At 61.2% G+C, this 57324-nt stretch carries 51 protein-coding genes and 4 tRNA genes (1 of these 55 only partly in view); 37 read left to right on the top strand and 18 right to left on the bottom strand.

The window, feature by feature from the left end:
• The 4 genes from EGJ09_RS18350 to EGJ09_RS18335 form a co-directional block, all read left to right on the top strand.
• A protein-coding gene (locus tag EGJ09_RS18350; RefSeq protein WP_177433170.1) for a ScpA family protein crosses the window boundary here: on the top strand, positions 1–518 show its 3' portion. 208 nt of this gene lie to the left of the window's left edge; the window shows 518 of its 726 coding nt (coding positions 209–726); the start codon falls outside the window, past its left edge; the stop codon is at positions 516–518.
• Positions 505–1284 (top strand): SMC-Scp complex subunit ScpB, encoded by a 780-nt coding sequence (gene scpB, locus EGJ09_RS18345; protein WP_115274151.1) that lies wholly within the window; start codon positions 505–507, stop codon positions 1282–1284. The genes EGJ09_RS18350 and scpB overlap by 14 nt, the downstream gene beginning before the upstream one ends.
• Positions 1285–1511: 227 nt before the next feature.
• Complete coding sequence (rluB, locus tag EGJ09_RS18340; RefSeq protein ID WP_125924517.1) at positions 1512–2576, top strand: 23S rRNA pseudouridine(2605) synthase RluB; 1065 nt, start codon at positions 1512–1514, stop codon at positions 2574–2576.
• Between the two features lie 809 nt (positions 2577–3385).
• Complete coding sequence (locus EGJ09_RS18335; RefSeq protein WP_161871241.1) at positions 3386–4807, top strand: amino acid permease; 1422 nt, start codon at positions 3386–3388, stop codon at positions 4805–4807.
• A gap of 100 nt (positions 4808–4907) precedes the next feature.
• Here the strand turns inward: EGJ09_RS18335 and EGJ09_RS18330 are convergent, their stop codons facing one another.
• Positions 4908–5792 carry a LysR substrate-binding domain-containing protein gene (locus EGJ09_RS18330; protein WP_046785402.1) on the bottom strand — a complete coding sequence of 295 codons (885 nt, stop codon included), beginning with the start codon at positions 5790–5792 and terminating at the stop codon, positions 4908–4910.
• Positions 5793–5944: 152 nt separating this feature from the next.
• Between EGJ09_RS18330 and EGJ09_RS18325 the strand changes: the two genes are divergently transcribed.
• Complete coding sequence (locus tag EGJ09_RS18325; RefSeq protein ID WP_119687583.1) at positions 5945–8962, top strand: FAD-binding and (Fe-S)-binding domain-containing protein; 3018 nt, start codon at positions 5945–5947, stop codon at positions 8960–8962.
• A 91-nt stretch (positions 8963–9053) separates the two neighbouring features.
• Here the strand turns inward: EGJ09_RS18325 and EGJ09_RS18320 are convergent, their stop codons facing one another.
• The 4 genes from EGJ09_RS18320 to phhA form a co-directional block, all read right to left on the bottom strand.
• A complete protein-coding gene (locus tag EGJ09_RS18320; RefSeq protein ID WP_125924516.1) occupies positions 9054–10241 on the bottom strand; it encodes an MFS transporter in 1188 nt (395 codons plus the stop codon).
• 96 nt (positions 10242–10337) lie between these two features.
• Complete coding sequence (locus tag EGJ09_RS26800) at positions 10338–10463, bottom strand: hypothetical protein (RefSeq protein ID WP_256345817.1); 126 nt, start codon at positions 10461–10463, stop codon at positions 10338–10340.
• A gap of 211 nt (positions 10464–10674) precedes the next feature.
• A complete protein-coding gene (locus EGJ09_RS18315; RefSeq protein ID WP_039604830.1) occupies positions 10675–11031 on the bottom strand; it encodes a 4a-hydroxytetrahydrobiopterin dehydratase in 357 nt (118 codons plus the stop codon).
• Positions 11032–11070: 39 nt separating this feature from the next.
• Positions 11071–11859, bottom strand: a complete 789-nt coding sequence (gene phhA, locus EGJ09_RS18310) for a phenylalanine 4-monooxygenase (RefSeq protein ID WP_012315607.1) — start codon at positions 11857–11859, stop codon at positions 11071–11073.
• A gap of 256 nt (positions 11860–12115) precedes the next feature.
• Here phhA and EGJ09_RS18305 point away from each other — a divergent pair, with 256 nt between their 5' ends.
• Positions 12116–13675 carry a sigma-54-dependent phenylalanine hydroxylase transcriptional regulator PhhR gene (locus EGJ09_RS18305; protein WP_046785398.1) on the top strand — a complete coding sequence of 520 codons (1560 nt, stop codon included), beginning with the start codon at positions 12116–12118 and terminating at the stop codon, positions 13673–13675.
• Between the two features lie 81 nt (positions 13676–13756).
• Here the strand turns inward: EGJ09_RS18305 and EGJ09_RS18300 are convergent, their stop codons facing one another.
• Positions 13757–14011 (bottom strand): DUF2790 domain-containing protein, encoded by a 255-nt coding sequence (locus tag EGJ09_RS18300; RefSeq protein ID WP_012315605.1) that lies wholly within the window; start codon positions 14009–14011, stop codon positions 13757–13759.
• A gap of 427 nt (positions 14012–14438) precedes the next feature.
• Here EGJ09_RS18300 and acs point away from each other — a divergent pair, with 427 nt between their 5' ends.
• From acs to EGJ09_RS18200, 19 genes are all read left to right on the top strand, one after another.
• Positions 14439–16400: an acetate--CoA ligase gene (acs, locus tag EGJ09_RS18295; protein ID WP_115275500.1), complete on the top strand. Its 1962-nt coding sequence runs from the start codon at positions 14439–14441 to the stop codon at positions 16398–16400.
• 506 nt (positions 16401–16906) lie between these two features.
• A complete protein-coding gene (locus EGJ09_RS18290; protein WP_115274155.1) occupies positions 16907–17692 on the top strand; it encodes an ABC transporter substrate-binding protein in 786 nt (261 codons plus the stop codon).
• Positions 17693–17780: 88 nt separating this feature from the next.
• Complete coding sequence (locus EGJ09_RS18285) at positions 17781–18470, top strand: ABC transporter permease (RefSeq protein WP_012315602.1); 690 nt, start codon at positions 17781–17783, stop codon at positions 18468–18470.
• The gene (locus EGJ09_RS18280) at positions 18467–19165 is read left to right on the top strand and encodes an ABC transporter permease (protein WP_046785396.1); all 699 of its coding nucleotides are present in this window, start codon (positions 18467–18469) and stop codon (positions 19163–19165) included. The genes EGJ09_RS18285 and EGJ09_RS18280 overlap by 4 nt, the downstream gene beginning before the upstream one ends.
• Positions 19166–19187: 22 nt before the next feature.
• Complete coding sequence (aotP, locus tag EGJ09_RS18275) at positions 19188–19952, top strand: arginine/ornithine transport ATP-binding protein AotP (protein WP_012315600.1); 765 nt, start codon at positions 19188–19190, stop codon at positions 19950–19952.
• A gap of 100 nt (positions 19953–20052) precedes the next feature.
• Complete coding sequence (gene argR, locus EGJ09_RS18270; RefSeq protein WP_046785394.1) at positions 20053–21033, top strand: transcriptional regulator ArgR; 981 nt, start codon at positions 20053–20055, stop codon at positions 21031–21033.
• Positions 21034–21327: 294 nt separating this feature from the next.
• Entirely contained in the window at positions 21328–22548 is a 1221-nt protein-coding gene (locus EGJ09_RS18260) for an aspartate aminotransferase family protein (protein ID WP_119687581.1), read from the top strand.
• Positions 22549–22688: 140 nt separating this feature from the next.
• Positions 22689–23708, top strand: a complete 1020-nt coding sequence (gene aruF / locus EGJ09_RS18255; RefSeq protein WP_125924515.1) for an arginine/ornithine succinyltransferase subunit alpha — start codon at positions 22689–22691, stop codon at positions 23706–23708.
• A 54-nt stretch (positions 23709–23762) separates the two neighbouring features.
• The gene (gene astA, locus EGJ09_RS18250) at positions 23763–24791 is read left to right on the top strand and encodes an arginine N-succinyltransferase (protein ID WP_012315596.1); all 1029 of its coding nucleotides are present in this window, start codon (positions 23763–23765) and stop codon (positions 24789–24791) included.
• Positions 24792–26255 carry a succinylglutamate-semialdehyde dehydrogenase gene (gene astD, locus EGJ09_RS18245; RefSeq protein ID WP_125924514.1) on the top strand — a complete coding sequence of 488 codons (1464 nt, stop codon included), beginning with the start codon at positions 24792–24794 and terminating at the stop codon, positions 26253–26255. It abuts the gene before it with no gap.
• Positions 26256–26278: 23 nt separating this feature from the next.
• The gene (astB, locus tag EGJ09_RS18240) at positions 26279–27628 is read left to right on the top strand and encodes an N-succinylarginine dihydrolase (protein WP_125924513.1); all 1350 of its coding nucleotides are present in this window, start codon (positions 26279–26281) and stop codon (positions 27626–27628) included.
• A 14-nt stretch (positions 27629–27642) separates the two neighbouring features.
• On the top strand, positions 27643–27933 hold the full coding sequence (locus tag EGJ09_RS18235) for a hypothetical protein (protein WP_039602667.1): 291 nt from the start codon (positions 27643–27645) through the stop codon (positions 27931–27933).
• 10 nt (positions 27934–27943) lie between these two features.
• Positions 27944–28951 (top strand): succinylglutamate desuccinylase, encoded by a 1008-nt coding sequence (astE, locus tag EGJ09_RS18230; protein WP_046785389.1) that lies wholly within the window; start codon positions 27944–27946, stop codon positions 28949–28951.
• A 337-nt stretch (positions 28952–29288) separates the two neighbouring features.
• Positions 29289–31913, top strand: coding sequence for an alanine--tRNA ligase (gene alaS / locus EGJ09_RS18225; protein WP_147405221.1), 2625 nt, complete (start codon positions 29289–29291; stop codon positions 31911–31913).
• A gap of 85 nt (positions 31914–31998) precedes the next feature.
• Positions 31999–33234, top strand: coding sequence for an aspartate kinase (locus EGJ09_RS18220; RefSeq protein WP_039603358.1), 1236 nt, complete (start codon positions 31999–32001; stop codon positions 33232–33234).
• Positions 33235–33401: 167 nt separating this feature from the next.
• On the top strand, positions 33402–33590 hold the full coding sequence (gene csrA / locus EGJ09_RS18215) for a carbon storage regulator CsrA (protein ID WP_003254503.1): 189 nt from the start codon (positions 33402–33404) through the stop codon (positions 33588–33590).
• Between the two features lie 72 nt (positions 33591–33662).
• Positions 33663–33753, top strand: a tRNA-Ser gene (locus tag EGJ09_RS18210).
• 106 nt (positions 33754–33859) lie between these two features.
• A tRNA-Arg gene (locus tag EGJ09_RS18205) sits at positions 33860–33936 on the top strand.
• 72 nt (positions 33937–34008) lie between these two features.
• Positions 34009–34085: transfer RNA gene (locus EGJ09_RS18200), tRNA-Arg, on the top strand.
• 4 nt (positions 34086–34089) lie between these two features.
• Here EGJ09_RS18200 and EGJ09_RS26460 read toward each other — a convergent pair.
• Positions 34090–34254, bottom strand: coding sequence for a hypothetical protein (locus EGJ09_RS26460; protein ID WP_158621141.1), 165 nt, complete (start codon positions 34252–34254; stop codon positions 34090–34092).
• Positions 34255–34462: 208 nt separating this feature from the next.
• Between EGJ09_RS26460 and mgtE the strand changes: the two genes are divergently transcribed.
• On the top strand, positions 34463–35905 hold the full coding sequence (mgtE, locus tag EGJ09_RS18195; protein ID WP_012315589.1) for a magnesium transporter: 1443 nt from the start codon (positions 34463–34465) through the stop codon (positions 35903–35905).
• Between the two features lie 118 nt (positions 35906–36023).
• On the opposite strand, the gene EGJ09_RS18190 is transcribed toward mgtE, so the two are convergent.
• Complete coding sequence (locus EGJ09_RS18190) at positions 36024–36350, bottom strand: Arc family DNA-binding protein (protein ID WP_003254499.1); 327 nt, start codon at positions 36348–36350, stop codon at positions 36024–36026.
• Between the two features lie 344 nt (positions 36351–36694).
• On the opposite strand from EGJ09_RS18190, the gene phnN reads away from it, so the two are divergent.
• Positions 36695–37282, top strand: coding sequence for a phosphonate metabolism protein/1,5-bisphosphokinase (PRPP-forming) PhnN (gene phnN / locus EGJ09_RS18180; protein ID WP_115274162.1), 588 nt, complete (start codon positions 36695–36697; stop codon positions 37280–37282).
• Positions 37283–37395: 113 nt separating this feature from the next.
• Positions 37396–37472 (top strand) — tRNA-Arg (locus EGJ09_RS18175).
• Between the two features lie 22 nt (positions 37473–37494).
• On the opposite strand, the gene EGJ09_RS18170 is transcribed toward EGJ09_RS18175, so the two are convergent.
• Positions 37495–38466 carry an endonuclease gene (locus EGJ09_RS18170; protein ID WP_125924512.1) on the bottom strand — a complete coding sequence of 324 codons (972 nt, stop codon included), beginning with the start codon at positions 38464–38466 and terminating at the stop codon, positions 37495–37497.
• A 425-nt stretch (positions 38467–38891) separates the two neighbouring features.
• Between EGJ09_RS18170 and EGJ09_RS18165 the strand changes: the two genes are divergently transcribed.
• The 3 genes from EGJ09_RS18165 (at position 38892) to EGJ09_RS18155 (ending at position 41903) form a co-directional block, all read left to right on the top strand.
• Positions 38892–40013, top strand: coding sequence for a glycosyltransferase (locus tag EGJ09_RS18165; RefSeq protein WP_237860219.1), 1122 nt, complete (start codon positions 38892–38894; stop codon positions 40011–40013).
• A 70-nt stretch (positions 40014–40083) separates the two neighbouring features.
• A complete protein-coding gene (locus EGJ09_RS18160; protein ID WP_125924510.1) occupies positions 40084–41205 on the top strand; it encodes a DegT/DnrJ/EryC1/StrS aminotransferase family protein in 1122 nt (373 codons plus the stop codon).
• 14 nt (positions 41206–41219) lie between these two features.
• Positions 41220–41903: a WbqC family protein gene (locus EGJ09_RS18155; RefSeq protein WP_196996842.1), complete on the top strand. Its 684-nt coding sequence runs from the start codon at positions 41220–41222 to the stop codon at positions 41901–41903.
• 3 nt (positions 41904–41906) lie between these two features.
• Here the strand turns inward: EGJ09_RS18155 and EGJ09_RS18150 are convergent, their stop codons facing one another.
• Genes EGJ09_RS18150 through EGJ09_RS18130 form a run of 5 tightly spaced genes read right to left on the bottom strand, consistent with a single transcriptional unit; the run spans position 41907 to position 45784 of the window.
• Positions 41907–42635 (bottom strand): bifunctional 2-polyprenyl-6-hydroxyphenol methylase/3-demethylubiquinol 3-O-methyltransferase UbiG, encoded by a 729-nt coding sequence (locus EGJ09_RS18150; protein ID WP_125924508.1) that lies wholly within the window; start codon positions 42633–42635, stop codon positions 41907–41909.
• A gap of 2 nt (positions 42636–42637) precedes the next feature.
• A complete protein-coding gene (locus tag EGJ09_RS18145) occupies positions 42638–43417 on the bottom strand; it encodes a phytanoyl-CoA dioxygenase family protein (protein WP_125924507.1) in 780 nt (259 codons plus the stop codon).
• A 7-nt stretch (positions 43418–43424) separates the two neighbouring features.
• Positions 43425–44204 carry a class I SAM-dependent methyltransferase gene (locus tag EGJ09_RS18140; RefSeq protein WP_119687571.1) on the bottom strand — a complete coding sequence of 260 codons (780 nt, stop codon included), beginning with the start codon at positions 44202–44204 and terminating at the stop codon, positions 43425–43427.
• A complete protein-coding gene (locus EGJ09_RS18135) occupies positions 44197–45120 on the bottom strand; it encodes a hypothetical protein (protein WP_119687570.1) in 924 nt (307 codons plus the stop codon). The genes EGJ09_RS18140 and EGJ09_RS18135 overlap by 8 nt, the downstream gene beginning before the upstream one ends.
• 7 nt (positions 45121–45127) lie before the next feature.
• Positions 45128–45784: an acetyltransferase gene (locus tag EGJ09_RS18130; protein WP_119687569.1), complete on the bottom strand. Its 657-nt coding sequence runs from the start codon at positions 45782–45784 to the stop codon at positions 45128–45130.
• A 116-nt stretch (positions 45785–45900) separates the two neighbouring features.
• Here EGJ09_RS18130 and EGJ09_RS18125 point away from each other — a divergent pair, with 116 nt between their 5' ends.
• From EGJ09_RS18125 to EGJ09_RS18115, 3 genes are all read left to right on the top strand, one after another.
• The gene (locus EGJ09_RS18125) at positions 45901–46749 is read left to right on the top strand and encodes a phytanoyl-CoA dioxygenase family protein (protein ID WP_125924506.1); all 849 of its coding nucleotides are present in this window, start codon (positions 45901–45903) and stop codon (positions 46747–46749) included.
• 224 nt (positions 46750–46973) lie between these two features.
• The gene (locus EGJ09_RS18120; protein ID WP_039602838.1) at positions 46974–47840 is read left to right on the top strand and encodes a hypothetical protein; all 867 of its coding nucleotides are present in this window, start codon (positions 46974–46976) and stop codon (positions 47838–47840) included.
• A complete protein-coding gene (locus EGJ09_RS18115) occupies positions 47837–48559 on the top strand; it encodes a TylF/MycF/NovP-related O-methyltransferase (RefSeq protein ID WP_012315576.1) in 723 nt (240 codons plus the stop codon). Before EGJ09_RS18120 ends, EGJ09_RS18115 begins: the two co-directional genes overlap by 4 nt.
• A gap of 103 nt (positions 48560–48662) precedes the next feature.
• Here EGJ09_RS18115 and lpdA read toward each other — a convergent pair whose 3' ends face one another.
• Genes lpdA through EGJ09_RS18095 form a run of 4 tightly spaced genes read right to left on the bottom strand, consistent with a single transcriptional unit; the run spans position 48663 to position 53609 of the window.
• Positions 48663–50042, bottom strand: coding sequence for a dihydrolipoyl dehydrogenase (gene lpdA, locus EGJ09_RS18110; protein WP_125924505.1), 1380 nt, complete (start codon positions 50040–50042; stop codon positions 48663–48665).
• A 2-nt stretch (positions 50043–50044) separates the two neighbouring features.
• The gene (locus EGJ09_RS18105; RefSeq protein ID WP_125924504.1) at positions 50045–51316 is read right to left on the bottom strand and encodes a dihydrolipoamide acetyltransferase family protein; all 1272 of its coding nucleotides are present in this window, start codon (positions 51314–51316) and stop codon (positions 50045–50047) included.
• Positions 51317–52375 (bottom strand): alpha-ketoacid dehydrogenase subunit beta, encoded by a 1059-nt coding sequence (locus EGJ09_RS18100; protein WP_012315573.1) that lies wholly within the window; start codon positions 52373–52375, stop codon positions 51317–51319. It lies immediately after the preceding gene.
• A 1-nt stretch (position 52376) separates the two neighbouring features.
• A complete protein-coding gene (locus EGJ09_RS18095) occupies positions 52377–53609 on the bottom strand; it encodes a 3-methyl-2-oxobutanoate dehydrogenase (2-methylpropanoyl-transferring) subunit alpha (protein ID WP_012315572.1) in 1233 nt (410 codons plus the stop codon).
• Between the two features lie 197 nt (positions 53610–53806).
• Between EGJ09_RS18095 and bkdR the strand changes: the two genes are divergently transcribed.
• From bkdR to EGJ09_RS18075, 3 genes are all read left to right on the top strand, one after another.
• Entirely contained in the window at positions 53807–54292 is a 486-nt protein-coding gene (bkdR, locus tag EGJ09_RS18090) for a Bkd operon transcriptional regulator BkdR (protein WP_012315571.1), read from the top strand.
• Positions 54293–54491: 199 nt separating this feature from the next.
• The gene (locus tag EGJ09_RS18080; protein WP_177433169.1) at positions 54492–55733 is read left to right on the top strand and encodes a glutamine synthetase family protein; all 1242 of its coding nucleotides are present in this window, start codon (positions 54492–54494) and stop codon (positions 55731–55733) included.
• Positions 55734–55863: 130 nt separating this feature from the next.
• Positions 55864–57195 (top strand): MFS transporter, encoded by a 1332-nt coding sequence (locus EGJ09_RS18075; RefSeq protein ID WP_115274167.1) that lies wholly within the window; start codon positions 55864–55866, stop codon positions 57193–57195.
• The last annotated feature ends 129 nt before the right edge of the window (positions 57196–57324 follow it).

Raw genomic sequence — 57324 nt, 5'->3', positions numbered from 1 at the left:
TGTTGCTGCCACGTTCCGCCGAGGTCGAGGAGGAGGAAGGCGACCCGCGTGCCGAGCTGATCCGCCGCCTGCAGGAGTACGAGCGTTTCAAGGCCGCGGCCGAAGGCATCGACGAACTGCCGCGGGTTGGCCGTGACGTCGTGGTGCCGCGCCTTGAGGCGCCCCAGGCCAAGGTGCGCAAGCTGTTGCCCCAGGTCAGCCTGGAAGAGTTGCTGGTTTCGATGGCCGAGGTCATGCGCCGCAACGACCTGTTCGAAAGCCACCAGATCACCCGTGAGACGCTGTCTACCCGCGAGCGCATGAGCGAAGTGCTCGAACGGCTGAAGGGTGGCGGCTTCGTGCCTTTCGTGGAGCTGTTCATGGCTGAGGAAGGCAAGCTGGGTGTGGTGGTCACCTTCATGGCAATTCTTGAGCTGGTGAAGGAATCGCTGATCGAACTGGTGCAGAATGAGCCTTTCGCCGCGATCCATGTCCGGGTGCGTGCCGAGTCTGTCGAAGAACCTGATGAATCTGAATGAACCCCGCGACCTGGCGTCGCTGATCGAGGCGTTTCTGCTTGCCTCAGGCAAACCGCAATCTCTTGAACGGCTGTACGAGCTGTTCGAGGAGGCCGAGCGCCCTGAGCCGAAGGTATTCAAGAAAGCCTTGGACGTGCTCGGCAAATCCTGCAGTGGCCGGGCCTTCGAGCTCAAGGAAGTGGCCAGCGGCTATCGCCTGCAGATTCGCGACAATTTCGCGCCGTGGGTGGGCCGCCTGTGGGAAGAACGCCCGCAGCGCTATTCCCGTGCGCTGCTCGAAACCATGGCCTTGATCGCTTACCGCCAGCCCATCACCCGTGGCGAGATCGAGGACGTGCGGGGTGTTGCGGTCAACAGCAACATCATCAAGACCCTGATGGAGCGTGAGTGGATCCGGGTAGTTGGCCACCGCGAGGTCCCTGGGCGGCCGGCGATGTTCGCCACCACCAAGGCGTTTCTCGATCATTTCAACCTCAAGAGCCTGGACGAGTTGCCGGCCTTGGCCGAGCTGCGCGAAATGGAGCCGGAGCCGTTGCTGGACCCGGATGATGCACCGGTGCCGGCGCATTTGCAGGCGTTGGCCGATGCCAGCCTGGCCGACGAGGAGGCGGTCGCCGAACCTAAGGAGGAGACGAGCTTCCGTAGCCTGCTGGTGGAACTGGATGCGATGGAGGAGGGGCTCAAGACCGATTTCGATGATTTGCCAGAGGAAGATGCGCCAGAGCCTGAGGTCGCGGTTGAGGATCAAAACAAGTTGCAGCCCTGAGACTTGGGCGCATGGATTACAGGCGCTGCGCGGCGTGGTGGGCGCCGGCTTGCCGGCGATGAGGCCGGCCCTTTCATTACAAAACCACTGGGCAGAAAACCACTCCACCCCCTGAAAACCCTCTAAGCTCCAGTGCGTTCCCCTTTGGAACCGCGTATGATGCGCGACCTTTTGGCGCGTTCGTCGCCAGAACCTCTGTTTTCATTCCTACACCGGGAGGTGCCCAGATGAGTGAGCAAGACCTGCAAAATACCGAAAACACCCCGCCAGCCGGCGAAAAGCTGCAGAAAGTGCTGGCGCGCATCGGCGTGGGTTCGCGCCGTGACGTCGAAGCCTGGATCAGCCAGGGCCGCATCAAGGTCAATGGCGTCGCGGCCACCCTCGGCCAGCGCGTCGACCTTCACGATGCCATCGCTGTCGACGGCAAGCTGATCAAGCGCGAAGAGGCCGCTGAGGCCACGCGCCGGGTGATCATGTACAACAAGCCCGATGGCGAGATCTGCACCCGTGACGATCCGGAAGGCCGCCCGACCGTGTTCGACCGCCTGCCGCGGCCGAAGGAAGGCCGCTGGATCAACATTGGCCGACTCGACATCAACACCACCGGTCTGCTGCTGTTCACCACCGACGGTGAACTGGCCAACCGCCTGATGCACCCGTCCTACGAGATGGACCGCGAATACGCGGTGCGTGTGCGTGGCGAGGTCGACGACGAGATGATCGAACGCCTGAAGGCGGGCGTGATGCTTGAAGACGGCCCGGCCAAGTTCACCGACATCCAGAAGGCCCCGGGGGGTGAAGGTTTCAACCACTGGTACCACTGCGTGGTGATGGAAGGTCGCAACCGTGAGGTGCGCCGCCTGTGGGAATCCCAGGGCATGGTGGTCAGCCGCCTCAAGCGCGTGCGTTTTGGCCCGGTGTTCCTCAACTCCGATCTGCCGATGGGCCGCTGGCGTGAAATGACCCAGGGCGAAATCGACATCCTGGCCGCTGAAGTGGGCCTGCAGCCGGTTGCGCTGCCTGCCATGAACCTTAAGGCCAAGGACAAGATGGAGCGCCTGCAGCGCAAGTCGACCCGGCCCATGGGGCGTAGCGAGCGCGTGCGCAGCCTGCGCCCGGCGCAGGAAGCCGCAGCTGCCGAGCGTCCGGCTCGCCAGCCGCGTGAAGAGGCGCCACGCAAAGGCAGCCGCGGCAGTGCGGTGGCTGAGCGTCCAAGCGAGATGCGCAAGCGCCCGGCCAAGCCCGACGGTGATAAGCCGGCAGGGCGTGGTCGCGGCAAACCGCGTGGCTGATCGGCTCAGGCCGTGATCAAAGCGCCAGCTTTCGGGCTAATGCCAGTCAGTTAAGCGATTTGGGGCCGCTGTGCGGCCCATCGCCGGCAAGCCGGCTCCCACAGGTTACAGCGCAAACCAAGAACTGCGCGGTTCCTGTAGGAGCTGGCTTGCCGGCGATGGGCTGCGTAGCAGCCCCAATAACGCTGACTGGCAGGCACTAGCCTTCGGGCTGGCTTTTTTTCGTCTGCAGTTTTGTGTGGGCCTCACCGCGCGCCAAGATGTTGAAGAAAAAGAATTTTTCGGACGACTGGCAAGTTTTCAAACCGCCCTGTAAAGAAAACTGTACGAATTGCCCCGGTTTCTCTTGCTGGGCACCTTCTCTGTAAACGGATCTTGCCGCTCCCGCAGCTCAAGAGCCCCGCCTGCGCCGCCAGCCCTATTGCTCAACCCCCCGTCCCACGCTGATATAGCGACCATTGCCGTGTGCAAAAGCCCGTCCGAAGAGCCGGGCCTATAGAACAACAAATGGAGGCGCCATGTACGCCGATCACTCCGCCTTTCAGGGCTTCCTACCACAGGATCGCTGCGTTTTTTCCGAGGAAACGACGCAACGCGTTGACGCCTGCGCGCTTGCAGGGGTATACAGTGCGCCGCGTTTTACCTGTGACTCTCTTGCGTACCGCGCACTCTTGCTCACACCTGGCTGATCCGCTGCGGCGGCGACTGTGTTCAAGAAACCAAGGTAACCACCTTGCCCATTCCGCTGCGCCACGAGCGCGGTGGGTCCGATTCCGTCACAGATAAAAACAATGCAGGTGACTTCGTTCATGAGTGAACACAACATGCATTCAGGCGAGCTCAAGCGGGGCCTGAAGAACCGCCACATCCAGTTGATCGCCCTTGGCGGCGCGATTGGTACCGGCCTGTTCCTTGGCTCGGCAGGCGTGATGAAATCCGCCGGCCCGTCGATGATCCTGGGCTACGCCATCTGCGGCTTCATCGCCTTCATGATCATGCGCCAGCTTGGTGAGATGATCGTCGAAGAGCCGGTGGCCGGTTCGTTCAGCCACTTTGCCCATAAGTACTGGGGCGGTTTCGCCGGTTTCATGTCGGGCTGGAACTGCTGGGTGCTGTACATCCTGGTGGGCATGTCGGAGCTGACGGCGGTCGGCAAGTACATTCACTACTGGTGGCCGGAGATCCCGACGTGGGTCACGGCAGCGGGCTTCTTCCTGCTGATCAACGTCATCAACCTCATGAACGTGAAGGTGTTCGGCGAAGCCGAGTTCTGGTTCGCCATCATCAAGGTCGCGGCCATCGTCGGCATGATCGGCCTGGGCGCCTACCTACTGACCAGCGGCAGCGGCGGCCCCGAGGCTTCGGTGACCAACCTGTGGGCGCATGGGGGCTTCTTCCCGCATGGTGTCAGCGGCCTGGTCATGGCGCTGGCGTTCATCATGTTCTCCTTCGGGGGGCTGGAAATGCTCGGCTTCACTGCAGCCGAAGCCGACAAGCCGAGAACCGTGATCCCCAAGGCCATCAACCAGGTCATCTACCGCATCCTGATCTTCTACATCGGTGCGCTGGTCGTTCTGCTGTCGCTGACCCCGTGGGACAGCCTGGTCGCCAGCATCGATGCTTCTGGCGGCAGCTACGGTAGCAGCCCGTTCGTTCAGGTGTTCTCGCTGCTGGGCAGCGATGTGGCCGCCCACCTGTTGAACTTCGTGGTCCTGACGGCGGCACTGTCGGTGTACAACAGTGGTACCTACTGCAATGCCCGCATGCTGCTGGGCATGGCCGAGCAAGGTGATGCCCCCGCAGCCCTGGCCAAGGTCGACAAGCGCGGCGTGCCGGTGCGTTCGATCCTGGTGTCGGCAGCCGTTACCCTGATTGCCGTGCTGCTCAACTACTTCATGCCGCATGATGCGCTGGAGCTGCTGATGTCGCTGGTCGTGGCGACCCTGGTGATCAACTGGGCCATGATCAGTTACTCGCACCTGAAGTTCCGCCAGCACTTGGACCGCACCGGCCAGAAGCCGCTGTTCAAGGCCCTGTGGTACCCCTATGGCAACTACATCTGCCTGGCATTCGTGGTACTGATCCTGGGCATCATGCTGCAAATCCCGGGCATCCAGGTTTCGGTGTATGCCATTCCGGTGTGGGTGCTGGTGATGTTCGTCTTCTACATCATCAAGTCCAAGCGTCGTGAGCTGGGCAATGGCGCAGCAGCCGGCACCGCTACCAAGTAAGCGCAGCGGGCGGTGAACGAAACCCGATGTCAGGTGGCTGGCATCGGGTTTTTTATGCGCCGCCTCGCCGGCGACAGGGTCTGTGAACGCAGGAAAGCACTCAGATCTGCTCGAGCAACCAGCCACGAAACGCCCGCAGCGAGGGCAACGCTTCGTTCCTTGGCGGATAGATCAGGTAATAGCTGCGCTGGCTGGCGAACGCCGTACCAGGGCTGAACAGCTCGCCTTTGGCCAGCTCCTCGTCCACCAGTATCCGCGGCACCAAGCCGATGCCGATCCCTGCACGTACCGCCTGGATCAGGTGTGACGTCAGCTCGAAACTCGGCCCCAGGCGCATCGCCCGGTGCGGCAGGCCATGGTGTGAAAACCACTCGCCCCAGGCATGTGGATTGTTGGCAACGTTGAGCAGCACCTCGGCGCTGATACGTGCCGGGTCCCAACCCTGGCCGTCGATGTTGGCTTGCGGTGGCAGGATCACCACCAGTTCCTCGGCATGCAGCCGATGGCAGATCAGCCCCGGCAGGTCATGGCTGGCCACGCCGATGGCGGCATCGATCTCGCTGGTGTCGAAGTTGATCGCTTCGATCCGCGAATGAATATGCACCAGCATGCCCGGGTGGGCGCTGTAGAAGGCATGCAGGCGCGGCAGCAGCCACTTGGAGCCGAAGGTGGGCAAGGTCGCCAGGCGCAGCGTGCCGACCCCGGACTGGTAAGCCAGGGCCTGCAAGGTGGCGCTGCGGATGCGGCCCAAGGCTTCGCTGAGCTCGCGCTGGTACAGCCGGCCCACGTCGGTGAGTTGTACCTGGCGGCCTTCGCGGCGGAACAGGGTCAGCCCGAGTTGCTGTTCCAGCGCCTGCACCTGGCGGCTGACCGCGCTCTGGGTCAGGGACAGTTCGGCAGCTGCGCGGGTGTAGCTTTCATGCCGGGCGGCAGCCTCGAAAGCCAGCAGCAATGACATGGAGGGTGTGAGGTGGCGGTAATTCATTCATAAAAGTCATTGATAGCGGCAGGATTATCCGTTTGCCCCTGGGGCGAAACTACAGGAACATTGGCCTATTCGTCATCCTGGCATGGCTCAACCCATGCCAGGGCGACAGGATTCCCGTGAATTAGCCCATATCAAGAGGCCATCCTTCGATGATCGCCCAGCTGCCGACCACTGCGCCGACCGCCGCCTACCCAGAATTCCTCGAAGCCCTGCGCAGCAGCGGCTTCCGTGGCCAGATCAGCGCCGATTACGGTACCCGTACCGTGCTGGCTACCGACAACTCCATCTACCAGCGCCTGCCCCAGGCGGCGGTGTTCCCGCTGGACGCCGACGATGTGGCGCGGGTGGCCGCGCTGATGGGCGAAGAACGCTTCCAGCAGGTCAAACTGACCCCGCGCGGTGGCGGCACCGGCACCAATGGCCAATCGCTGACCGACGGTATCGTGGTCGACCTGTCGCGGCACATGAACACCATCCTCGAAATCAATGTCCAGGAGCGTTGGGTGCGGGTGCAGGCTGGCGTGGTCAAGGACCAGCTCAATGCCGCGCTCAAGCCGCACGGGCTGTTCTTTGCGCCTGAACTGTCCACCTCCAACCGCGCTACCGTTGGCGGCATGATCAACACCGACGCCAGCGGCCAGGGCAGTTGCACCTACGGCAAGACTCGCGATCACGTGCTGGAACTGCACAGCGTGCTGCTCGGTGGCGAGCGCCTGCACAGCTTGCCGATCGACGACGCTGCACTGGAGCAGGCTTGTGCTGCGCCCGGTCGGGTGGGTGAGGTCTATCGGACTGCCCGCGAAATTCAGGAAACCCAGGCCGAGCTGATCGAAACCACCTTCCCCAAGCTCAACCGCTGCCTGACCGGCTACGACCTGGCGCACCTGCGCGACGAACAGGGCCGCTTCAACCTCAACAGTGTGCTGTGTGGCGCCGAGGGTTCGTTGGGTTACGTGGTCGAAGCCAAGCTCAACGTGCTGCCGATTCCCAAGTATGCGGTGCTGGTCAACGTCCGCTACACCAGCTTCATGGACGCGCTGCGCGATGCCAATGCGCTGATGGCGCACAAGCCGCTGTCGATCGAGACGGTGGACTCCAAGGTGCTGATGCTGGCGATGAAAGACATCGTCTGGCACAGCGTTGCCGAGTACTTCCCGGCCGACCCGGAGCGCCCCACCTTGGGTATCAACCTGGTGGAGTTCTGTGGCGATGAGCCGGCCGAGGTCAATGCTCGGGTTGAAGCCTTCATCGACCACCTGCAGCGCGACACCAGTGTCGAGCGCCTGGGCCACACCTTGGCCGAAGGGGCCGAGGCCGTGACTCGGGTCTACACCATGCGCAAGCGTTCGGTGGGCCTGTTGGGCAACGTCGAGGGCGAGGTGCGCCCGCAACCTTTCGTTGAAGATACCGCAGTGCCGCCGGAGCAACTGGCCGACTACATTGCCGATTTCCGCGCGCTGCTGGACGGCTATGGCCTGGCCTACGGCATGTTTGGCCACGTCGACGCCGGCGTGCTGCACGTACGCCCGGCACTGGACATGAAAGACCCCGCCCAGGCGGCACTGGTCAAGCCGATTTCCGACGCCGTGGCGGCGTTGACCAAACGCTACGGCGGGCTGCTGTGGGGCGAGCATGGCAAAGGGCTGCGTTCGGAATATGTGCCGGAGTACTTCGGTGAGCTGTATCCGGCGTTGCAGCGCCTCAAAGGTGCCTTCGACCCGCGCAACCAGCTCAACCCCGGCAAGATCTGCACCCCGCCAGGCAGCGCCGAAGGGCTGACCAGGGTCGATGGCGTAACCTTGCGTGGCGACCTCGACCGTACCATCGACGAGCGTGTATGGCAGGACTTCGGCAGTGCCGTGCACTGCAACGGCAATGGTGCTTGCTACAACTATGACCCCAATGACGCCATGTGCCCCTCGTGGAAGGCTACCCGTGAGCGCCAGCATTCGCCCAAGGGGCGCGCCTCGTTGATGCGCGAATGGCTGCGCCTGCAGGGTGAGGCGAACATCGATGTGCTGGCTGCGGCGCGCAACAAGGTGTCCTGGCTCAAGGGGCTGCCGGCACGGCTGCGCAACAACCGTGCACGCAACCAGGGCCAGGAAGACTTTTCCCATGAGGTCTACGACGCCATGGCCGGCTGCCTTGCGTGCAAGTCATGTGCAGGCCAGTGCCCGATCAAGGTCAATGTGCCGGACTTCCGCTCGCGTTTCCTCGAGCTGTACCACGGTCGCTACCAGCGCCCGCTGCGTGATTACCTGATCGGTTCGCTGGAATTCAGCATCCCCTACCTGGCCCATGCACCGGGGCTGTACAACGCGGTGATGGGGTCGAAGTGGGTCAGCAGTTTGTTGGCGGACAAGGTCGGCATGGTCGACAGCCCGCTGATCAGCCGCTTCAACTTCCAGTCCACCCTCACGCGCTGCCGGGTTGGCGTGGCCAGTGTGCCGGCGCTGCGTGAACTGACCCCGGCCCAGCGCGAGCGCAGCATCGTGCTGGTGCAGGATGCCTTCACCCGTTACTTCGAGACACCACTGCTGGCCGCCTTCATCGAGCTGGCCCATCGCCTGGGCCACCGCGTGTTCCTGGCGCCTTACAGTGCCAATGGCAAGCCGCTGCACGTGCAGGGCTTTTTGGGGGCTTTTGCCAAGGCGGCAATCCGTAATGCCACCCAGCTCAAGGCCCTGGCCGACTGTGGTGTACCGCTGGTGGGCCTTGACCCTGCCATGACCCTGGTCTACCGCCAGGAGTACCAGAAGGTGCCGGGCCTGGAGGGCTGCCCGAAGGTGTTGCTGCCCCAGGAATGGCTGATGGATGTGCTGCCCGAGCAGGCGCACGCCGCGCCCGGCAACTTCCGCCTGATGGCGCACTGCACCGAGAAGACCAACGTGCCGGCCAGTACCCGCCAATGGGAGCAGGTGTTCGCGCGCCTGGGCCTGAAGTTGGTGACCGAGGCCACGGGGTGCTGCGGCATGTCCGGTACCTACGGGCATGAGGCACGTAACCAGGAGACGTCGCGGACCATCTTCGAACAGTCCTGGGCGACCAAGCTGGACAAGGAGGGCGAGGCCCTGGCAACCGGCTATTCGTGCCGTAGCCAGGTCAAGCGCATGACCGAGCGGCAGATGCGCCATCCGCTGGAAGTGGTGTTGCAGTACGCCCGCTGAAACAAGACCGCTCCTGCAGAGGTACGCGGTTACCCGTAGGAGCGGCCTCGTGTCGCGAAAGGGGTGCGTAGCGCCCCCCCCCCACATGCGCTCAAATATGCCTGAAACGCCGCGCCTGACGGTACAGATACAGGCTCAACACCAGCCCGCAGCACGCCGCCGCTGCCGCAAACAGAAACATCGAAGCAAACCCGAACCCCGACGCCACCGCGCCCACCAGTGGCCCGGTAATGCCCAGTGACAGGTCGATGAACAGCGAGTATGCCCCCACCGCCGCCCCGCGGTTGGCTGCCGAAACCTGATTCACCGCTTCCACGCCCAGCGCCGGGAACACCAGCGAGAAGCCGAAGCCACTGAGCGCCGCTCCGGCCAAGGCGAGTTCTGCGCTGGGTGCCAGCCACAGCATCAGCAGGCCCAGTGTCTCGACCGACAAGCACACGATCGCCACCCTGAACCCGCCAATCCTGTTGATGAGGTTGCCGAACAGCAGCCGCGCACAGATGAAGCTGGCACCGAACAGGCTCAGGGTCAGTGCTGCATTCGCCCAGCCACGGCTGGCGTAGTACAGGGTAATGAAGGTGGCGATGGTGCCAAAGCCGATCGAGCCCAACGCCAGGCCCGAACCATGCGGGAACACTTTGCCCAGCACCCGCAGAAACGGCATACGCACGCCGCTGACAATCGGCGCAGCGCGTTTTGGCCATGCCAGCAGCAGGCCTGTCGCGCATAGCACGATGATGCTCACCCCCATGCTCCACAGCCCCAGGTGCTTTACCATCAGCACGCCCAGTGGGGCACCGATGGCCAGCGCACCATAGCTGGCGATCCCGTTCCAGGAGATGACTTTAGCGGTGTTTTCAGCGCCGACCCGGCCAATCCCCCAGCCGATCGAACCCGAGCCCACAAGGCTTTCTGCGCTGCCCAGTACCAGGCGGCCGACCAGCAGGCAGGCCAGGCTCAGCCAAGGCAGGTGGGTGAGGAAGGCGCAGGCGAGCATGAAAACACCACTCAGGCCGCAACCGGCGAGGCCATACATGACGGCCTTCTTGCTGCCCAGGTTGTCGATGATGCGGCTGGCTGTGGGGCGGCTGAGCAGGGTGGCGAGGTATTGCACACTGATCACCAGGCCGGCGACGACGGTGCTGAAGCCCAGGTCGTTGTGCACGTAGCCAGGCAGCACGGCGAGGGGGATGCCGATGTTCAGGTAGCCGATGAAGGTGAACAGGACGATGGAGACGACTTGCAGGGTGACCGCAAGGGGGCGCGGTGAATCGGGCATGGGGGCCTACGTGGCAGAAGTTCTGGACGGTGTGAAAACGTGATGACAGCGGTAGTCCGAAAGTCAGCCGTTTTCACACAGTCGGGGGATGCGCGGTTATTCCTGGTCAGCGCTGGATTGATCGTCGCCATCCTCGACGGCAGGCGCCGGTTCGGAGTGAGCGGCAACGGTTTGCTCTTCGGGGTTCAGGCTTGGGAAGGGAAGATTCGGGATTTCGTGCATCTCGTCGTTCCTCGCAAGTGTGAGTCAAAAGGCTGCGCCAGGCGCGTTTGGAGCTTCGCAAAGCTGAGGCAGGATACACAAGTCTGGATGACAGTTTGTAATTTTTCCCGGTCGCTTGTCGGTTTTGCGGGCGGATACCGGACATTTTCCTGACACAACAAGGCCGCTGTGCGCCCCGCGAACAGGGCGCGCAGCGGCCTTTTGCAACGTGTTACTTGCGCCCTTCAGCGGTATCGGCAACCTTGTCGGTCCGTGCGCACATGATGAAGTCGTTGCGGTGCAGGCCCTTGATGGAGTGGCTCCACCAAGTCACGGTGACCTTGCCCCATTCGGTCAGCAGGCCTGGGTGATGGCCTTCGGCTTCAGCGATTTCGCCAACTGCGTTGGTGAATGCCAGGGCATGCTTGAAGTTCTTGAACAGGAACACGCGCTCCAGCTCCATATGGCCGTCACGTACTTCGATGTTCCAGTCCGGTATCTCGCGGATGAGTTCGGCCAGTTCCTCGTCGGTGACTTTCGGCGCATCGGCGCGGCAGGCTTCGCAGTGGGCTTGGTTCAAGGCATTCATGAGGTGTTTTCCGATTCGAGTTGTTGTCGGCAAGGTCGCTCAGGCGGCGACCTTGGGTGGAAACTTCGGCGCATGCAGCCCCAGCTGCATGGCTTGCTGGACCATGCCCATGATGTCTTCGTGGGCCAGGTCGAACAGGCGCTTGAGGTTCGGTAGCACGAAATACAGGGGCTGCAGGATGTCGATACGGTAGGGGGTGCGCATGGCCTCGATCGGGTCGAAGGCCTGGTGCTCCGGCTCACCGGACAGACTGTAGACGGTTTCCTTGGGCGAAGAGAGGATGCCGCCGCCATAGATCTTGCAGCCTTGTGCGGTCTCCATCAGGCCGAACTCAATGGTCATCCAGTACAGGCGCGCCAGGTACACGCGCTGTTCCTTGGTCGCGGCCAGGCCCAGCTTGCCATAGGTGTGGGTGAACTCGGCGAACCAGGGGTTGGTCAGCAGCGGGCAGTGGCCGAAGATCTCGTGGAAGATGTCCGGTTCCTGCAGGTAATCCAGCTCTTGTGGGGTGCGGATGAACGTGGCGACCGGGAAGCGTTTGCTGGCTAGCAGCTCGAAGAAGGTCTGGAAGGGGATCAGTGCCGGCACACGGGCAACCTGCCAACCGGTGGTGGCGCCCAGCACTTTGTTGATCTCGCCCAGTTGCGGAATGCGGTCATGGGGCAGCTTGAGCTGATCGATGCCATCCAGGTACTCCTGGCATGCCCGGCCTTCGATGACTTTCAGCTGGCGGGTGATCAGCGTGTTCCATACCGCATGCTCTTGCTGCGGGTAGTCGATGAAGCCTTGCGCATCGGGCTCGCGCGCCACGTATTGCGTCTGTTTCATGTGGCTCTCCTGGTGAGGGCTTTTATTGTTATGTCCACGACATACCTAAGAAATATCCCTTCATCTGCCCGATTGCACGCGGTGTCAGAACGCCTGAACTGCAGTTTCAAGGTGTTTTTCGTAACGATAATTTTACAAACATGGCGGCATCGCGGAAAATTCGGTGTATCGAGCTGGCCATTGCTGTGTTTTTGTCAGCTTTTCTTTACGAATATTATGCGGCCGGTTTAAAAACCTCGCCGCTTCGAGAGCTTTCATGCGAATCAAAGTGCATTGCCAGAACCGCATCGGCATCCTTCGCGACATCCTCAACCTGTTGGTGGAGTACGGTATCAACGTGCTCCGTGGTGAGGTCGGTGGCGACCATGGCAATGCCATCTACCTGCATTGCCCGAACCTGATAAACCTGCAGTTCCAGGCTCTACGCCCGAAATTCGAGTCCATCGCCGGGGTCTTCGGGGTCAAGCGTGTCGGCCTGATGCCCAGCGAGCGACGGCACATGGAGCTCAACGCGCTGCTGGGGGCGCTGGATTTCCCGGTGCTGTCGGTCGACATGGGCGGCAGTATCGTCGCCGCCAACCGCACCGCCGCGCAGTTGCTGGGCGTGAGGGTCGACGAGGTGCCAGGCATCCCATTGGCGCGCTATGTCGAGGACTTCGACCTGCCGGAACTGGTGCGGGCCAACAAATCGCGAATCAATGGCCTGCGGGTCAAGGTCAAAGGTGACATTTTTCTGGCCGACATCGCACCTTTGCAGTCCGAGCATGACGACAGCGAGGCATTGGCTGGCGCGGTGTTGACCCTGCACCGTGCCGACCGCATCGGCGAGCGCATCTATAACGTGCGCAAGCAGGAGCTGCGCGGTTTCGACAGCATCTTCCAAAGCTCGCGTGTGATGGCGGCGGTGGTGCGTGAGGCGCGGCGCATGGCGCCGCTGGATGCACCGTTGCTGATCGAAGGCGAGACAGGTACCGGCAAGGAGCTGCTGGCGCGTGCCTGCCACCTGGCCAGCCCGCGGGGGCAGGCGCCTTTGATGGCCCTCAATTGTGCCGGCCTGCCAGAGTCCATGGCGGAAACCGAGCTGTTCGGTTATGGCCCCGGTGCGTTCGAGGGCGCGCGCGCCGAAGGCAAACTGGGCCTGCTGGAGTTGACCGCTGGTGGGACACTGTTCCTCGATGGGGTGGGGGAGATGAGCCCTCGCCTGCAGGTGAAGCTGCTGCGCTTTCTGCAGGACGGCTGCTTCCGTCGTGTAGGCAGTGATGAGGAGGTGTACCTGGATGTACGGGTGATCTGCGCAACCCAGGTGGACCTTTCCGAATTGTGCGCTCGGGGCGAATTCCGCCAGGACCTGTACCATCGCCTCAATGTGTTGTCGTTGCACATACCGCCGTTGCGCGAGTGCATGGACGGCCTGGAGGGGTTGGTGCAGCACTTTCTCGATCAGGCCAGCCGGCAGATTGGTTGTGCCCTGCCGCGCCTGGCGCCTGCGGCGATGGACAAACTGGCGCACTACCATTGGCCGGGCAATGTCCGGCAACTGGAAAACGTATTGTTCCAGGCGGTATCGCTGTGCGAAGGCGGAATAGTGAAAGGCGAGCATATCCGCCTGCCGGATTACGGCGTGCGGCAACCCTTGGGTGAATTTACCCTTGAAGGTGATCTTTCGCAGATTGTCGGGCGCTTTGAAAAGGCTGTACTGGAAAGTCTGATCGGGGAATATCCAAGTAGCCGGGCGCTGGGCAAGCGACTGGGTGTTTCACATACAACCATTGCCAACAAGTTGCGGGATTATTCGTTGGGCAAGTCGAATGAATGACGGAGTGACGGGTGGATTAAACTCAACACTGTTCATCGTGGCATTGTTGACGAATGGGCCCCGCAGGGCCCAAATCATTCATCAGCCGTTGGAGCAGCCGTTACCCATGACGCGGTATTCGAGAATGTGCTTCTGACCCTTGGAATCCTCGTAGGTCATGCGGGCCGGCACGACTTCGCACACGTTTGGCACTTCGCTCATGGAGATGACGCGGGCGATATCCAGGTGCTGCGAATAACTGTACTGTTCAACCGGAATCTGCTCGGCATCCTTTGCTTCATCGGCCATTGCCGCACTGCAAAGACTACCAAGTACCAATACCAGTAACGCTTTCATTTTCTATTTACCTGTCTAAGGTCGTGAGGGGGCGCGCGGCGCTTGTGGCACCGCGAATACAGCCAAGTTTTCAACTATCGGATTAGAGCGCGATTAACGAGTTGCCTTCGTGGGGGCTGTGACTGTTACCAGTTGTTAATCGCCTTTGCCGTTGCTGGCGTAGTGAATCTTATGCTTCGGTAATTAAGGGAAACAGTGGGCGTTTTGATAAAGTTTTTTCGCCTTTTGACAGAAACTGTAACAATCCCCCGGGAAAATCTTTTGCTTTCCCCTCTCGCCGGGTTGCCAGCTGCGGCCTAGAGCCTTTCCGGCCGTCCACAAGGTGCGCAACCTGTCGCGTTACTACCATCGTCGTATGGCTTTTGCCGCTCTGGTACAGTTACAAACGGTTCCATACAAAAACAACTATTACACCGAGGTAACACAGATGAGTGCGGCTCCACTGTATCCCGTTCGTCCCGAGGTTGCGGCCACTACCCTGACCGACGAGGCCACCTACAAGGCCATGTACCAGCAATCGGTGATCAACCCGGACGGCTTCTGGCGTGAGCAGGCCCAGCGCATTGACTGGATCAAGCCTTTCACCAAGGTCAAGCAGACTTCCTTCGACGATCACCATGTCGATATCAAGTGGTTTGCCGACGGCACTCTCAACGTCTCCTCCAACTGCCTGGACCGCCACCTCGAAGAGCGCGGCGACCAACTGGCAATCATCTGGGAAGGTGACGACCCTTCCGAACACCGCAACATTACCTATCGCGAACTGCACGAGCAGGTCTGCAAATTCGCCAACGCCCTGCGCGGGCAGGACGTGCACCGTGGGGATGTAGTGACCATCTACATGCCGATGATCCCTGAGGCCGTGGTTGCCATGCTGGCCTGTGCCCGCATCGGTGCGATTCACTCGGTGGTGTTTGGCGGCTTCTCGCCCGAAGCGCTGGCCGGGCGCATCATCGATTGCAAGTCCAAGGTGGTGATTACCGCCGACGAAGGTTTGCGCGGTGGCCGCCGTACTCCGCTCAAGGCCAACGTGGACCTGGCGCTGACCAACCCTGAAACCAGCAGCGTGCAAAAAATCATCGTATGCAAGCGCACCGGTGGTGACATTGCCTGGCACCAGCACCGAGACATCTGGTACGAAGACCTGATGAAGGTAGCTTCCAGCCATTGTGCGCCAAAGGAAATGGGTGCCGAGGAGGCGTTGTTCATTCTTTATACCTCCGGCTCCACCGGCAAGCCCAAGGGCGTGCTGCACACCACCGGTGGTTACCTGGTGTACGCCGCGCTGACCCACGAACGCGTATTCGACTACCGCCCCGGCGAGGTCTACTGGTGCACCGCTGACGTCGGTTGGGTCACCGGCCACAGCTACATCGTCTACGGGCCGCTGGCCAACGGTGCGACCACGCTACTGTTCGAGGGCGTACCTAACTACCCGGACATTACCCGGGTGTCGAAGATCGTCGACAAGCACAAGGTCAACATCCTCTACACCGCACCTACAGCGATTCGCGCCATGATGGCCGAAGGGCAGGCGGCCGTTGAGGGTGCCGACGGCTCGAGCCTGCGCCTGCTGGGTTCGGTCGGTGAGCCGATCAACCCTGAGGCCTGGAACTGGTACTACAAGACCGTCGGCAAGGAGCGTTGCCCGATCGTCGACACCTGGTGGCAGACCGAGACCGGCGGCATCCTGATCAGCCCGCTGCCGGGCGCCACGGGCCTCAAGCCGGGTTCTGCGACCCGTCCGTTCTTTGGTGTGGTGCCGGCGCTGGTGGACAACCTGGGCAACCTGATCGATGGTGCCGCCGAGGGCAACCTGGTGATCCTCGATTCCTGGCCGGGCCAGTCCCGCTCGCTGTATGGCGATCATGACCGCTTCGTCGATACCTACTTCAAGACGTTCCGCGGCATGTACTTCACCGGTGACGGCGCGCGCCGTGACGAGGATGGCTACTACTGGATCACGGGCCGGGTGGATGACGTGCTCAACGTTTCCGGCCACCGTATGGGTACCGCAGAGATCGAAAGCGCCATGGTCGCCCATGCCAAAGTGGCCGAGGCTGCGGTGGTGGGGGTGCCGCACGATATCAAAGGGCAGGGCATCTATGTGTACGTGACCCTCAATGCCGGCGTGGAGCCCACCGAGCAGTTGCGCATGGAGCTGAAGAACTGGGTGCGCAAGGAGATCGGCCCGATTGCCTCGCCGGATGTTATCCAGTGGGCACCAGGGCTGCCGAAGACGCGCTCGGGCAAGATCATGCGACGTATCCTTCGCAAGATCGCCACGGCGGAATACGGCTCGCTAGGTGATATCTCCACCCTGGCCGACCCGGGCGTGGTGCAGCATTTGATTGATACCCACAAGGCAATGAACCTGGCGTCGGCCTGATGAAATGAGCGGGACTGCAGGGCAGTCCTGCTTCAAACGAAAACCCCGCACGGGCAACCGGCGGGGTTTTTGCTTTACTGTTACCCGACATTCATCGGTAACTCTTCTGTCACCGATTACGCACAGCTGCGGGGCGAGCGGGAACACTCATGACCCGTTTCGGTGCGTTCGCGGCGCCATTTCTTGCAGTGCAGCACGCTACACTTGCCGTCGTACAAGGCTTTGCCAATAATAGGCCCAGTAATTGCTAGTTCTATAGGTTATTTTCCTTGCGCTCTTGCATATCTTGCAAAGGCTGTCAACCTCGCCCGCTGCCGTTTCAAGCGCTTCTGTAAGTAGTTGTCGCTTTGAAGAAATATCGACTACCGGGCTGTCGTTAAAATGCCACTCACTCGCTCGTGGTCTGCGACCTTGGTCGAACCCTGCGCGGCTCGCGTTGTACCCATTCGCATATCGGGCAGTTGTTACTCCTGCCTTGTAATGCCCCGTACCGATGGAGTTACCTGATGAAGAAGCTCGCACTGCTTGGCGCCCTGGCGCTTTCCGTGTTTTCCCTGGTGTCGCAGGCTGATGAAAAACCGTTGAAAATCGGTATCGAAGCGGCCTACCCACCCTTCGCCTTCAAGCAGCCCGACGGCAGCATCGCCGGTTTCGACTACGACATCGGCAACGCCCTGTGTGAAGAGATGAAAGCCAAGTGCACCTGGGTCGAGCAGGAGTTCGACGGCCTGATCCCGGCGCTGAAGGTGCGCAAGATCGACGCCATCCTGTCGTCCATGTCGATTACCGATGACCGCAAGAAATCGGTCGATTTCACCAAGCGCTACTACCTGACCCCAGCGCGCCTGGTGATGAAGGACGGCGCTACCGTCAGCGACAGCCTGGATGAACTCAAAGGCAAGAAGATCGGCGTGCAGCGCGGCTCGATCCACGACCGCTTCGCCAAGGAAGTGCTGGGCGCCAAAGGTGCCACCGTGGTTCCGTACGGCACCCAGAACGAAATCTACCTCGACGTGGCCGCTGGCCGCCTCGACGGCACCGTGGCTGATGCCACCCTGCTGGAAGACGGTTTCCTGAAAACCGACGCCGGCAAGGGCTTTGCCTTCGTTGGTCCTTCGTTCACCGACGCGAAATACTTCGGTGACGGCATCGGCATCGCCGTGCGCAAAGGTGACGATGCCAACCGCGAGCGTATCAACAAGGCCATCGACGCGATCCGTGCAAACGGCAAGTACAAGCAGATCCAGGACAAGTACTTCAACTTTGACATCTACGGTCCAGACTCGAAGTAACACGTCGAGTTTCACCTGTGCAATGGTGCAAACAGCAGAGGCTCTGAGGTTTGCACCATTTTTCATTCTTTAGGTCGAGGACCTCATCATGTTGAAAGGCTACGGGGCAGTCATCCTCGACGGGGCGTGGCTGACGCTGCAGCTCGCCCTGTCGTCGATGGCCCTGGCCATTGTGCTCGGCCTGATTGGCGTGGCGCTGCGCTTGTCGCCGGTGCGCTGGCTGGCCTGGTTGGGCGATATGTATTCCACGGTGATCCGGGGTATTCCGGACCTGGTGCTGATCCTGCTGATCTTCTACGGCGGGCAGGACATCATCAACCGTTTGGGGCCGCTGGTGGGCTATGACGACTACATCGACCTGAACCCGCTGGTCGCAGGCATCGGTACCCTGGGCTTCATCTTTGGCGCCTACCTGTCAGAAACCTTCCGAGGTGCGTTCCTGGGTATTCCCAAGGGCCAAGCCGAAGCCGGCGCGGCCTATGGCATGAGCAACCGGCAGGTATTCTTCCGCATTCAGGTGCCGCAGATGATCCGCCTGGCGATCCCGGGCTTCACCAACAACTGGTTGGTACTGACCAAGGCGACGGCACTGATTTCGGTGGTCGGCCTGCAGGACATGATGTTCAAGGCCAAGCAGGCGGCAGACGCCACCCGCGAACCCTTCACCTTCTTCCTGGCGGTGGCGGCGTTGTACCTGGTGCTTACCAGTGTCTCGCTGCTGGCACTGAAGTATCTCGAGAAGCGCTACTCGGTGGGCGTCAAGGTGGCTGAGCTATGATTTTCGATTACAACGTCATCTGGGAGGCCATGCCGCTGTACCTTGGCGGCCTGCTGACCACCCTCAAGCTGCTGGCGATATCGCTGGTCTTCGGCCTGCTGGCGGCTGTACCGCTGGGCTTGATGCGGGTGTCCAAGCAGCCGGTGGTCAACCTCACGGCCTGGCTCTACACCTATGTGATCCGCGGCACGCCGATGCTGGTGCAGCTGTTCCTGATCTACTACGGCCTGGCTCAGTTCGAGGCGGTGCGGGAAAGCATCTTCTGGCCATTGCTATCGAGCGCCACGTTTTGTGCGTGCCTGGCATTTGCCGTCAACACCAGTGCCTACACCGCCGAAATCATCGCCGGCAGCCTCAAGGCCACCCCGCACGGCGAGATCGAGGCGGCCAAGGCCATGGGTATGTCCCGCATGAAGATGTACCGTCGCATCCTGCTGCCGTCGGCCCTGCGCCGGGCGTTGCCGCAGTACAGCAACGAAGTGATCATGATGCTGCAGACCACCAGCCTGGCGTCGATCGTGACCCTGATCGACATCACCGGTGCCGCACGTACGGTCAATGCCCAGTACTACCTGCCTTTCGAGGCCTACATCACGGCGGGCGTGTTCTATCTGTGCCTGACCTTCATCCTGGTGCGCCTGTTCAAGATGGCCGAACGCCGCTGGCTCGGCTACCTGGCGCCGCGCAAGCACTGAACGCTCTGTGAGAACCGACAGCATGTACAAACTAGAAGTCCAAGACCTGCACAAGCGCTACGGCAGCCATGAAGTGCTCAAGGGTGTGTCCCTGGCGGCCAAGGCAGGCGATGTGATCAGCATTATCGGCTCCAGCGGTTCGGGCAAGTCGACCTTCCTGCGCTGCATCAACCTGCTCGAGCAGCCGCACGCCGGCAAGATACTGCTCAACAACGAAGAGCTGAAGCTGGTCGCCGGCAAGGACGGCGCGCTCAAGGCTGCCGACCCGCGCCAGTTGCAGCGCATGCGCTCGCGGCTGTCGATGGTGTTCCAGCACTTCAACCTGTGGTCGCACATGACCGCGCTGGAAAACGTCATCGAGGCGCCGGTGCACGTGCTTGGCGTAAACAAGAAAGAAGCCCTGGAAAAAGCCGAGCACTACCTGGCCAAGGTGGGCGTCGCCCATCGCAAGGATGCCTTCCCGGGGCATATGTCCGGCGGTGAGCAGCAGCGAGTGGCGATTGCCCGAGCGTTGGCCATGGAGCCTGAAGTGATGCTGTTCGACGAGCCGACTTCGGCGCTCGACCCCGAACTGGTCGGCGATGTGCTAAAGGTCATGCAGGCCCTGGCCCAGGAAGGCCGGACCATGGTGGTGGTGACCCACGAGATGGGCTTTGCCCGCGAGGTGTCCAACCAGTTGGTGTTCCTGCACAAAGGCCTGGTCGAAGAGACCGGCTGCCCGCGCGAAGTGCTGGCTAACCCGCAATCGGAGCGGCTCAAGCAGTTTCTCTCTGGCAGCCTGAAGTAAAGGCTGCACCTTCGCACCAGAATAGGGCATGCTGCGCAGCAGTGCGCAGTCTGCCCTGGCGCCACAGACTCGAACGACTTCAGGTTTCGGACCTTACCCTATGACCACCCAGCGAATCGGTTTTCTCATCTGGCCAAGCACCAAGCCCTTGACGTTGGCGCTGGCGGAGGAAGTATTGCTGGTGGCCCAGCGGGTACATCCTGACGTGGTTTACGAGCTGGCCTTTCTGCAGGCCGAGCCTGCGCAGGAAGGTGCCTGGCGCCTGCCGGGCGAGCCCTGGAACGGGCGCCTGGAGGGTTGTCACAAACTGTTCCTGCTCGCTGACGAGTTGCCCCAGGCGCTGGGGCCGGCGCTGTCCTCGGCACTCAAGCAATTGGCCCGTAGCGGCTGCATTATTGGCGGGCTGTCTGCGGGGGTGTATCCGTTGGCCATGCTCGGCCTGCTCGATGGTTACCGCGCAGCGGTGCATTGGCGCTGGCAAGACGATTTTGCCGAGCGCTTCCCCAAGGTCATCGCCACCAGCCATCTGTTCGATTGGGACCGTGATCGCCTGACCGCTTGCGGCGGTATGGCGGTAACCGACTTGCTGCTGGCATTGCTGGCGCGTGATCACGGGGCTGAGCTGGCTGGTGCGGTTTCCGAGGAGCTGGTGGTCGAGCGCATCCGTGAGGGGGGGGAGCGCCAGCGCATTCCGCTGCAGAACCGCCTCGGCTCCAGCCATCCGAAGCTGACCCAGGCGGTGCTGTTGATGGAAGCCAACATCGAAGAGCCGCTGACCACCGACGAAATCGCTCAGCATGTATGCGTATCGCGCAGGCAACTGGAGCGCATCTTCAAGCAGTACCTCAATCGCGTGCCCAGCCAGTATTACCTGGAGTTGCGGCTGAACAAGGCGCGGCAGATGCTGATGCAGACCAGCAAATCGATCATCCAGATCGGCCTTTCCTGTGGTTTCTCCTCCGGCCCGCATTTCTCCAGCGCCTACCGCAATTTCTTTGGCGCCACGCCACGGGAAGACCGCAACCAGCGGCGTAACAGCAGCCCCTTCGAATTGAGTTCGGCGCCTGCCGAAAAGGGCTGAAAGCTTCCCTGCGCAATGCGCTTCCATCGCCGGCAGGCCGGCTCTCATACTGATCGGGTTGCCGCCGGTACAGCCGGCATGTCTTCTTATGTGAACACCCGTTCACCCAGTCCCGCTCTGCCGTTACACTGCGCGATTGCGACAGTGTTTGTCGCATTGCCGAAAGCCTGGGTAAAACTGGGTTTTGCGCTGTAACAAGTTGTCGCTTGGCCGCAAGGACAGGCGCAGATCAGTCCTTACAATCCCCCCATCGCTCGCCACTTCCAGGCCAGCGTTCCTCTTCAGGAGACTCAGATGTCCGTTGAGCAAGCCCCGGTGCAACGTGCCGATTTCGACCAGGTCATGGTCCCCAACTATTCTCCGGCGGCCTTCATTCCTGTGCGAGGCGAGGGTTCCCGCGTATGGGACCAGTCGGGTCGCGAGCTCATCGACTTTGCCGGTGGCATTGCGGTAAACGCCCTGGGCCACTGCCACCCGGCACTGGTCAAGGCCCTGACCGACCAGGCCAATACCCTCTGGCACGTTTCCAACGTCTTCACCAACGAACCGGCACTGCGCCTGGCACATAAACTGGTCGATGCCACCTTTGCCGACCGTGCTTTTTTCTGCAACTCCGGCGCTGAGTCCAACGAGGCCGCCTTCAAGCTGGCCCGTCGTGTGGCCCATGACCGCTTCGGTCCCGACAAGCACGAAATCATCTCCGCCGTGAACAGCTTCCACGGTCGCACCCTGTTCACCGTCAGTGTCGGCGGCCAGCCGAAGTACTCGGACGGTTTCGGCCCGAAGATCACCGGCATCAGCCATGTGCCCTACAACGACCTGGAAGCGCTGAAGGCACAGATTTCCGACAAGACCTGCGCCGTGGTGATCGAGCCGATCCAGGGCGAGAGCGGTGTGGTCCCGGCCGACAAGGCGTACCTGGAAGGCGCCCGCAAGCTGTGTGACGAACACAACGCCCTGCTGATCTTCGATGAAGTGCAGACCGGTGTGGGTCGTACCGGCTCGCTGTACGCCTATCAGCACTACGGCGTGACGCCGGACATCCTGACCAGCGCCAAGAGCCTGGGTGGTGGTTTCCCGATCGGCGCCATGCTCACCACCAGTGAGCTTGCCAAGCATCTGGCGGTCGGCACCCACGGCACTACCTATGGCGGTAACCCGTTGGGTTGTGCCGTTGCCTGCGCGGTGCTGGATGTGATCAACACCCCAGAAACCCTGGCCGGTATCAAAGCCAAGCACGAGCGCTTCAAGGTGCGTCTGGAGAAGATCGGCCAGCAGGCCGGCCTGTTCTCTCAGGTGCGTGGTGTCGGCCTGTTGATCGGCTGCGTGCTGACCGAAGCCTGGCAGGGCAAGGCCAAGGACATCCTCAATGCCGCCGAGAAGGAAGGCGTGATGGTACTGCAGGCCGGCCCGGACGTGGTGCGCTTCGCGCCGAGCCTGGTGATCGAAGATGCTGATATCGATGAAGGCCTGGACCGCTTCGAGCGGGCTGTGGCCAAACTGACCCAGGCCTGATTCGCCGGCGGTCCCTTCGCCGGCCCCGAGCGGGCCGGCGATAGCAGAATTCCAGTGCGGGCGCGTGCTTGCAGACTCAACACGCGCCCGCCGTTTTTCCGTGCCGCGAAAGCGGCCAGTTTTTCCAAAGGAGTGACACCATGCTGGTGATGCGCCCCGCGCAAATGGCTGATCTTAACGAAGTGCAGCGCATGGCTGCCGACAGCCCCGTTGGTGTCACTTCGCTGCCGGACGACGCTGCCCGTCTGGGCGACAAGATCGCCGCCTCGGAAACGTCGTTCGCTGCCGAAGTCAGTTTCAATGGCGAAGAAAGCTACTTCTTCGTGCTCGAGGACAGTGTCACCGGCAAGCTGGCCGGTTGCTCGGCAATCGTCGCCTCGGCAGGCTACTCCGAGCCGTTCTACAGCTTTCGCAACGAAACCTTCGTGCACGCCTCCCGCGAACTGAAGATCCACAACAAGATCCACGTCCTGTCGCTGTGCCATGACCTCACCGGCAACAGCCTGCTGACCAGCTTCTATGTACTGCCTGAACTGGTGAACAGTGGCTGGGCCGAGCTGAATTCGCGTGGCCGCTTGCTGTTCATGGCCTCGCACCCGGAGCGCTTTGCCGACTCGGTGGTCACCGAAATCGTCGGTTACAGCGACGAGCAAGGCGAGTCGCCGTTCTGGGATGCCATCGGGCGCAACTTCTTCGACCTCAACTATGCCCACGCCGAGCGCCTGTGCGGCCTGAAGAGCCGTACCTTCCTCGCCGAACTGATGCCGCACTACCCGATCTATGTGCCCCTGCTGCCGGACGCTGCCCAGGAAGCCATGGGCCAGGTGCATCCGCGCGCGCAGATCACTTTCGACATCCTCATGCGTGAGGGCTTCGAGACCGAGCACTATATCGACATCTTCGATGGCGGCCCGACCTTGCATGCGCGTGCCTCGGGCATCCGCTCGATCGCCCAGAGCAGGGTGGTGCCGGTCAAGCTCGAGGAACTGCCGGCCAAGGGCGGGCGCCCGTACCTGGTGTGCAACGGCCAACTGCAGGATTACCGCGCGGTGCTGGTCGAACTGGACTGGGTGCCGGGCAAGCCGGTCAGCCTCAGTGTAGAGGCTGCCGAGGCGCTGGGTGTGGGCGAGGGCGCCAGCGTGCGCCTGGTCGCGGTCTGAGGTCTGGGAACAGAGAGTTTTGCGGTAGCTACAGTTGCCGCACAAGGAGATAGCATGATCGTTCGTCCTGTACGCAGCAGCGATTTACCTGCGCTGATCGAATTGGCACGCAGCACCGGTACCACCGGGCTGACCACCTTGCCGGCCAACGAGGAGCGCCTCGGGCATCGTGTCGGCTGGGCCGAGAAGAGCTTCCGTGGTGAAGCCGAGCGCGGTGACACCGACTACCTGTTCGTGCTGGAGAACGACGAAGGCCTGGTGGTCGGCATCAGTGCCATCGCCGGGGCCGTCGGCCTGCGCGAGCCCTGGTACAACTACCGGGTGGGCCTGACCGTCAGCGCCTCGCAGGAGCTGAACATCTATCGCGAAATCCCCACCCTGTTCCTGGCCAACGACCTGACCGGCAACTCCGAACTGTGCTCGTTGTTCCTGCGTAGCGACCACCGCTCCGGGCTCAATGGCCGCTTGCTGTCGCGGGCGCGCATGCTGTTCATCGCCGAGTTCCCCGAGTTGTTCGGCAACAAGATCATCGCCGAAATGCGTGGCATGTCTGACGAGCAGGGCCGTTCGCCCTTCTGGGAGAGCCTTGGGCGGCACTTTTTCAAGATGGAGTTCAGCCAGGCCGACTACCTCACTGGTGTGGGCAACAAGTCGTTCATTGCCGAGCTGATGCCCAAGTTCCCGTTGTACACCTGCTTCCTGTCGGAGGCTGCGCGCAGCGTCATCGGCCGTGTGCACACCGACACCGAGCCTGCCCTGGCCATGCTCAAGCAGGAAGGCTTCAGCTACCAGGGGTATGTCGACATCTTCGACGCAGGCCCGGCCATCGAGTGCGAAACCTCGAAGATCCGTGCCGTACGCGAGAGCCAGACCCTGGTGCTGGCCGTCGGTACGCCTGGCGATGACGCAACCCCTTACATCATCCATAACCGCAAGCGCGATGACTGCCGTATCACTGCCGCGCCCGCACGTCTGGCTGCGGGCACCCTGGTGGTCGACCCGCAAACCGCCAAGCGCCTGCGCATGGGCGCTGGCGACAACGTTCGCGCCGTGCCGCTGTCGGCAAGCCGGGAGGCCCAGTAAATGACCACGCATTACATCGCCGGCAGCTGGCAGGCCGGCCAGGGTGAAGCCCTGCAGTCGCTCAACCCGGTCACGCAAGCCGTTGTCTGGCAAGGGCAGGGCGCCGATGCCGGCCAGGTCGACGCTGCCGTGCAGGCCGCGCGTCAGGCTTTTCCGGCCTGGGCGCAACTGAGCCTGGAGGCGCGCATCGACGTGCTGGAAAAGTTCGCCGAGCAGCTCAAGCAGCATTCCGAGGCACTGGCCTACTGCATCGGCGAGGAAACCGGCAAGCCGCTGTGGGAGTCGGCTACCGAAGTCACCAGCATGGTCAACAAAGTCGCGATCTCGATACAGAGCTACCGCGAGCGCACGGGTGAGAAAAGCGGCCCGCTGGCCGATGCTACCGCCGTACTGCGGCACAAGCCCCACGGAGTGGTGGCGGTGTTCGGCCCCTACAATTTCCCCGGCCACTTGCCCAATGGCCACATTGTCCCGGCGCTGCTGGCCGGTAACTGTGTGGTGTTCAAGCCCAGCGAGCTGACCCCCAAGGTCGCCGAACTGACAGTCAATTGCTGGATCGCCGCGGGCCTGCCTGCCGGCGTGCTCAACCTGGTGCAGGGCGCACGTGAAACGGGCGTGGCGCTGGCTGCCAACCCAGGTATCGATGGCTTGTTCTTCACTGGCTCCAGCCGTACCGGCAACCTGCTTCACCAGCAGTTCGCCGGCCGTCCGGACAAGATCCTCGCCCTGGAAATGGGCGGCAACAACCCGTTGGTGGTGGATGAGGTCAAGGACCTCGACGCGGCGGTATACACGATCATCCAGTCGGCGTTCATCTCCGCAGGGCAGCGCTGCACCTGTGCTCGCCGCCTGCTGGTACCGCAGGGCGCCTGGGGCGATGCGCTGGTCACGCGGTTGGTCGAGGTGTGCAAAGGCATCACGGTCGGCGCTTTTGATCAGCAGCCGGCACCCTTCATGGGTTCGGTGATTTCGCTGCAGGCTGCGCGGGCGCTGGTCGCGGCGCAGGCTGAGCTGCTCGCCAAGGGCGCTACCCAGTTGCTGGAGATGACCCAGCCCCATGCCGATGCCGCACTGCTGACCCCGGGCATCATCGATGTCACCGCCGTGGCCGACCGGCCCGACGAAGAGTTTTTCGGCCCGCTGCTGCAGGTGATTCGTTACACCGACTTCGATGCCGCCATCGACGAGGCCAACAACACCCAGTACGGCCTGGCAGCCGGGCTGTTGTCAGACTCCCGTGCCCGCTACCAGTACTTCTGGCTGCGTAGCCGCGCCGGCATCGTCAACTGGAACAAGCAACTGACCGGTGCCGCCAGCAGCGCGCCGTTCGGGGGGGTAGGCGCCAGTGGCAACCATCGCGCCAGCGCCTATTACGCCGCCGATTACTGCGCTTACCCCGTGGCTTCGCTGGAGACTGCCAGCCTTGCCCTGCCGGCGACCCTGACGCCGGGCGTCACCCTATAACAACAGGTCACGGAGCCTAGCCGATGAAATCCTATGAAGTGAATTTTGATGGCCTGGTGGGGCCTACCCACAATTACGGCGGCCTGTCCTACGGTAACGTGGCCTCGCAGAGCAACAGCCAGCAGGCCTCGAACCCGCGTGAAGCGGCGCGCCAAGGCCTGGCAAAGATGAAAGCGCTGGCCGACATGGGCTTCAAGCAGGGTGTGCTGGCGCCGCAGGAGCGCCCCGACGTAGCGGCGTTACGCCGCCTGGGCTTCAGCGGCAGCGATGCCGAAGTCATCCAGCGCGCGGCCAAAGAGGCCATGCCGCTGCTGGTCGCCAGTTGTTCGGCATCGAGCATGTGGGTGGCCAACGCGGCCACCGTCAGCCCCAGCGCCGACACCGCTGATGGCCGCGTGCATTTCACCGCGGCCAACCTCAACTGCAAGTACCACCGCAGCATCGAGCATCCGACCACCAGCCGTGTGCTGGCCGCCATGTTCAGCAATGAGCAGCACTTTGCCCATCACCCGGCGCTGCCTGCCGTGGCGCAGTTCGGCGATGAGGGCGCGGCCAACCATACGCGCTTCTGCCGCAGCTACGGCGAGCCGGGCGTTGAGTTTTTCGTCTACGGTCGCAGCGCGTTCGACAGCCGCTATCCCGCGCCGCAGAAGTATCCGGCGCGCCAGACCCTGGAAGCTTCACAGGCCGTAGCACGGCTTCACGGTCTGAGCGAGGACGGTGTGGTCTACGCTCAACAGAATCCGTCAGTGATCGATCAGGGTGTATTCCACAACGATGTGATTTCGGTGGGCAATGGCGAGGTGCTGTTCTACCACGAAGATGCTTTCCTCGAGACTGACGCGGTGCTTGGCCAGCTGCAGGCTAAACTGGCCAGCAAGGGTGGCAACTTCCAGGCCATCCGTGTGCCACGGGCAGCGGTGGCGGTAGAGGATGCGGTGCGTTCCTACCTGTTCAACAGCCAGCTGCTCAGCCGCGACGACGGCTCGATGCTGCTGGTGGTGCCAGAGGAGTGCCGCAACAATGAGCGCGTCTGGGCGTACCTGCAGCAACTGACCAGCCAGGGTGGCGCGGTGAAGGAGGTCAAGGTGTTCGACCTCAAGCAAAGCATGCAGAACGGCGGCGGCCCGGCATGCCTGCGCTTGCGCGTGGCTTTGAAGGAATCGGAACTGGCGGCGGTCAATCCAGGCGTTATCATGACCGCCCCGCTGTACGACACACTGTTGCAGTGGGTCGACAAGCACTACCGCGACCGCCTGGGCGAAGCGGACCTTGCCGACCCGCAGTTGCTGGTCGAATGCCGTACGGCGCTGGATGAGTTGACCCAGATTCTGAAGTTGGGCTCGGTCTATCCGTTCCAACGCCAACCTTGAAGAGAGATTTTGTAATGACCGACGCCCTGCGCCTGATCCTTGAAGATGTAGACGGCACCCAGCTGGAAACCTCCTGCACCCGCTTTGCCGTTGTCTGGCAGGGCAAGGAAGTGTGGATTCAGCAAGACGGCCGTGGCCAATTGCTGATCGGTGTCGACGTCGATGAGAACGACACCGAGTACGCCAACCTGCTGCTGCGCCCGATGGCTACCAACCTGGTCAGCCTGCAGCTGGAGATGGAACCGGCAGAAGTCGGTGAAGACGATGACCATGTCCATGGCCCCGACTGCGGCCACGACCACTAAGGAAGCGCCTATGCTCGCCCTTGGCAAATTGCTTGAGCTGACCCTGACCGATCATGAGCCGGCCGAGAAGACCCAAGTCACACCCAAGGGCGTGCGTTTACGCTGGCTGGGGGAGGGCGCACTTGAGGTGCGTCCGCCCGAAGGCGACGATTGCGGGTTGGACCTGCTGCTGTCGGCCGGTATCCATGGCAATGAAACGGCGCCGATCGAATTGCTCGAACGGCTGCTGCATGGCGTGGCCAATGGCAAGATCAAGCCGCGTTCGCGTGTGATGTTCCTGTTCGGCAACCCTGCGGCCATCCGCAAGGGCGAGCGCTTCATCGAGCAGGACATCAACCGCCTGTTCAATGGTCGTCACGAGCTTTCCAGTGGTTTCGAGGCATTGCGTGCCGCGGAACTTGAGCAGTTCGCCCGGGTGTTCTTCAGCAAGCCCGAGCGTACCCGCCTGCATTACGACCTGCATACCGCCATTCGTGGCTCCAAGATCGAGCAGTTTGCCCTTTACCCCTACAAAGAGGGGCGCAAGCATTCTCGTCGCGAGCTGGCTCGCCTGGCTGCTGCCGGCATGGAGGCGGTGCTGCTGCAGAGCAAGTCATCGATCACCTTCAGTGCTTTCACCTATGAGCAGCTAGATGCTGAGGCGTTCACCCTGGAGCTGGGCAAGGCACGGCCGTTCGGGCAGAACGAGCAGGTCAACCTCGACAAGCTGGAGGAGCGCCTGATCCAGATCATCGAAGGCAATGAGCCTGAGGCCGAAGATTCGCTCGATGGTCTTAAACTGTTCAGTGTTGCACGCGAGATCATCAAGCACAGTGAGGGCTTCCGCCTGCACCTGCCGGTGGATATCGAGAACTTCTCCGAGCTGAGCAAAGGTTATCTGCTGGCCGAGGACCTGGCCGAAATGCGCTGGGTGGTGGAGGAGGAGGGGGCGCGGATCATCTTTCCCAATCCCAAGGTCAAGAACGGGCTGCGCGCCGGCATTCTCATCGTCCCGGACTCGGGGCAGCGCCTGGGCTGAGATTGCGCATTGCCTTGCAGGAGCGGCCTTTTGTCGCGCAAGGGCGCTTCTACAACGGCCAGTCGTCGCTGAATGCTGCCCATGAAAACCATTTAATTCACCGCCTGTTCCATTTTCCCTTCCCTTGAGCGGTAATTGGCTTGCCAGCGGCAAAAGCCTGCATTTAGCATCCGGTCATGTCATTTTCGTTTGCATGAGCCTTAAAAGCCGTCCAATCGACGCTTTGCATCGCATAAACACACTGCACCGAGATTGCAGGACCGATATAATGCGGCCCTTTGCCGTCGTTTCGTCGACGCGTTTGCCCCCAGGGGCCGCCGTTTCCGTGGAAGAACCTATGAAAAGCGCAGAAATCCGTGAAGCCTTCCTTCGCTTCTTCGAAGAGCAGGGCCATACCCGAGTCGCCTCCAGTTCGCTGATCCCGAACAACGACCCGACCCTGCTGTTCACCAACGCAGGCATGAACCAGTTCAAGGACTGCTTCCTCGGTGCCGAGAAGCGCGCCTACACCCGTGCGGTCAGCAGCCAGAAGTGCGTGCGTGCCGGCGGCAAGCATAACGACCTGGAAAACGTCGGTTACACCGCGCGTCACCATACCTTCTTCGAGATGCTGGGCAACTTCAGCTTCGGCGACTATTTCAAGCGCGATGCGATCACTTTCGCCTGGACCTTCCTGACTTCCGACAAGTGGCTGAACCTGCCCAAGGAAAAGCTCTGGGTCACCGTCTACGCCAGCGACGACGAAGCCTACGACATCTGGACCAAGGAAGTCGGCGTGCCGGCCGAGCGCATGGTGCGCATCGGTGACAACAAAGGCGCCCCTTACGCCTCCGACAACTTCTGGACCATGGGCGATACCGGCCCGTGCGGGCCTTGCACCGAGATCTTCTACGACCACGGTGCCGATATCTGGGGCGGCCCACCCGGTTCCCCGGAAGAAGACGGCGACCGCTACATCGAGATCTGGAACAACGTCTTCATGCAGTTCAACCGCACTGCCGATGGCGTGCTGCACCCGCTGCCAGCGCCGTCGGTGGATACCGGCATGGGCCTGGAGCGCATCAGTGCGGTCATGCAGCACGTGCACTCGAACTACGAGATCGACCTGTTCCAGAACCTGCTGAGCGCTGCGGCCAAGGCCATCGGCTGCAGCAACGACGGTCAGGCTTCGCTGAAAGTCGTGGCAGACCACATCCGCTCTTGCGGCTTCCTGATCGCAGACGGCGTGCTGCCGTCCAACGAAGGTCGTGGCTACGTGCTGCGCCGCATCATTCGTCGTGCCTGCCGTCACGGTAACAAGCTGGGCGCCAAGGGCAGCTTCTTCTACCAGATCGTCGCCGCCCTGGCTGCCGAGATGGGCGAGGCGTTCCCGGAGCTCAAGAGCCAGCAAGCGCACATCGAGCGCGTGCTCAAGGCCGAAGAAGAACAGTTCGCCAAGACCCTCGAGCAGGGCCTGCGCATCCTCGAGCAGGACCTGGCCCAGCTCAAGGGCGACGTAGTACCGGGTGACGTGGTGTTCAAGCTGTACGACACCTACGGCTTCCCGATGGACCTGACCGCCGACATCGCCCGAGAGCGCGAGCTGACCATCGATGAAGCGGGCTTCGAGCGTGAAATGGATGCCCAGCGTGAGCGCGCCCGTTCCGCCAGCGCCTTCGGCATGGATTACAACAGCCTGGTCAAGGTCGACACCGCTACCGATTTCGTCGGCTACAACGCCACCGAAGGTCAGGGCAAGGTCATTGCGCTGTACAAGGACGGCCAGTCGGTCGACCAGTTGGGCGAGGGCGAGCAGGGCGTCGTGGTGCTGGACCGCACCCCGTTCTATGCCGAGTCCGGTGGCCAGGTTGGTGACACCGGCTACCTGCAGTCGGGCGCCGTACGCTTTGACGTGCAAGACACCACCAAGACCGGCGGCGCTTTCCTGCACCATGGCGTGGTCGCCAGCGGCGCGCTGGTGATCGGTTCTCCGGTCCAAGCCAAGGTCGATGCCGAAGTGCAGCACGCCACCTCGCTGAATCACTCGGCCACTCACCTGCTGCACGAAGCGCTGCGTCAGGTGTTGGGCGAGCACGTGCAGCAGAAGGGCTCGCTGGTCGACAGCCAGCGTCTGCGTTTCGACTTCAGCCACTTCGAGGCGGTGACGCCTGCGCAGATCAAGGCTCTGGAAGACATCGTCAACCGTGAAGTGCGCAAGAACACCCCGGTGGAAACTGAAGTCACTGATATCGAAACCGCCAAGCGCAAAGGCGCGATGGCCCTGTTTGGCGAGAAATACGGCGATACCGTGCGCGTGCTGAGCATGGGTGGCGATTTCTCCGTCGAGCTGTGCGGCGGGATCCACGCCAAGCGCACCGGCGATATCAGCCTGTTCAAGATCATCAGCGAAGGTGGCGTGGCCTCTGGCGTGCGCCGTATCGAAGCGGTTACCGGCGCTGCCGCGCTGGCTTACCTGAACGCTGCCGAAGAGCAGGTCAAGGAAGCCGCGCAGTTGGTCAAGGGCAACCGTGACAACCTGATCGACAAGCTGTCGGCTGTGCTCGAGCGCAACCGTCAGCTGGAGAAGCAGCTGGAACAGCTGCAGGCCAAGGCCGCCAGCGCCGCAGGGGATGATCTCTCCAGTGCGGCTGTTGAGGTCAAGGGTGCCAAGGTCCTCGCCGCCCGCCTGGATGGGCAGGATGGCAAGGCCCTGCTGGCCCTGGTCGATCAGCTGAAGAACAAGCTCGGCCACGCAGTGATCCTGCTGGGCAGCGAGCATGAGGGCAAGGTCGTGCTGGTGGCCGGCGTGACCAAAGACCTCTCCAGCCAACTCAAGGCTGGTGACCTGATGAAACAAGCCGCTGCGGCAGTGGGTGGCAAGGGCGGTGGCCGTCCGGACATGGCTCAGGGCGGTGGCGTCGACGTCGCTGCGCTGGACCAGGCCCTGGCGCTGGCCGTGCCGTTCGCAGAGCAGGGACTTTGAGATGGAGGGGCCGGTGGTCTAGTCACCGGCCCCTCCATGTTGGATGGTTTTTTTGAGGCCCTGTATGGGCTGAGGCACCATTGAAATGGCGTTGATCGTACAGAAATTTGGCGGCACCTCTGTCGGTTCCATCGAGCGGATCGAGCAGGTTGCCGACAAGGTCAAGAAACACCGTGAAGCGGGCGACGACCTGGTTGTTGTGCTGTCGGCCATGAGTGGCGAAACCAATCGCCTGATCGACCTGGCCAAGCAGATCACCGATCAGCCGGTTCCGCGTGAGCTGGACGTGATCGTGTCCACCGGCGAGCAGGTCACCATTGCCCTGCTGGCCATGGCCTTGATCAAGCGTGGCGTGCCGGCGGTGTCCTACACCGGCAACCAGGTGCGCATCCTCACCGACAGCGCGCACAACAAAGCACGCATCCTGCAGATCGACGACCAGAAGATTCGCGCCGACCTCAAGGAAGGGCGTGTGGTGGTTGTAGCCGGTTTCCAGGGGGTCGACGAGCACGGCAGCATCACTACCCTGGGCCGCGGCGGCTCCGATACCACTGGCGTGGCCCTGGCGGCCGCGCTCAAGGCTGACGAGTGCCAGATCTACACCGACGTCGATGGCGTCTACACCACAGACCCGCGCGTCGTGCCGCAGGCGCGCCGCCTGGAGAAGATCACCTTCGAAGAGATGCTGGAAATGGCCAGCCTCGGGTCCAAGGTGCTGCAGATCCGCTCGGTGGAGTTCGCCGGCAAGTACAACGTTCCGCTGCGCGTGCTGCACAGCTTCAAGGAGGGTCCAGGTACCCTCATTACCATTGATGAAGAGGAATCCATGGAACAGCCGATCATTTCCGGTATCGCCTTCAACCGTGATGAAGCCAAGCTGACCATTCGCGGCGTGCCGGACACTCCGGGCGTCGCTTTCAAGATCCTCGGCCCGATCAGCGCCTCGAACATCGAAGTGGACATGATCGTGCAGAACGTCTCGCACGATAACACCACCGACTTCACCTTCACCGTGCACCGCAACGAGTACGAGAAGGCTCACAGCGTGCTGGAGAACACCGCACGTGAAATCGGTGCCCGCGAAGTGATCGGCGATACCAAGATCGCCAAGGTATCGATCGTCGGTGTTGGCATGCGCTCCCACGCAGGTGTTGCCAGCCGCATGTTCGAATCCTTGGCCAAGGAGAGCATCAACATCCAGATGATCTCCACTTCCGAGATCAAGGTGTCGGTAGTCATCGAAGAGAAGTACCTGGAGCTGGCCGTTCGCGCGCTGCATACCGCGTTCGAGCTTGACGCTCCGGCCCGACAGGGCGAGTAAGGCGTTGCCTTGAGGGGCGCGGCTTGCCGCGCCCTTCGCGTTTCTGCTCGTCACGCAGGCCCTGTCCTGCCAGCGTGACGCGCTATGGGCCCCTGTGTCGTCGTCCACGACCAGGCCCGGTTTTTCCCAGACTGTTATCCCTGAATGTCTTGCGTAAGGAGAAAGCTATGTTGATTCTGACTCGTCGGTGCGCCGAGAGCCTGATCATTGGAGATGGCGAGATCACCGTGACGGTGCTCGGCGTCAAAGGAAACCAGGTGCGCATCGGCGTCAGCGCCCCCAAGGAAGTGGCTGTGCACCGCGAGGAAATCTACCTGCGGATCAAGAAAGAGAAGGATGAGGAGCCAAGCCTTTAATTTTTTTGAAGTTTTTTTCAAAAAAAGGGTTGCAAACGAGGAAGAGCCTGTTTAATATTCGCCTCGTGTTGCGGTGAGGTGGCCGAGTGGCCGAAGGCGCTCCCCTGCTAAGGGAGTATACCTCATAAGGGTATCGGGGGTTCGAATCCCCCCTTCACCGCCATTATTCGCTTAGGGCGCTGTAATCGGTAAGAACGCTAAGTCGTTGAAGTTAAACGAAAAAGTTCTTGCAAAAATGTTTCAGCGACCTATAATGCGCGGCAAGACACGGACTCATAGCTCAGCTGGATAGAGTACTCGGCTACGAACCGAGCGGTCGGAGGTTCGAATCCTCCTGAGTCCGCCACTTTTGAAGTGGCTTTGCTTAAAAAGCTGCTTCAAGCAACCAGTGGTAATCTGGTCTAAAACTACCAACTACGGACTCATAGCTCAGCTGGATAGAGTACTCGGCTACGAACCGAGCGGTCGGAGGTTCGAATCCTCCTGAGTCCGCCATATATCAAGAAGCCCGCTCAATTGAGCGGGCTTTTTGTTTTCCGCCGTTCACTGATTTATCAGTGATGCCCGCTAGACTGAAAATAAACCCGCCCGGCACTTCTTTGCGCGCCGCATGTGTTTTTTCTTTGGCTCGTGCCGTCGCGCACATGGCTTCGAGCGTTGTCATAGCTTTATCGCGCAAACGATTGTTCTGGCCAAAATTTTAAGCGATCTGACAGCTTAGGCAGTGTATGATTGCGCCCGTCAGCCCCGCCGGGGCTTGTGGAATACCACCATGGACTTACCCAGTAGTTACTTCTTAACAAGATTCTTACAGCCTGATCTGACCGATTGATTCCCCCGGCGTGCTCCGCTGCTGGGAGTGGAGTTCGCCTATGACTGAAGTAGAAGTAAAGAAAGCACAAGAGAGCCTGCAGGATCGCCTGGCCCAGGTGGTCGAACTGTTGCAGCGCCAACGCGTGGTTGAGGACCTGACCCACCGTCAGGAAGGTCATCACCACGACCTGGTGGAAAACCTCGTCCACCGTCAAAACCTCGTCGAGTTGCAGCGCAAGCTCGACGACCTGCACCCTGCAGATATCGCCTATATCCTCGAAGCATTGCCCCTGGAGGACCGCCTGACGGTCTGGCAGCTGGTGCGCTCGGATCGTGACGGCGACATCTTGCTTGAAGTTTCCGACTCGGTTCGTCAATCGCTGATCGCCGACATGGACGATCACGAGATCCTCGCTGCGGCCAAGGAAATGGACGCCGATGAGCTGGCGGACCTGGCGGCGGAGCTGCCGCGTGATGTCGTTCACGAGCTGATGGAAAGCCTCGATGCGCAGCAGCGCGAGCGTGTGCGCTCGGCGTTGAGCTACGACGAGGAGCAGGTCGGTGCGCTGATGGACTTCGAGATGGTGACCATCCGTGAAGATGTCAGCCTGGAAGTGGTTCTGCGTTACCTGCGCCGCCTTAAAGAGCTGCCCAACCACACTGACAAACTGTTCGTAGTCGACTACGACGGCATCCTCAAGGGTGTGTTGCCGATCAAGCGTCTGTTGGTCAACGATCCGGACAAGAAGGTCGCGGAGGTCATGGCGATTGATCCGGTCTCCTTCCACCCCGACGAAGATGCCTACGATGCGGCGCAGGCTTTCGAGCGTTATGACCTGGTTTCGGCGCCGGTGGTGGACAAGAGCGACCGCCTGATCGGCCGTTTGACCATCGATGAAATGGTCGACCTGATTCGTGAAGAGAGCGAGAGTGAAGTTCTCAACATGGCTGGCCTGCGCGAGGAGGAAGACATCTTCGCCTCGGTCTGGCGTTCATTGCGCAACCGTTGGGCCTGGCTGGCGATCAACCTGATAACCGCGTTTCTGGCCTCGCGTGTGATCGGCCTGTTCGAGGGCTCGATCGAGAAGCTCGTGGCACTGGCGGCGCTGATGCCGATCGTGGCGGGTATTGGCGGCAACTCTGGCAACCAGACCATTACCATGATCGTTCGCGCCATGGCGTTGGACCAAGTGTCGCCGGGCAATACCAGCCGCCTTATGCGCAAGGAGCTGGCGGTGTCGCTGCTCAATGGCCTGATCTGGGGTGGAGTGATCGGTGCTGTGGCGTTCTGGCTGTATGACAGCTGGTCGTTGGGGTTGGTGATGACTGCGGCCATGACCTTGAACCTGCTGCTGGCCGCGCTCATGGGGGTGTTGATCCCGATGACGCTGACGCGCCTGGGGCGCGACCCTGCCATGGGGTCTAGCGTGATGATCACTGCCGTGACCGACAGTGGTGGGTTCTTCATCTTCCTGGGGTTGGCTACGCTGTTCCTGCTTTGATATTGGGAGGTGCACGCCAGAGTGATCAAGGCATGCGCCCGACCGCACCACCAAGGCCTGTGCGCAGCCCAACAAAAAAGCCAGCTTACGCTGGCTTTTTTTGTTCTCGCTACGCGTCTCAGGAGGCGTCGGCTGCCATTTCCACATCGTGAGCGATGAGGGCGACCAGCGCGTTCTGCTGTCGGTGGGACAGCTGACGGAAGCGTTGCAGCAACTCGCGCTCATGCAGGGACAGCTCGGGGCTGTCCAGGCGCATGCTCAGCTCGTCGCCCAGCGCACCTTCCTGGATAAGGCTCTGCTCCAGGCGTGCGATGATCTCGGAGTTCATGCTGCGGTGATGGTTGCGCGCTACCTCGGCAATGCGCTCACGCATTCCGTCTGGCAGGCGGACGACGAACTTGTCAGCGGTGCGGCTCGAATAAATAGCCTGTTTCATTGGGCGCATATAAATTAACCGGTTTTTGGTTCAGGGGAAGCGGTTCACAAATTGGCCGCACGGGATGCAGGTACGACCGTGGCGACGACAAAATGTTCAACCGCCTGGAAAATTTGGTGCTCATCTTGCCTCAAGGTCGCCGTTTCCTTGGCGTCAATTCTGTGACAAATAGTGATCCCGGTAAAGGCTTTTTGCCAGTACCAATTATCAGAAATGAGTACTGGTTGGAAAAGTTTTGCATTTCCAGGTTCGCCTTACCGTCAGCCCTTTGCCGTCAAAAACCCGTAAAACGCGGCAAAGGGTAGAGAAAACCCTTAAAATGCGCAGGTTTCCTTCCATAGAGCATAGTGGCTATGCAACATGACGCAAGCTCCCAAGATAAAGCCTCAGGCGTGCTGATATATCTGATGGGACCCTCTGGTTCGGGAAAAGATTCCCTGATCGAGGCCGCTCGCGCACAACTGGCTGGCGCGGGTGTGGAAATTGCCCGGCGAGTCATCACACGTTCCGCAGAAGCCACAGGTGAAGCGGCGCAAAGCGTCACGCCAGAGCGCTTCGAAGCGATGCGAGCGGCAGGGGAATTTGCCATGCATTGGCAGGCCAACGGTCTGGAGTATGGGATACCCAAGCAAGTGGACGTTTGGCTCGCGCAAGGGCGGTCGGTGCTGGTCAACGGTTCCCGTAGCTATCTGCCCGAGGCGCGTAGGCGCTATCCCGGTCTGCTGGCAGTACGCCTGGAGGTTGACCCAGAGGTGTTGCGTGCGCGCCTGATTGCCAGAGGCAGGGAGACACCGCAAGAGATCGATCAGCGCCTGGCGCGTAGTGCCAGGCTCCAGGGCTGTCCCGATCCCGGCGTGCATGCGCTGGACAACTCCGGGTCACTGGCCACGGCGGTCAGCGTATTGTTCGACCTGCTGCGTCAACAGGGGGTGTCCGTTTGACAAGCATCGGAAAAGCCCTACGTGCAAAAAGCCCGATAGATGCATGACAAACGGCTGCCCTCTGGTTAACATGCTCGCCGTCCAGCTGTGCAGCGTTCGCTGCCGGTTCTTGTGTCTCAGTAGCTCAATTGGATAGAGCATCCCCCTCCTAAGGGGAAGGTTGGCAGTTCGAACCTGCCCTGGGACGCCATATTTTCTCTCGCTCCATACGCTTACTTGCAGTTACCCGCCTTGCGGTAACCTGCACTCTGCGCTTCTGCTTCACTGCCAAATGCCACCTGATTTTTCTGAGCGACCTGGCTGTAACCGGGGCAACCGCTGGCCAAGTGGTACACGTGACTGTTGCGGTTGCCAATGATCGCACCGTCAGTCGACGCACTCGCCAGGGTCGGCTTGCCGATATCTCTCGCAGCCGTTTTCGGGGGTGCCGAAGCTACCACGTCCATAGCCCCGGCAGGCTTGTAGCCCAGCGTCCATTTCCGTTCGCCGGTGACGAATGGGTTCGAATGCCCCATGATCGCGGCGATTCGCTGATTGCGTTGCTTTTCCCACGCAGAAACCGGGTGCTGTTTATCCCAGGCCATAAGCACCTGCTGCTGTTGTCTCGACATGCTCAACTTGTACCGGTCGAACATGTAGAACGTGGTACGCGCAACCAGCCCTTTGACTTCGTCACGCGGCTCGGCGGTTTTCTGCTGGAAGTCGACCTTGGTGGTGCACTGCCCGTACTGGGGCGCAACGCCTGAAACCATGCCGTAGTTGAAATTGCTGCGGTCACCGTTCACTTCACCCACGGACGGATAGAGGTTGAACAGGTCGGCTTCCATGGCGCGGAAGGTAGGGTCTTCATTGACGCAATGCTCGCGACCGCCGTTCTGCCAGCATTTGCGCTGGTGGCCAAAAGTCCAGGCCGGCACGATGTGCTCCCATTCGGTACGTTCGGCGCGGGTCTGTACTTTGCGGGTTTCGTAGCCGCAGGATTTGGCGTCGACCCGGCCACCGGATTTGCCGACCCAGGTCCATTTACAGCCACAGTACAGTTCGCCCATTGGGCTGTTTGCCTGGTCGAGGAAGATTTTCTGCTTGGCGACAACCTTGGCTTCGGTAAACGTTGCGGGGGGATTGGCGAAGGCGGCAGGGATGACAGAGAGGGCGAGGGTAACGACGTACAGCAGTTTCTTCATGAGAAAGCATCATCGGATTTCGGGGGCAGAATTATACGGTGTGCTGACGTCAATTGAAGAAATGTCCTATCGCATCGCCGTAGTGTGCCTATTGCGCGACGCTGATGGGGTTTCTCGATTTGGGTCTACGCCTGTTGCATAATGTCCCGAAACCAACGGTCATGATTTGAAGCGCGCGGCCGATAACGGGGTTGCTGCACTACGCCCTTGTTGACCCCTTCGAAGCGAATACCATGCTCCCCATCTATTTGAACCTAGGTTGCGCCGATCATCCTCGCCAAGGCTTTATCAATATTGATGTGGAGCCCACAGGGGCCGATCTGCAATGGACGCCGGGCCAGGCTTTGCCGTGGGAACAAGGCACGGTGCCAGGAATCTACAGTGCTCATCTTCTGGAGCGACTCGGGCGTAACCAAGGTATTCGCTTGCTGCACGAATGCCGTCGAGTCCTGCAGCCCGGCGGGGTTATCCGTCTCGTCTGCGCCGACCTGGAAGCGTTGGTCGACGATTATCTGAATAACCGCACACGCCCTGAGGCGCCAGGCATCGGTCGCGCCGAATGGCTGAACAAGGCCCTGCGCCAGCATGCCTGGACCTTCGACGCCGAGGAGCTGACGCGGATCTGCAAGATGGTCGGCCTGGAACCGGTAGCTATCACCGCAGAAGGCAACAGCAGCGATCCGCACCTGAGTGGGCTGGACGCTACGGTGCCGGGCCAGTTGGTGCTTGAGTTTTGCAAGCCGCAGCGCCAATTGGCGGCCGATGCCCAGCCGCTGGTCAGCATCGTCATGCCGACCTACAAGACCGAACACCTCTACGACGCCTTGGGCAGCGCGCTGAACCAGACCTACCGCAACCTGGAAATCCTGGTGTGCGACGACTGCCCGACTGATGAGATCGAAAGGATCTGCGCCGACCTGAGCCAGGACGACCCGCGCGTGCGTTATGTGCGCAACCCAGATGCTGGAAAGGACATTGGCCGTCTTAACCATGTCCTTTGCCTGAAAGAGGCGCGCGGCGAATTCATCAAGTTTCTCAACGACGACGACCTGCTGGAACTCGAATGCGTGGAGCGGATGCTCGACAGCTTCCGCAGTTATCCAGACGTTACGCTGGTAACCTCCAAGCGCCAGCGCATCGACCAGTACGGCGAGCCGCTGGCCGATATCGCCGCAACCCAAGCCCCCGTGGCAGACGATGCGATGATCGAAGGCCTGTCGCTGGGCACCGCACTCATGCAGTCGCAGATCAATTTCGTTGGCGAGCCGAGCACGGTCATGTTTCGCCGCGCCGATATGCTGGAAATCACTCCGGACTTCATGTCGGTAGACGAACAACCCATCGCCTGGGCCTCCGACGTGGCGATTTTTCTCAACCTCGCACTGCGCGGCAACACCGTTTATCTGGTCCAGCCACTGAGTAGCTTCCGCATTCACGGCGAGCAATGCCAGGTGCTCTACGGCGCCGCAGCACAAGGTGAATCCCGACGCTGCTGGGCAATCATGCGCGACTTCTGGGCGCGGCATGAATTCGACAAGGCGCTCTGACATTGCGCAGTATGCCCACGCCTGAACAACACAAGGCCGGCCACCGCCGCCGGCCGCAGGAACACCGCTCATGAATGGTCGGCCCCCCGTTTTCGTGACCCAGCCCGCATTGCCCGAGCTGGAGGCTTTCTTGCCATACCTGCGGGAAATTTGGGACAGCCGCATGCTGACCAATGGCGCAGCCATGCACCAGCGTCTGGAAGCGGCGTTGTGCGCTTATCTGGGCGTGGAACACATTTCGCTATTCTGCAACGGTACCCAGGCGCTGATCACGGCGTTGCAGGCGGCCGGGCTCAGCGGTGAGGTGATCACCACGCCGTACTCCTTTGTTGCCACTGCCCATTCGCTGCTATGGAACAATCTGACGCCGGTGTTCGTCGATATCGACCCGCACACCCTGAACCTTGACCCAGCACGCATCGAAGCGGCCATCACCGACCAGACCACAGCCATCCTGCCGGTACACTGCTACGGCCATCCCTGCGATGTGGAGGCGATACGCGCGATTGCCGAGCGCCATGGCCTGCAGGTGATCTATGACGCGGCACATGCTTTTGGTGTTCAGGATACAAACGGCAGCCTGCTGCGCCACGGCGACCTCGTGACCCTGAGCTTCCACGCTACCAAGGTGTTCAGTACCTTCGAGGGCGGCGCTGTCATCTGTCGCGACGAGGCGACCAAGCGGCGCATCGACCAGTTGAAGAACTTTGGTCTGTCTGCCGACGGAAGCACCGTAGAACTGACCGGCACCAACGGCAAGCTCAGCGAAATTCACGCAGCCTTTGGCCTGTTGCAACTGGAGGGCCTGGATGAAGCGCTGGGGAAGCGGCGGCTGATCGACCAGCGTTATCGCGAAGGGCTTGCGGGGATTGCGGGTATTCGCTGTATCGAGGGCAGGGGCGAGGCAGTCGCCAATCATGCGTACTTCCCGATACTGGTAGGGCCTGAGTTTACCCTTGGCCGTGATGCACTGTTCTCGCTCCTCGCCGCCCACAACATCCATGGGCGGCGTTATTTCCAGCCCCTGATCAGTGGCCTGCCGATGTACCGTGGGTATCCATCGTCCAGCGCCGACAACCTGCCGGTAGCGCATCAGGCGGTGGAGCAGGTGATCTGCCTACCGATCTATCCTGACCTGGATTTCGGCACCGTGGACTTCATTATCGGGTTGATCGCCGGGGCCGGTGCATGACCAGGGTGGCGATCATGCAGCCGTACCTGTTTCCCTACATTGGCTACTGGCAACTATTGACGGCCGCAGACTGCTTCGTGGTCTACGATGACGTTAACTTCATCACGCGGGGGTGGATCAACCGCAATCGCATCCTGATCAACGGGGCGCCAGGGATGATCACGCTGCCGTTGTTGCAGGCCTCGCAAAACCGCAAGATCAACGAAATAGAAATTGCACCTGCTGCCCAGTGGCAACGACGCATGCTGCGCAGCGTGGAAATGGCCTACCGCAAGGCACCCTGTTTCGATCAGGTATTTCCAGTGGTCGAGCGTATTCTGGCGCACGAAGACAACAACCTCGCGGGTTTTCTGAGTCATCAAATTCAGGTGTTGGCCAACTTCATGGGCCAAACGACGCGGATCGTTACCAGCAGCCAGGTCTACGGCAACGCTCAACTTACGGCGCAGGCGCGGATTCTGGATATCTGCCGCCATGAAGGTGCAACCTGCTATATCAATGCCCAGGGCGGGCGCTCGCTCTATGAGCCGGAGAGGTTCGCCGACGTCAATATCGATCTGCGTTTCATCGGTATGCGGGTACTGGCCTATCGCCAACGCTGCGAGGGTTTCACACCGTACCTGTCGATCATCGATGCCCTGATGGAGGTCGGCGCCGAGGGCATCGGGCCGCACTTGGCGGCCTACGATTACCTCTGAGGTTCAAGCCTGGCAGACTACATAGATACTCGCAGTGAGGTCCGGGTATTTCATTCCCATCTTGTAACAGCCTTCGAAGAACGCCTGGTCGATGATGCCGGCACGCAAGGCTGCATCGAACTGAAAGTTGGCCATCGGCTTGAACAGGATGCCGCCGCGCTGGGTCACCTGGAAACCGGCCTGCAACGCCTCGTGCTCCAGGGTGTCGAGGCTGTAGGTGCAACGGTGGCCGTGCTTGCGCTCGCCATCGGTAACAGCCGCATTGAAATCGATCAGCCCCATGCTCACCGCGATCTGCCGCGACGCCGCATTGGCATTGGGCACGACGATGAACAGCCGGCCGCCCGGCGCCAGCCACTCGCGTATCTTCTTGAGTACCGGCTGTGGCTCGGTGAGATGTTCGAGGGTATGGATCAGGAAGATGTTGTCGAAGCGACGCTCCAGGGTAGTGTCTTCGAACCGACCCAGGATGAAGGTTGCGCGCGCATCGCCAACGTTCTTGCGGGCGACTTCGATCAGGTCGGTGGCCCCTTCAAGCACGGTCACGTCATCGAAGACCTGCAGCAACTTTTTGGTGAACTCGCCGTGATAGCATCCCATTTCCAGCGCATTTCCAGGGCGAAACTGCCCGTTGAGCGCCTTGAGCATGTAGTCGCGGTGGATGTAGTCGAAATCGTAGGCGTACAGGCGGTTTTCCGTGTCCTGGTACTCGGTGTTCAGGTCGCGTGACATGGTTAACCCTGGTTGGAGTGATACATGCGCCTGGCCGGTGGCTGATACCACTCGTCCAGCGTTGCGGGTACCCGCGCGTTATAGCCGATGACCTGGCGCATCATCGGGTCGAGGTTTGGCCCCAGGTCATAACCCAGGGCCCGCGGGTAGTCGAATTGCTGCTTGATGAACGGCTTGGAAAACATCGGCGTGACCGAGCGGCGCACACGGTCGGTAACGTTGCTGCCGCCGGCGTGCCAGACATTGGAATTGAACATCAGGATGCTGCCGGCCGGTGCGATAGCCTGTTCGGCGTGGGCCATGAAATAGTCGTCAGTCGGCTTGGCTTCGGCCTTGTGCGAACCGGAGAGCATCCAGGTCGCGCCATTGGCGGCGGTGAAGTCGTCGAGCATCACCAGTGTGTTCAGCAGCAACGGCATATCACCGGAAAAAGAACGGATATCCCGGTGAACGCGCTGGGCGTAAGACTGGCTGTCGCGGGTGTTGATGGCCCCGCCATAGGAGTTGAGGATGAACTGCCCACCGAAATAGCGCTCGATGAAGGCATAGATAGGGTAGGCCTTCAGGCAGTCGAGAAAACTGCCAAACTGGCCGATCAGGTGGTGCACGGTGTAACTGGTGTCCTGATCGATGCCGTTCTTGATCTGGTAGTCGCGGCAGATTGCATAGGCCTTGTGGATGTCTTCACGCATCTGCTCGACGATAGCGATCGGGATGGCGCTCTCGAAGATAACCCAGCCTTGCTCCGCCATGCGCCGGTCGAATACCTCACTGGAAATCATGGGCGTTTCACCTGATCGTGACGATGCATTTGGAGGGGTACAGCTCGCACTTCTCCAGGGTGTATTCGGAAGGGGTGAAGACTTCTTTGAAGGCCAGCGCTTCGCCGGGTGCTTGAGCCCATGTCAGTTCGTCCATCAGTAGCATGCTGCCGGAGACCAGGTGTGGCTTGATCGCCTTGAGCGCTGCCAGTGTTGGCTCGTACAGACCCATGTCGAAGTAGGCGAAGGCGACGATGGCCGAGCCGTTGTTCTTGAAGAATTCGGGCGCGGTCTGACAGACGTCCCCCGCAACCAGTTGATGTACTCCGCGCTTGTGTCCCAGCACGTTGTTGCCTTCGTGCACCTGCAGCAGTTCGCTCAGGTAATCCTTGTAGCTGGCTTTGGTGGAGTAGGAGTTCTCAACCCACACACCGCTTTCCTTGCAGTCTTTTTCACCCGGTGCGCAATAGCCTTCAAAGGTGTCGAAGCCGACGATCTGCCGCTGTTTGTTGAACGGTTCGTACATGGCCCTCAGGTTTTCCAGCAGCACCAGGTTGTGGCCGTACCAGGTGCCAAACTCGCAGATCATCCCCGGGATATGCTTGAAGCGTTTGTACAGGTCGCTCAAGACGATGAACTTCACCAATACTGAGCTGCGGGTATACAGGCCGATATTGAAAAGCACGTCGTCGTCAGAGAGCGGGCTGTTCAGGTACATGTCGCGCAACTTGTCACGAAAGGCGTACTGCAAATCCGATGCGGTGGATTCGAGTTTGTAGACTTCGTTTTGAAGCTGTTCGTTATTCATCATCACTCCACTGGGCCAGGCCGAAGCCGCTGGTCCCGAAACGGTTGCCGTTGTACAGCATGTAGGTGCGCTCGCCGCTCTGGAAGATGAACGGGTAGCAGGTCATCAGCGAGTCCCAGCCTTCGGCTGACGGTGCGATACCCGCATCGTCATGGCGGGTCCAGGTCCTGCCGTCGGGCGACTCTGCGTAGCGGATGCGGTACGAGCCTGCGCCGTTGCGGTAGTCCTGCGATGCGCGGGAGCAGTACCACATCTTGTAAATCCCGTTTTCCTTGATGACGCAGGGGCGGGAAAAGGCTTCGGTCTCAAAGCGCGATTCAAGGCATTGCGGCGCGAAGCGGGTGAACTCGAATCCGTCTTTGGATTCGGCGTACTTGATCACGTACAACGGCTCGTATTTGCCGTCCACCTCCAGCCAGCGTGTACCGGACACGTACCACATCTTCCACAGGCCTTGGTCGAACAGCACGGTGGGCGTCACGGCCAGGTAGGGCTCGGTGGCAGTGCGATCCATGATCGGGCCTTCGAACAGTTTTTCGAAGTGCAGCCCGTCGTCATCAGAAACCGCGACGCCCATGGCATTGTGGTAGGGCACGGTCAGGCGCTGGTTCCATCCGCTGTAGTACAGGTAGGTGCGGCCATCTTTTTTCAGGGCGTAGCTGGGCATCACGCCTTCGTCATCGAAGGTGCCGGGAGCGCCGAAACCCAGGCAAGGTTCCCGGTGGCGGGCAACGACGGTGCGCGGGTCCTGCTTGTCCAGGTCTACCGCGTAGCACAGGCTTTTGCCTGCGCTGTTGCGGGTGGAGATGAATACCCGAATCACATCGTCCAGCACCAGCGCGGTGGGCACTTGGGCGTGGGAGCCGACCCAGTCTTTATCGGGGTCGAAAGTTCTACCGAGTTTTTTCCAGGCCATGCTCTACCTAAAAATCCAGTTCCTGACTGCTCTTTACCGCGCGCGCGGGTGCGCCGATGTAGAGCTGCCAGGGTTGAGTGTCTTTTGAAATCAGCGCACCCATGGCAACGCAGGTACCTGCGCCGATGGTGCAATTGTTGGTGATGGTCGCGTTGACGCCGAACCAGGCGTAGGGCTCAACCAGGCAATGCCCGGAGAGGACCACATGGGAAGCAAAGAACACATGGTCGCGGATCTCGCCATGGTGGCCGATGTGGTTGCCGCTCCACATCACCACATTGTTGCCGATGGTGGTGAAAGGTTGCAGTGTGTTGTCTTCGAGAATGAAGCAGTTTTCACCGATGACGTTGTCGTTCACCGTGGCATTGGGGCTGACATAGCTAATGAAGTCGTAGCCCTTTTCCTTGCCCTGAATGTAGACCGACTCACGTAGGCGGTTCATCTTGCGCCCGGTCATGGGCGCAAACAGCTTGTAGTCGGTGCTTGGGAAATAGTCCTGCAGGGTTTCGAAGGGCACCACCGGCAGCCCTTCGAACATTCTCGATTCTGGCAGGTAGCGTTCGTGCACGGTAAAGCCGACCACGTCCACTGCAGGGTCTTTTTTCAGGTAGTAGTGCGCCAGTTGGGCGGTGTCCAGCACTCCGAAAATGACAACTTTTGGCATCAGGGTATCCAGGGTGTTCGAGGATGAGTCAGGTCAACCGGAGCTGAGCGTACGCTGTGTATACTGCTGGCCACGATAGCACCTCCGCTTGCGTAACAAAAAAGGGCACCGGGCCGATGGGAAAGATTCTTGATCGAAATCAAATCCACTTTTATCGCGAGCAGGGTTACTTGGTTGCCGACGGCATTTTCGACCCGCTTCATCTCGATGAAACCCTTGCCCACTTCAATCTGGCATTTTCCCAACAGTTGGACCGCATGGCTCTGCCTGTCGCTGGTGGCCCTACCCTTGAAGCCCTGCACCTGAACATGGCCGCACTGCTGGGGGCGAGCGTTCCTCTCTATCTGGCGACGCTGCGCATGTGCTCCAAGCTGTACGGCGTCTACCGGCTGATGACCGCCGAGCGCCTGCGCGACGCGGCTGCCGACCTGGGCGTCGTCACCCCGTTGTTCCAGACCACCCCTGTGTTGCATCTGATGTCGAAAAAATTGCTTATCCCGGGAGGTTATCAGGGGTTCGACGTGCACCAGGACTGGACTTCAGTCCAGGGCAGCCTGGATACCATCACCACCTGGATCCCGTTCATGGACATCGACCCGCAGTTGTTCACCATGGAGGTGATGCCCGGCAGCCATTTGCTGGGCCTGCTTAGCGGCGACCAGGAACAGCATGTGTTGAGGGTCGACGAAAAGCACTTCAAGGAAGATGACTTCGTTCCTGTCTGTGTCGGCAAGGGCGGCGTTTGCTTGATGTCGAACTTCACCATTCATCGGTCTTCCCGTGAAGGGGATGAACGTTTGCGGATTTCCGTGAGTGGGCGCTATGAAAATGCCAGTGAGCCCACGTTCATCGAGCGTGAGTATCCGTTCACCCAGCACAAGACTATACAGCGCGGGTTGATTACCGAGCACTTTCCGAGCGTGGAACAGGTACGCGGCGTGTATGCCAGCGAAGGCCACCAATAGCCGACATATGGCCTGCATCGGCTGCACGCACGCTTAAAGTTTCCTGCCGGCATGCCGATCACTGAAGCACTGGATACAGGCAATGCACCTGTATCGCCATGGTTGGAGTTCCCGCCCTCAGCGGCTGGATGCGTCGCCTTGCGTCCGCTTCAATCCATGCACCGCTGCCAGTCGACACAGATCGTGGTGGGCATTGGTCTCAATGAGGTCCTGAAGGGGCAAGTATGAATTTTTATGTCAATCAGGTGAAGAACAAGCCGGACTACCGGGGCTCGCTGTTCAGGGGTGATATCTTCCTGGAAACCGGCCTTGGCAATGCACATGAGCTGTGTGCATTGGCCCGGCAGAGCATCACCGCCGCCTTTGATGGCGAAACCGACCACCAGTCGCTGCACAAAATGATGCCGGTGGAGACTTTCGTAGAGCGCGTCACGGCGCTCAAGCGGCAGTTTACCAATGGCCCGCAGGCCAAGGCGTTGATCCGCGATTTCATTCGCGAGATCGGGGCCGACCCCAAGGACTATATCTTCGACGTGCCTCGTGTGCGTGTAGTGCCCAACTACGAATACCTGCATGCAGGTGTGAGTTACGCATACAAGCCCCACCGCGATACCTGGTACGGCAGCGTGGAAAGCCAGGTGAATACCTGGATGCCGGTGTACAGCATCGAGCCCGAACAGACCATGATGATCAACCCGGCCTATTTCGAGCGGCCGGTGCGCAACAGCTCCGCCGATTGGAGCCTCAATGACTGGATCCATGTGCAACGGCACAAGGCTTCGCAGAACATCACCGAAGAAACCCGGGTACACCCGGTGCCGCTGGAAGACATCGATACCAGCGGCGAACTGCGTGTGGCTGCCAACAGTGGCGAAATGCTGATTTTCTCTGGTGCCCATCTGCACGGCACCGTAGCCAACTTCACCGACAAGGTACGGTTCAGCGTGGACTTCCGCCTGATCCACCTGCAAGACCTGCTGCATAAGCGCGGTGCACCGAATGTCGACAACGGTTGTTCGGATGCAGAGGCCGGCTTCAAAGACTTTTTCAATGCCAGCGACTTTTCGCAATTCCAGGGAGTTAACCCATGACCAAGCGTCGTCTGACTGCTGCCGAGGTCGAGTACAACGAAAAGCGCGCCAGCGTGCTGAGCCGTGTCGATGCCCAATACGTGGCTGATGCGCCGTTCGTGTTTGCCAACCGTATCGCCGTGACCGCTGCGCTTTCGCGCATCGAACTGTTCAAGATGGTGCAGGACATTCCGGGCGCTATCGTCGAGTGCGGCGTATACAAAGGCAACTCGTTGATGCTGTACATGCAGCTATCGATGATTCTGGAACCCTATGCGATCAACCGTTCGATCATCGGTTTCGATACCTTCGGCGGCTTTGCCAGCATCGATGCCGAGCAGGATCCAGCCGATATCAACGAAAGCATGTTCTCCGACACCGACGAGACCCTGATTCAGGACATGATCGAGGCCAACGATCTGATTCGCCCGGTCAATCGGATCCCGCGCTGCGAGATCGTCAAGGGCGACATTCTGGAAACCGTGCCTGCCTTTGTGAAAACCCGCCCCGATCTGGTAGTGGCCATGCTGATCCTCGACACGGACCTGTATTCGTCCACCAAGGTGGCGCTGGAGACTTTCCTGCCTTACATGCCTAAAGGCGCGATCGTGGTGCTGGACGAAGTCGCCTACCGCAACTTCCCTGGCGAAACTGCCGCGCTGCGTGACGTGCTGGATCTGAACAAGATCGAACTCAAGCGCCTGCCGTTCGATTCGTCGGTGGGCTACTTCCGCGTTTGAACTGATCATCGGCATGTCTGCAGGCCAATGCAGCATCGCCGAATGAAAAAAGCCCGCAGCGCCGAGGGCGCCGCGGGCCAAATCGGCCGCAGCCGCTTCAGTGTCAGATGTGCAGGGCGTGGCCCAGCGCGCGCAATGCCGCTTCCTGCACCGCTTCGCCCAGGGTCGGATGAGCGTGGATAGTGCCCGCGATATCCTCCAGCCGCGCGCCCATTTCCAATGACTGGGCAAACGCTGTGGACAGCTCTGAAACCGCCACGCCAACCGCCTGCCAACCCAGGATCACGTGATTGTCACGCCGCGCCACCACGCGCACAAAGCCGGTTTTCGACTCCAGGCTCATGGCGCGGCCATTGGCGGCGAAGGGGAACTGCGCGACGATGCAGTCCAGCCCTTGCTGGCTGGCCTGTTCCGGGGTCTTGCCGACCACAACGACTTCCGGGTCTGTAAAACACACTGCTGCAATTGCGCAGGGCTCGAACCGTCGTGCCTTGCCGGCAATGATTTCGGCGACCATTTCACCTTGCGCCATTGCACGGTGTGCCAGCATCGGTTCGCCGGCCACGTCACCGATGGCCCAGACGTTGCGCATGCTGGTCTGGCAGCGATCGTCGATGGCGATGGCCGCACCGTTCATCTTCAGTTCGAGGCTTTCCAGGTTGAAGCCGTGCGTGCGCGGGCGGCGGCCAACGGCCACCAGCACCCGGTCGGCCTCCAGGCGCAGCTGTGCACCTTGAGCATCGCGGGCCAGCAAGCAACCGCTGTCGTAACCTTCGACGCTGTGCCCAAGGTGCACAGCGATGCCCAGCTTCTTCAGCGATTCGGCCACCGGCGCGGTCAGCTCGCTGTCGTAGGTCGGCAAGATGCGCTCACGCGCCTCCACCACGCTCACCTGCGCGCCCAATTTGCGGTAGGCGATGCCTAGCTCCAGGCCGATATAGCCGCCGCCAACCACCACCAGATGCTGGGGCAGTGTTTGAGGGGCCAGGGCTTCGGTCGAAGAGATGATCGGCCCGCCCAGCGGCAGCATGGGCAGTTCGACGCTGTTCGAGCCGGTGGCCAGCAGCAGGTGCTCGCACTGGATGCGCTGGCCATCGACGTCGACGTGCTTGCCGTCGAGGATCTTCGCCCAGCCATGGATGACCTTGACCCCGTGTTTTTTCAGGAGTGCAGCGACGCCAGTGGTCAGTCGGTCAACGATGCCGTCCTTCCAGTCCACGCTGCGGCCGATGTCCAGGCGTGGCGTGGAGACGCTGATGCCAAGTTCGGACGGCTCGGTGTAGCGGGATGTCTGATGGAACTGCTCGGCCACATGGATCAGTGCCTTGGACGGGATGCAGCCGATGTTCAGGCAGGTGCCGCCCAGCGCCTGGCCTTCCACCAGCACGGTGGGGATGCCCAATTGCCCGGCGCGGATGGCGGCCACGTAGCCGCCAGGGCCGCCGCCGATGATCAGCAGGGTGGTGTCGATAGTCTGTTGCATGCTCACTCCACGAACAGGCAGGCGGGTTGTTCAAGCAGGCCACGTACAGCCTGGATGAACAGCGCGGCATCCATGCCATCGACCACACGGTGGTCGAACGAGCTGGACAGGTTCATCATCTTGCGAATAACGATCTGGCCATCGATCACCATCGGCCGCTCGACGATACGGTTGACCCCGACGATCGCCACTTCCGGTGTGTTGACCACCGGTGTGCTGACGATGCCACCCAAGGCGCCCAGGCTGGTCAGGGTGATGGTGGAGCCGGACAGTTCCTCGCGGCTGGCCTTGTTGTTGCGTGCGGCGCTCGCCAGCCGGGAAATCTCGCCGGCGTTGCCCCACAGGCTGCCCGCTTCGGCGTGGCGCAGCACCGGTACCATCAGCCCGTTGTCGCCCTGTGTGGCGACCCCCACATGCACCGCACCATGGCGGGTGATGACCTGGGCTTCGTCGTCGTAGGTCGCGTTGATCTGCGGGAAGTCGCGCAGTGCCACGACCAGGGCGCGGACCAGGAATGGCAGCAGGGTCAGCTTGCCGCGGCTGTCGCCGTACTTGCTGTTGAGCTCTTGGCGCAGGGCTTCGAGTGCGGTGACGTCGATTTCCTCGACATAACTGAAGTGCGCCACACGGCGCTTGGCATCCTGCATGCGCTGGGCGATCTTGCGGCGCAGGCCGATCACTTGCACCTGTTCGCTGTCGGTGCGTTTCGCGTAGCCTCCTGGCGCCTGGCCCGCAGGGCTCTGCGGCTTGCTGATGAATGCATCCAGGTCTTCGTGCAGGATGCGCCCGGCCGGGCCGCTGCCATGCACGTAACGCAGTTCGATGCCGGCATCCAGGGCGCGCTTGCGCACGGCAGGCGAGGCCAGAGGTTTTTCGTCGGCCTGGCGCGCCACGATCGGCGCGGCGGTGTGCGCCGAGACAGCCGGGCTGGCTACCGGTTGCGGTTCGACACGCGGTTCTGCCTTGGCGGCTGCTGGGGCTGCCGGGGCTTCTACCGGTTTGGCCTGCGGCACATCCACATGGTTGCCGCTGCCTTCCACTTCGATGCGGATCAGCTCGCTGCCGACCGCCATCACTTCACCCGGCTGGCCGCCCAGGGCCAGCACCTTGCCGCTGACCGGCGAAGGGATTTCCACGGTGGCCTTGTCAGTCATGACATCGGCCACCACCTGGTCTTCGGGGATTACATCGCCGCCCTTGACGAACCATTCGCCCAGTTCGACTTGCGCGATGCCTTCGCCAATGTCCGGCATCTTGATGACGTGCGTGCCCATTCAGACCTCCATGACCCGTTTCAATGCCGCGCCTACCCGCGAAGGGCCTGGGAAATACGCCCATTCCTGTGCGTGAGGGTAGGGCGTGTCCCAACCGGTGACGCGCTCGATGGGCGCTTCGAGGTGATGGAAGCAATGCTCCTGCACCAGCGCTACCAGTTCGGCGCCGAAGCCGCAGGTACGGGTGGCTTCATGCACCACCACGCAGCGGCCGGTCTTTTTCACCGACGCGACGATGGTGTCCAGGTCCAGCGGCCAGAGGCTGCGCAGGTCAATCACTTCGGCATCCACACCGGTTTCCTCGGCGGCCACCTGGGCCACGTAGACGGTGGTGCCGTAGGTCAATACGGTGACGTCGTTGCCTGGGCGGGTGATGGCCGCTTTGTCCAGCGGCACGGTGTAGTAACCGTCTGGCACGGCACTTTGCGGGTGCTTGGACCACGGCGTCACCGGGCGGTCGTGGTGGCCGTCGAACGGGCCGTTGTACAAGCGCTTGGGCTCCAGGAAGATCACCGGGTCATCGCATTCGATCGAGGCGATCAGCAGGCCTTTGGCGTCGTACGGGTTGGAGGGCATCACCGTGCGCAGGCCGCACACCTGAGTGAACATCGCTTCGGGGCTCTGGCTGTGGGTCTGGCCACCGTAAATGCCGCCACCGCAAGGCATGCGCAGGGTCAGTGGCGAGATGAATTCGCCGGCCGAGCGATAGCGCAGGCGCGCCATTTCCGAGACGATCTGGTCCGAGGCGGGGTAGAAGTAATCGGCGAACTGGATTTCCACCACCGGCCGCAGGCCATAGGCACCCATGCCCACGGCGGTGCCGACGATACCGCTCTCGGAGATCGGCGCGTCGAACACGCGCGACTTGCCGTACTTGGTCTGCAGGCCCTCGGTGCAGCGGAACACGCCGCCGAAGTAACCCACGTCCTGGCCGTAGATCACCACGTTGTCGTCGCGCTCAAGCATGACGTCCATGGCCGAGCGCAGGGCCTGGATCATGGTCATGGTAGTGGTGGCCATGGCGGTTTCCGGTTTGATGCTGTTGTTGTGGTCGTTCATCTCAAACCCCCAGTTCCTGGCGCTGACGGCGCAGGTGGTCGGGCATTTCCTTGTACACGTCCTCGAACATCGAGGCTGCACTCGGGATGTGGCCGTTGGCCAGGGTGCCGTATTGTTCGGCTTCCTTTTGCGCGGCGATGACGGCCGCTTCGAACTCTGCGGTGACGGCCTGGTGTTCTTCCTCGGACCAGTGGCCGATCTTGATCAGGTGCTGCTTCAGGCGGGCGATCGGGTCGCCCAGCGGGAAGTGGCTCCAGTCGTCGGCAGGGCGGTATTTGGACGGGTCGTCGGAGGTTGAGTGCGGGCCGGCGCGGTAGGTGACCCACTCGATCAGGCACGGGCCCAGGCCGCGGCGGGCGCGTTCGGCGGCCCAGCGCGAGGCGGCATATACAGCGACGAAATCGTTGCCGTCCACACGCAGGGAGGCGATACCGCAACCCACGCCACGGCCGGCGAAGGTGGTCGATTCGCCGCCGGCGATGGCCTGGAAGGTGGAGATCGCCCACTGGTTGTTGACCACGTTGAGGATGACCGGGGCGCGGTATACGTGGGCGAAGGTCAGCGCGGTGTGGAAGTCCGACTCGGCCGTGGCGCCGTCGCCGATCCAGGCCGAGGCGATCTTGGTATCGCCCTTGATCGCCGAGGCCATGGCCCAGCCGACCGCCTGTACGAACTGCGTCGCCAGGTTGCCGCTGATGGTGAAGAAGCCGGCTTCGCGCACCGAATACATGATCGGCAGTTGGCGGCCTTTGAGCGGGTCGCGTTCGTTGGACAACAGCTGGCAGATCATTTCCACCAGCGACACGTCGCGGGCCATCAGGATGCTCTGCTGGCGGTAGGTGGGGAAGCACATGTCGGTGCGGTTCAGCGCCAGCGCCTGGGCGCTGCCGATGGCTTCTTCGCCCAGGCTCTGCATGTAGAAGGACATCTTCTTCTGGCGCTGGGCGACCACCATGCGGCTGTCGAATATCCGCGTCTTGAGCATGGCACGCATGCCTTGGCGCAGTAGCTGCGGATCGATGTCTTCGGCCCATGGGCCAAGCGCATCGCCGTGCTCGTCGAGCACGCGGACCAGGCTGTTGGACAGGTCGGCAGTGTCGGCAGCATCGACATCGATGGGCGGTTTACGGACTTGACCCGCGTCGTTCAGGCGCAGGTAGGAAAAATCGGTCTGGCAGCCTGGCCGGCCGGTAGGCTCGGGCACATGCAAACGCAGGGGGGCGTACTCGTTCATGCTTTTTACGCTCGCTCGGATGTTGTTTTTGTGAGCTCTGAAGCGGCCGCCGCTGATCACCGGCTTGTGACTGGCAGGTCAGCGTCAATTACATAGTAGTGACACGCCGGGAGAATTTTTCTCTCAAGTTGATTGCCTTTAGCGAGCGGCGCAGATAAACATTCCGCATAAACACAAAAAAACGGTGATTTTGTCTCATGCGCAAACTCGATCGTACCGATATCGGCATTCTCAACAGCCTTCAGGACAACGCCCGCATCACCAACGCAGAACTTGCGCGGTCGGTGAACCTGTCGCCCACACCCTGTTTCAACCGGGTCAAGGCCATGGAAGAGCTGGGTGTGATCCGCCAGCAGGTGACCTTGCTGTCGCCAGAGGTGCTGGGGCTGGATGTCAATGTGTTCATCCATGTCAGCCTGGAGAAGCAGGTAGAGCAGGCGCTGCACCGCTTCGAGGAAGAAATAGCCGAGCGGCCGGAGGTGATGGAGTGCTACCTGATGACTGGCGACCCCGATTATTTGTTACGGGTGCTGTTGCCGAGCATCCAGGCGCTGGAGCGGTTTCTCGATTACCTGACACGACTGCCGGGGGTGGCGAACATACGGTCTAGCTTTGCCTTGAAGCAGGTGCGGTATAAAACGGCGCTGCCATTGCCGTCCAATGGCATGACCCTGCGCGAGTGAGGGGGCAAGAACTGCATCGTTGCGGATGCAGGTGCTTGATATTTTAAACACCCCCAGCCTATGTTGTTGCCAGCCCATAACAACAAGGACAAGCGTCATGACCACCGCAGCCCCGCGCTCGCTCGCCGAGCACCTCCAGGGCATCGACCAGATCGAATGTGTCACTCCCGACCTTAACGGTGTCCCCCGTGGCAAGGTCATGACTGCCGAAGGCTTCCTCGAAGGCAGGCGCCTGCAGATGGCACGTGGCGTCTTGTTGCAATGCATCATGGGGGGCTACCCGCCAGCGAAATACTACGGCAGCGACGATGGCGATCTGGCCCTGGTGGCGGAGCCTGCGCAGATCCACCGCTTGCCCTGGAGCGAGGAGGGCCTGGCGCTGGCGATCTGCGATGCCAATGAGCTCGATGGCCGGCCGTCAGGGCTGTCCACCCGCGGGCTGCTCAAAGCGGTGATCGCCCGCTACGCCGCTTTGGGCCTGGCGCCGGTCGTTGCAACCGAGCTGGAGTTCTTCGTCTTTGCGCCCAACAGTGACCCTGTACAGCCATTTTTGCCGCCGTTGGGCAAGGATGGCCGCCGCGAGCTCGGCCACTCGGCATTCAGTGTCAGTTCCAACAACGGCCTGCGGCCGTTCTTTCAGGAGGTTTATCAGTGCATGGCGGCGCTGGGCCTGCCGCGCGACACCTTCATGCATGAAATGGGCGTCAGCCAGTTCGAAATCAACCTGCTGCACGGTGACCCCTTGTTGCTGGCCGACCAGACCTTCCTGTTCAAGCACCTGCTCAAGGAAGTCGCGCTCAAGCATGGCCTTACAGTGGTGTGCATGGCCAAGCCCCTGGCGCTTACGCCGGGTAGCTCCATGCATATTCATCAGAGCCTGGTGGAGATCGCCACGGGGCGAAACGTGTTCAGCGATGACCAGGGGCGGCCGAGCCAGACCTTCCATCATTTCATAGGCGGCCTGCAGGCGTGCATGGCCGATTTCACTGCGCTGTTCGCGCCCAATGTCAACTCGTACCAGCGGCTGTGCCATCCCTATGCGTCGCCGAACAATGCCTGCTGGTCGGAGGATAACCGCGCTGCGGGGCTGCGTATTCCGGCCAGCGCCCCCGTAGCGCGGCGGGTCGAGAACCGCCTGCCGGGTGCAGATGCAAACCCCTACCTGGCCATTGCTGCCAGCCTGGCAGCCGGCCTGCACGGCATCGAGCAGCGCCTGGAGCCTGCACCGGCCATCCAGGGTGAGTTCGAGGTGCCTGAGCACCTGAGCCTGCCATGCACCCTGCATGCGGCGCTGGAGCGCCTCAAGCGCAGCGCCTTGGCCCGGGAACTGTTCGGGGCTGAGTTCATCGAAGGTTACGCTGCAACCAAGACGCTCGAGTTGACTGATTTCTACAACGAGATCACGCCGTGGGAGCGGCGAGTGTTGGCGGCACAAGCCTGAGCGCGACACGAACGCTACTGCGCGCGCCCCTGTTCTGCTATTTCGCAGGCAGGGGACTGCGCCGTGGCTGATTTGCTTTTATGCTTGCCAGCAAGCCAACGCCACCTGACCAGGGAGCCCGACGGGACGTATGCGAAACATCTGGAAGCCGTTTCAGTCGTTGTATTTCGCTGCCTTGATGATGCTTATCGGCTCGGGTCTGCTCAGTACTTACCTGGCACTGCGCCTGGCGGCCGATCATGTCGACAGCCTATGGGTCGGTGCCTTGATGGCGGCCAACTATTTCGGCCTGGCTGTTGGTGGCAAGGTTGGCCACCGACTGATCGGCCGGGTAGGGCACATCCGGGCCTATACCACCTGCGCCGGAATCGTCTGCGCGGCAGTGCTGGGCCATGGCATGACCAACTGGCTACCGGCCTGGGTCGGGCTGCGGATGCTCGTTGGCCTGGGCATGATGTGCCAGTACATGGTCATCGAAAGCTGGCTCAACGAGCAGGCCGACGCCAAGCACCGCGGCGCGGTGTTCGGCGGCTACATGATTGCCTCCTACCTGGGGCTGGTGCTCGGTCAGCTGATTCTGGTGGTGCACCCCGAGCTTGGCCCTGAGCTGTTGATGCTGGTCGCGATGTGCTTCGCCCTGTGCCTGGTGCCGGTGGCGATGACCCGGCGCATTCACCCGGCGCCGCTGCGCCCGGCACCGATGGAGCCTAAATTCTTCATCAAGCGCGTGCCGCAGTCGCTGAGCACCGTGCTCGGTTCGGGTTTGATCGTCGGCTCCTTCTACGGCCTGGCGCCGCTGTATGCGTCCAGCCAGGGGCTTTCTACCGAACAGATCGGCTTGTTCATGGGTAGCTGCATCTTTGCCGGGCTGCTGGTGCAGTGGCCGTTGGGCTGGTTGTCCGACCGTTATGACCGGGCCGTGCTGATCCGCAGCGTGGCTGTGGGCCTGGCGCTGGCGGCGGCGCCGCTGGCGATCTTGCCCGATGTGCCGTTGGAGTTGCTGTTCGGCATCGGCTTTCTGATTTCGCTGCTGCAGTTCTGCCTTTATCCCCTGGCTGTCGCATTTTCCAATGACCACGTGGAAAGCGAGCGGCGTGTCTCGCTGACCGCCATGCTGCTGGTCACCTACGGCGTGGGTGCGTGCATCGGGCCGCTGGCGGCGGGGGTGCTGATGAAGGTGCTGGGCGCGCAGATGCTGTATGCCTTCTTCGTGTTCTTCGCGCTGGTGCTGGTGTGGCGGATTCGCCCGAAGGCGGTGACCGGGCTGCACCAGGTACAGGATGCGCCGCTGGGGCACGTGGCTATGCCGGCGGCGGGTTCGCCATTGTCGGCGGCGCTCGACCCGCGGGTGGATGAACAGACCGTGCAGGAGGTGATGCAGGCGCCGGTGGCGGCTGAAGATACCGAGGCGGAAGAGAAGGCCGAACCGGCTGACCCGGGCGAGGTTAGCAAGCCGGTTTGAGGCGGGGCCGGGGTAGGCACAAAAAAATTAGCTTTATTAGGGCTGCTGCGCAGCCCATCGCCGGCAAGCCGGCTCCCACAGGTACAGCGCAGACTTCAAGAGCTGCGCAGACCCTGTGGGAGCCGGCTT

It is taken from the genome of Pseudomonas sp. p106 (assembly GCF_003936645.1).
GTDB classification, from domain to species: domain Bacteria; phylum Pseudomonadota; class Gammaproteobacteria; order Pseudomonadales; family Pseudomonadaceae; genus Aquipseudomonas; species Aquipseudomonas putida_E.
The sequence above is the reverse complement of the archived record's forward strand: the minus strand, read 5'-3'. Positions and strand labels throughout refer to the sequence as shown.

Coding starts and splice junctions, on each gene's coding strand:
- csrA (WP_003254503.1), top strand. CDS start 33,402: ATGTTGATTCTGACTCGTCGGTGCGCCGAGAGCCTGATCATTGGAGAT.
- EGJ09_RS18115 (WP_012315576.1), top strand. CDS start 47,837: ATGACCAAGCGTCGTCTGACTGCTGCCGAGGTCGAGTACAACGAAAAG.
- EGJ09_RS18290 (WP_115274155.1), top strand. CDS start 16,907: ATGAAGAAGCTCGCACTGCTTGGCGCCCTGGCGCTTTCCGTGTTTTCC.
- aotP (WP_012315600.1), top strand. CDS start 19,188: ATGTACAAACTAGAAGTCCAAGACCTGCACAAGCGCTACGGCAGCCAT.
- EGJ09_RS18320 (WP_125924516.1), bottom strand. CDS start 10,241: ATGCCCGATTCACCGCGCCCCCTTGCGGTCACCCTGCAAGTCGTCTCC.
- EGJ09_RS18285 (WP_012315602.1), top strand. CDS start 17,781: ATGTTGAAAGGCTACGGGGCAGTCATCCTCGACGGGGCGTGGCTGACG.
- EGJ09_RS26800 (WP_256345817.1), bottom strand. CDS start 10,463: ATGCACGAAATCCCGAATCTTCCCTTCCCAAGCCTGAACCCCGAAGAG.
- EGJ09_RS18220 (WP_039603358.1), top strand. CDS start 31,999: ATGGCGTTGATCGTACAGAAATTTGGCGGCACCTCTGTCGGTTCCATC.
- mgtE (WP_012315589.1), top strand. CDS start 34,463: ATGACTGAAGTAGAAGTAAAGAAAGCACAAGAGAGCCTGCAGGATCGC.
- astA (WP_012315596.1), top strand. CDS start 23,763: ATGATCGTTCGTCCTGTACGCAGCAGCGATTTACCTGCGCTGATCGAA.
- EGJ09_RS18155 (WP_196996842.1), top strand. CDS start 41,220: ATGCAGCCGTACCTGTTTCCCTACATTGGCTACTGGCAACTATTGACG.
- EGJ09_RS18100 (WP_012315573.1), bottom strand. CDS start 52,375: ATGAACGACCACAACAACAGCATCAAACCGGAAACCGCCATGGCCACC.
- astE (WP_046785389.1), top strand. CDS start 27,944: ATGCTCGCCCTTGGCAAATTGCTTGAGCTGACCCTGACCGATCATGAG.
- EGJ09_RS26460 (WP_158621141.1), bottom strand. CDS start 34,254: ATGACAACGCTCGAAGCCATGTGCGCGACGGCACGAGCCAAAGAAAAA.
- EGJ09_RS18300 (WP_012315605.1), bottom strand. CDS start 14,011: ATGAAAGCGTTACTGGTATTGGTACTTGGTAGTCTTTGCAGTGCGGCA.
- astD (WP_125924514.1), top strand. CDS start 24,792: ATGACCACGCATTACATCGCCGGCAGCTGGCAGGCCGGCCAGGGTGAA.
- alaS (WP_147405221.1), top strand. CDS start 29,289: ATGAAAAGCGCAGAAATCCGTGAAGCCTTCCTTCGCTTCTTCGAAGAG.
- acs (WP_115275500.1), top strand. CDS start 14,439: ATGAGTGCGGCTCCACTGTATCCCGTTCGTCCCGAGGTTGCGGCCACT.
- EGJ09_RS18315 (WP_039604830.1), bottom strand. CDS start 11,031: ATGAATGCCTTGAACCAAGCCCACTGCGAAGCCTGCCGCGCCGATGCG.
- EGJ09_RS18160 (WP_125924510.1), top strand. CDS start 40,084: ATGAATGGTCGGCCCCCCGTTTTCGTGACCCAGCCCGCATTGCCCGAG.
- phnN (WP_115274162.1), top strand. CDS start 36,695: ATGCAACATGACGCAAGCTCCCAAGATAAAGCCTCAGGCGTGCTGATA.
- EGJ09_RS18095 (WP_012315572.1), bottom strand. CDS start 53,609: ATGAACGAGTACGCCCCCCTGCGTTTGCATGTGCCCGAGCCTACCGGC.
- aruF (WP_125924515.1), top strand. CDS start 22,689: ATGCTGGTGATGCGCCCCGCGCAAATGGCTGATCTTAACGAAGTGCAG.
- EGJ09_RS18145 (WP_125924507.1), bottom strand. CDS start 43,417: ATGATTTCCAGTGAGGTATTCGACCGGCGCATGGCGGAGCAAGGCTGG.
- EGJ09_RS18170 (WP_125924512.1), bottom strand. CDS start 38,466: ATGAAGAAACTGCTGTACGTCGTTACCCTCGCCCTCTCTGTCATCCCT.
- astB (WP_125924513.1), top strand. CDS start 26,279: ATGAAATCCTATGAAGTGAATTTTGATGGCCTGGTGGGGCCTACCCAC.
- EGJ09_RS18235 (WP_039602667.1), top strand. CDS start 27,643: ATGACCGACGCCCTGCGCCTGATCCTTGAAGATGTAGACGGCACCCAG.
- lpdA (WP_125924505.1), bottom strand. CDS start 50,042: ATGCAACAGACTATCGACACCACCCTGCTGATCATCGGCGGCGGCCCT.
- EGJ09_RS18125 (WP_125924506.1), top strand. CDS start 45,901: ATGGGAAAGATTCTTGATCGAAATCAAATCCACTTTTATCGCGAGCAG.
- EGJ09_RS18120 (WP_039602838.1), top strand. CDS start 46,974: ATGAATTTTTATGTCAATCAGGTGAAGAACAAGCCGGACTACCGGGGC.
- EGJ09_RS18280 (WP_046785396.1), top strand. CDS start 18,467: ATGATTTTCGATTACAACGTCATCTGGGAGGCCATGCCGCTGTACCTT.
- EGJ09_RS18330 (WP_046785402.1), bottom strand. CDS start 5,792: ATGAATTACCGCCACCTCACACCCTCCATGTCATTGCTGCTGGCTTTC.
- EGJ09_RS18325 (WP_119687583.1), top strand. CDS start 5,945: ATGATCGCCCAGCTGCCGACCACTGCGCCGACCGCCGCCTACCCAGAA.
- EGJ09_RS18140 (WP_119687571.1), bottom strand. CDS start 44,204: ATGAATAACGAACAGCTTCAAAACGAAGTCTACAAACTCGAATCCACC.
- EGJ09_RS18305 (WP_046785398.1), top strand. CDS start 12,116: ATGCGAATCAAAGTGCATTGCCAGAACCGCATCGGCATCCTTCGCGAC.
- rluB (WP_125924517.1), top strand. CDS start 1,512: ATGAGTGAGCAAGACCTGCAAAATACCGAAAACACCCCGCCAGCCGGC.
- EGJ09_RS18075 (WP_115274167.1), top strand. CDS start 55,864: ATGCGAAACATCTGGAAGCCGTTTCAGTCGTTGTATTTCGCTGCCTTG.
- EGJ09_RS18130 (WP_119687569.1), bottom strand. CDS start 45,784: ATGCCAAAAGTTGTCATTTTCGGAGTGCTGGACACCGCCCAACTGGCG.
- scpB (WP_115274151.1), top strand. CDS start 505: ATGAATCTGAATGAACCCCGCGACCTGGCGTCGCTGATCGAGGCGTTT.
- EGJ09_RS18080 (WP_177433169.1), top strand. CDS start 54,492: ATGACTGCCGAAGGCTTCCTCGAAGGCAGGCGCCTGCAGATGGCACGT.
- EGJ09_RS18260 (WP_119687581.1), top strand. CDS start 21,328: ATGTCCGTTGAGCAAGCCCCGGTGCAACGTGCCGATTTCGACCAGGTC.
- EGJ09_RS18150 (WP_125924508.1), bottom strand. CDS start 42,635: ATGTCACGCGACCTGAACACCGAGTACCAGGACACGGAAAACCGCCTG.
- EGJ09_RS18335 (WP_161871241.1), top strand. CDS start 3,386: ATGAGTGAACACAACATGCATTCAGGCGAGCTCAAGCGGGGCCTGAAG.
- phhA (WP_012315607.1), bottom strand. CDS start 11,859: ATGAAACAGACGCAATACGTGGCGCGCGAGCCCGATGCGCAAGGCTTC.
- EGJ09_RS18190 (WP_003254499.1), bottom strand. CDS start 36,350: ATGCGCCCAATGAAACAGGCTATTTATTCGAGCCGCACCGCTGACAAG.
- EGJ09_RS18105 (WP_125924504.1), bottom strand. CDS start 51,316: ATGGGCACGCACGTCATCAAGATGCCGGACATTGGCGAAGGCATCGCG.
- bkdR (WP_012315571.1), top strand. CDS start 53,807: ATGCGCAAACTCGATCGTACCGATATCGGCATTCTCAACAGCCTTCAG.
- EGJ09_RS18135 (WP_119687570.1), bottom strand. CDS start 45,120: ATGGCCTGGAAAAAACTCGGTAGAACTTTCGACCCCGATAAAGACTGG.
- argR (WP_046785394.1), top strand. CDS start 20,053: ATGACCACCCAGCGAATCGGTTTTCTCATCTGGCCAAGCACCAAGCCC.